This window comes from Sedimentitalea arenosa (assembly GCF_016428585.1).
Lineage (GTDB): Bacteria > Pseudomonadota > Alphaproteobacteria > Rhodobacterales > Rhodobacteraceae > Sedimentitalea > Sedimentitalea arenosa.
The window spans coordinates 55,195-111,313 of sequence record NZ_JAELVR010000010.1 but is presented as its reverse complement, the minus strand read 5'-3'; the positions used below and the strand labels follow the sequence as shown (position 1 = coordinate 111,313).

Sequence of the window (56,119 nt, the reverse complement as noted above, 5' to 3'; positions counted from 1 at the left end):
GACGATCAACTTTTATGCGCAAGGCGTGACCAAGGCCGGTCAGTTGGGCGATTTCGGGCATCTGCGCCTGGCGCGCTGGCGCGAGACCGGGGCGCTGCTGGGCATCTGCGCCGCCGCCATCGCGCCGGTGATGCTGGGCGCGGTGACCGGCCATCCGTTCGCGGGGTTCGCCGGCGGGTTCGCCGCGCTGGCCCTTGCCGCCTGGCTGGCGATGCGCAGCGAATGGAGCACGGCGCACACGCCGCCGTCGGCCGGGTTCGGCCCGGTGCTGCGCGATTCGATCGCGCGTCGCCTGCTGGTCATTGCCTTCGTGAACGCCGCGCCGGTCGCCATCACGTCGAGCCTGTTCCTGTTCTTCGTCGAGAGCCGTCTGGACGCGCCGGGGCTGGAGGGGCCGCTGTTGCTGCTGTTCTTCCTGTCCGCCGCCGCCGCCGCGCCACTCTGGGGGCGGCTGGCCGAGGGGATCGGCGCCAAGCGCGCGCTGCTGCTGGGCATGGGGCTGTCGATCCTGGCCTTCGGTTTCGCGCTGACGCTGGGGGCGGGGGACTGGATCGCCTTCGCGGTGATCTGTGTCGCCTCGGGCGCGGCGCTGGGCGCCGACATGACGCTGCTGCCGGCGATCTTCGCGACGCGGATGGCGCGGATCTCGCCCAGCGCGGCGGAGGGGTTCGGGCTCTGGTCCTTCGTGTCCAAGTTCACGCTGGCCTTCGCGGCCATATTGCTGTTGCCCGCGCTCGACGCCGCGGGGTTTCGGTCCGGGGTGCAGAACCCGGAAGAGGCGTTGATCCTTCTGACGCTGTTTTACGCGGGGATTCCCTGCCTGTTGAAAGCGGTCGCCGTTCTGTTGCTGGCGACCACGAACCTAGAGGAGACGCGATAATGGACTCCCTGCTTCTGGTGGCCTTCGGGGCCGCGCTCGTGATGGCGGTCGGCTGGGCTAGACGGCGATTCTGGTCGTTCAAGGCCCAGAGACCCGAGGATTACGTCGAGGGTCAGCCGCAGTTCGACCTGCGCCGGCACCTGAACGGACCGATCGTCTGCGAAGGCGTGATCTATGGCCCGATGGGGCGCGTGACCTCGCGCTTCGTGGGGGAGTTCGAGGCCCGCTGGGAAGGCAACACCGGGGTCATGACCGAGCATTTCCGCTATGACAGCGGCAGCACGCAGGACCGGGTCTGGTATCTGAGCCTGGGCAATGACGGGCGGATCCGGGCGACCGCGCCGGATGTGGTGGGCACCGGCACCGGGATGCAGATGGGATCGGCGGTGCAGCTGCAGTACCGGATCCAGCTGCCCGAGGAGTCCGGCGGGCATGTCCTGGACACGACCGACTGGATGTACCTGGCGCCCAACGGCACCATCGTGAACCGCAGCCAGTTCCGCAAGTTCGGCATCCAGGTCGCCGAGCTGGTGGCGACGATGCGGCCGCGGAATGCGGCCAACGACCCGGTGCGTGACGCGGCATGAGAACCTGGCAAGGCAAGAGATACTGGCTGGTCGGCGCCAGCGACGGGCTGGGCGCGGCGCTGGCCCGGCAGATGAGCCGGGCCGGCGTGCGCCTGGTCCTGTCGGCGCGGTCGCAGGACAAGCTGGAGGCGCTGGCCGCGGAGTTGCCCGGCCCGGCCGAGGTGCAGACGATCGACGTGTCCGACGATGCGAGCGTCGCCGCCGCCGCCGAGGCGGTGGGCGAGATCGACGGGGTGGTCTATCTGGCCGGGGTCTACTGGCCGTTCCCGGCGACCGAGTGGAACGCCGAGCAGGGCACCGCGATGGCGGATGTGAATTTCACCGGGCTGGTGCGGGTGATGGGCGCGGTGCTGCCGCAGATGGTGGCGCGGGACGCCGGGCACGTGGTGATCACCGGCTCGCTGTCGGGGTTCCGGGGGCTGCCCGGCAGCATCGGCTATTCCGCCTCCAAGGCGGGGACCATGGCGCTGGCGGAATGCATATATGCCGACCTGCACAGGACCGGGGTGGCGGTGCAGCTGGCCAATCCGGGTTTTATCCGGACGCGGCTGACGGACAAGAACGACTTCACCATGCCCTTCATCATGGAGCCCGAGGACGCGGCGCGGATCATGTTCGAGCACATGACTTCGGACCGGTTCAAGAAGAGCTTCCCGCGCCTGTTCTCGTGGGTGTTCCGGCTGAGCCAGTTCCTGCCGGACTGGATCTATTACCGCCTGTTTGCGTAAGATCAAGGACGTCCGCCGCGCGGGCGGTGTCTGATCGCGGCGGAGCAATGCGAACAGGAGAGGATGAGCGGATGCTGGAGATTTCGCCGCAAAAGGTCGCGCAGGTCATTCTGATGGGCCGCGAGCTGGGCCGTGCCGAGGGCGAGTTGCGCGCCTTCATCGACCGGATGAGCGACGACGAACAGGCCGAACTTGTGGCGATCATGTGGATCGGCCGCGAGAGTTTCGAGGCCGAGGACCTTGCCGAGGCGATCGCCACCGCCAAGGCCGAGGCGACGACCCCTTGCGCAGATTACATCCTGGGCACGCCGCACATGTCCGATCACCTGGAGAACGGGCTGGACGCGCTGGGGATATCCGCCAGCGACGCCGAGGACGACATCATCACGCGCGGGCGGTGAGCGTCGGACCGTCGAGTATTTTCACGAAGATGAAGGGCAGGGCCGTGCTTGGCCCTGTCCGTGCGCGTGTCGGGCGGATCAGGCGAGGTGGTCGACGATCTGCAGGTGCTGCGCCAGCTTGTCGATCTCGGCCATCCAGCGGGTCAGCAGCCTGGGATCGCTGGGGGCGGCGTGGACTCCGGCGGGGATTTCGCGGTTCAGCACCGCTTCGACCGCCAGCGAGACCGGGACCGACACGAGGCGGGCCATCGCGGTGCCGCGGGCGTCGCCCCAGGCGTCCATGACGTAGGTCTTGTGCCAGACCGGTTTGCCGTCGCGTTCGGCGGCGAGGCCGACGCAGAGCACGACGCGGTCGGGTTCGTCCTCGTCATAGGCGTGGTCGGCCCAGAACTGGTCGGACATCTCCTGCAGGCGCGCGTCGCCTTCGGGGCCGGAGAGGGTTTCGACCTCGCGGAACACGTCGGCCCAGGCCTCGGACCAGCCGTTGAGCCGCAGGGTGCCGCGCACGAAGTCGCGCACCGGCCAGGTCTGGTCGAAGCCGTATTGCGCCATGAAGGGCAGACTGTCGCGGTTGGGATAGACCTCGAAGCTTTCCGGCGTGGGCAGCGGCGCGGTATAGCTGCTGATCGCGTCCCAGGGCCGGTCGACGCGGAGCTCGGAATAGTCGCGGATCGAGCGCGACGGCGAGCGCAGCGCCTTGAGCACGCCCAGCGGCGACCAGCTGAACTTGTAGCGGAAGGCGTTGGCGTGTTTCGGCACGCCGCCGCAATAGGAGGTGAAGGACAGGTGGTTGTCGGCGTCGAACGCGTCGGAGGCACGGTAGGCGTCCATCAGCGCGTGGGCCATCAGGTGGTCGATGCCGGGGTCGAGCCCGACCTCGTTGACCAGCGCGACGCCGGCCGTGCGGGCGGCCTCGTCGAGCGCGCGCATTTCGGGTGCGATGTAGGAGGAGCTGACGAACTGCGCCCTCCTGGCGATGGCCAGTTCGGCCAGCGGCACGTGCCAGTCGCCCGGCAGCATCGACACGATCACGTCGCCTTGGGCGAGCGTGCCTGCAAGGGCATCGATGTCGAACGCCCGGATGTCGTCGGTCAGGTCGCCGACGGCGGCGCGGGCCTTGTCGACGGTCCGGTTCCAGACGGTGACGTCGTGGCCGGCCTCGATCAGGCGGCGCAGGCCGGGGATGGCGGAGAGGCCGGTGCCGCACCAGTGGATGGTCATGGATCAGATCCTTTCGATATGGCTGTCAAACGTGGCTTTCGCGCGCCCCCAGACGCCGGCCTTCAGGTCGGGCAGGGTCAGCAGCGAGGGCAGCAGCTGGGCGGCGAAATCCTCGGAGCTTTCCAGCGGCAGCATCGAGGGCAGGTTGTCGATGGCGGTGACGTCGAGCGGCGGCGCGTCATGCACCCGCAGCGCCGGTTCGGCCCAGCTGGTCGTGCGGTCATAGACCTTGATCGGAGAGAAATCGCTGTCCGGATCGCAGGCGATGTCGCCGATCACCGTCAGGTTTCGCGGATCTGTCGGCGCGCTGGCCGGCACGAAGACCGGGGTGCCGGGGCGGGCCAGGATGCAGTTGAGAAAGACGTCGTGGGCGAGTACCTCGGGGAACGGGCCGCCATGGGCGGTTTCGGCCATGTCCCAGCGGGTGACGGGCACCGACATCGCGGTGCAGAGATCGGCGGCGCCGGTGCCGACACGTCCGAGCGCGCCGATCACCAGCGCGGTGGGGCGGCCGGTGCCGAGCGCGTCGAGCTCGGCTGTCAGTTCGTCCTGCAGCGCCCGTGAATTGGCGTAGGTCGAGACCGGCCCGGCGAGGCCGCCGCGTTGCTGCGCGGCCCAGCATTTCAGCGCCACGGCGGCGCCGGCATAGCCCGCCCAGTAGCCGAAGGCGGCGACCCGGCGGCCGCTTTCATCGACCAGGTATTCGAGATCGTAGAGCGTGCCGCCCCCGGCCCTGAACCGTTTCAGCAGCGTCTGCCCGGCGGGCTGGCCCTTGTAGGCGTGGCCGAAGAGGATGTGGCGGTGCGTCAGCGGCGTGCCGTCCTCGGGCAGTTCCTTGAGACCGAAGATGATGGCGTCGGCGGGGGCGTCGGGCCAGCTGTTTTCCGGCGCGATCTCGCAGCCGGCGGCGCGATAGGAGTCGATCGGAACGGCGCGGGTGGCGCTGTCCTCGACCGTGACGCGCAGGCCGGCGCCGATCAGCGCGGCGGCGCCGATGGGCATCAGCCCGGTGCGGTCCTCGTTGGCGCGCTGTTCGGCGCGCACCCACAGATGTGTCATGTGCGGCGGTTCCTCGTGTCGGGCGTCAGAAATGCGTCTGGGCGAAGTGGCGGTCGGGCGCGTCGAGATGTGGCACCGCGTTGAACAGGACCGGGCTGAGATGGTCGCCGATCGGGAACAGCCTGTGCATCGAGGTGTTCATGATCGCCAGCGCGACGCGGGCGGTGGCGGCGATGTTGAGCTCCATCACCTGGCGCAGGGCGATGGCGATCAGCCCGCCCGAGGTCACGACCAGCGCCGGCCCCTTGCCCGCGGCGATCTCGTCCAGGGCGTCGGTGACGCGGCTTTCGAAATCGGCGAAGCTTTCGGGGGCGCCTTCGAGTTCGCCGTTCTGCCAGGCGGTGAAGATGCGCGGCAGGTGGCGGATGAAGCCCTCGCGTTCGGAGGGCAGCGCGACGCCGTGCTGTTCCTCGAGCAGGCGGGCGAGGGTGAAGTATTCGAGCTCGTTCAGGCGCGGATCCTGCTCCGCGTCGCCTGCCTTCATGCCGCCGGCGGTTTCGACATGGCGGGTGAGCGTGCCGCAATAGACCCGCGAATGATGGCTGCCGCAGGTGCGCAGGTGATCGCCGAGCCAGGCTGCCTGCTGGTGGCCGAGCGGGCTGAGCCGGTCGTAGCTGAGCTCGTCGCGGGCCTGGGTGTTGGCCTGGCCGTGGCGGATGAGGGTGATGTGGGACATGGTGCTGCTCCTGCTTGGGCTCGTCTTAGGCCAGAGCGGCGCGAGGTGCCAGAGGGGGGACCGATTTCGCCCGTCGGCGCCGGCTTGGTTTCCGTGCGCGCGGCGCGTAGGGTTCGGGCGGGGCCGCGTGGCCCGGCTGCAGACGAGGTTTTCCGATGACACCCGATCCCGACCGATTCCTGGCCGATCTGCATGCGTTGCGCCGGTTCGGTGCCGCCGGGGTCGGCAAGGGTGTCGTGCGCCCGGCCTATTGCGAGGCGGACGTGGCGGCGCGGGCCTGGCTGGCCGAGCGGATGGCCGAGGCGGGTCTTGCGGTGCGGTATGACCCGATGGGCAACCTGTTCGGCCTGGCGGAGGGGCCGTCGCTGTTGCTGGGATCGCATTCCGACAGCCAGCCCGAGGGCGGCTGGCTTGACGGGGCGCTGGGGGTGGTCGCGGCGCTCGAGGTGGCGCGGGCGAGCCGCGCGGCCGGCGGGCCGCCGGTGTCGGTGGTGAGTTTCCAGGACGAGGAGGGCCGGTTCGGCGTCACCACGGGGAGCGCCGTGTGGTCGGGCCAGCTGTCGCTTGCGGAGGCGGACCGGCTGACCGACCATGCCGGCGTCGCGCTGGCGGCGGCGCGGGCGCCGATGGCGGGGCTGGCGGGCGCGTTCGTCGATCCGGGCCGGTTCACCGGCTTCATCGAGCTGCATATCGAGCAGGGGCCGACGCTGGACAGCGCGGGCGAGCAGATCGGGGTGGTCAGCGATATCGTCGGCATCCGTGACATGCGCATCACCTTCGACGGGCAGCAGAACCACGCGGGGACGACCCCGATGCATCTGCGCCGCGACGCGTTCCAGGGGCTGGCCGCCTTCAACGCGCTGCTGGAGGAGCGGTTTCGCAACGTGGTCACGCCGCGCACGGTCTGGACCATCGGCCACGTGGCGTTGCATCCCAACGCCACCTCGATCGTGCCGGGGCGGGCGGTGTTCTCGATCCAGTGGCGCGATGGCGACGCGGACCGGCTGGGGCGGATGGAGGAGATCCTGCGCGCCACGGCGGTGGAGGTGGCCAAGGCGCGCGGGCTGCAGGTGAGTTTCGGTGCGATGCTGGGGCTGGAGCCGGTGGCGATGGATGCGCGGTTGCGCGCGGCGCTGGAGGCCGGGGCGGAGCAGGTGGCGCCGAAGCGGTGGCGCGTGCTGCCCTCGGGCGCGCTGCATGACGCGACCAACGTGGCGCGGCTGTTGCCGGTGGCGATGCTGTTCGTGCCATCGATCGACGGGATCAGCCATGCGTTCGGGGAGGATACGGCGGAGGCCGATCTTGTCGCCGGAGTGCGGGTGCTGGCCGCGGCGGTGGATCGGCTGGGGCGGGCGTGATTGGGGCTCTGCCCCAAACCCCGGAGTATTTTGACGAAGATGAAGCCCGTGTCGGTCAGGTCCAGGTCACGTCGCCGAGGAAGATGTAGCCGGCGCCGTAGATCGTCTTGATCAGGCGCGGGTTCTTGGGGTCTTCGCGCAGCTTGGTGCGCAGGCGCGAGATGCGCACGTCCATCGCCCTGTCGAAGCTTTCGCCCGCGGCCCCGCCGAGGGATTCCTGCATCTGGGCGCGGCTGATCAGGCGTTTGGGGCTTTCCAGGAACAGGCGCAGCACCTCGGCCTCGGCGTGGGAGAAGGGGGTTTCGACGCCGTCGTCGTCCTGCAGCGTGTAGCGGTCGAAATGCGCGGTCCAGCCGTTGAAGCGGGCGGTGTTGCCGGGGCGCGGGGCGGCGCGGGTGTCGCGCAGGCGGGCGCGGACGCGGGCGACGACCTCGGTCGGGTCGAAGGGCTTGGTGATGTAGTCGTCGGCGCCCAGTTCGAGGCCGGTGACGCGGTCCTGGACCTGGGCACGGCCGGAGATGATGATGACCGAGGCACCCTGTTCGAGTGCCAGCCGGTGCACGAGGGCGAGCCCGTCGGTGTCGGGCAGCGACAGGTCGACGAGGCAGACGTCGGGGGTTGCGTGTTTCAGCGAGGCTTCGAATTCGCGGGCCCGCGCGAAGCTCTGGGTGCGGAAGCCGGCGTCGCGCAGCACGTCGGTCAGGATGCTGCGGATCTCGGGTTCGTCGTCGAGGATCGTGACGAGTGGGGCGGTCATGCGGCGGCTCCCGGCCGGATCAGCGCCGCGAGCTGGTCGGCGGTGAAGGGTTTGCGCAGCAGCGGCGCACGCTGGCGCGCGGCGATGTTGAGCGGGTCGCTGTCGGGCAGCGAGGTCATCAGGATGCAGGGCAGGCCGCTGCCGGCCATGCGCTCGACCAGGTCGAGCCCGGTGGCGTGGCCCTCGAGCTTGAGGTCGGAGAGGATCATGGTGATGTCGGGCACATCGGCGACGAGGGCGGTGGCCTCGTCCACCGAGGTGGCCTCGATCACCGCGTGGCCGATCTCCATCAGCATGTCCCGGAAGCCGGCGCGCAGCTCTTCGCTGTCCTCGACCAGCAGGGTGAGCCCGCCGCCGTCGGATTCGGGCGCGACGCGGTAGGGCAGGCGCAGGGTGACGCTGGCGCCGGTCGGCGTGTTGGCGAGGCGCAGGTCGCCGCCGGCGAGCTTGGTCATGTCGTAGACCATCGGCAGGCCGAGGCCGCTGCCCTCGCCGCCCTTGGTGGTGAAGAACGGGTTCAGCGCCTTTTCCAGCGCCTCGGGCGAGAAACCGGGCCCGGTGTCGGAGACGGTGATCTCGATCCAGGTGCGGTCGAGGCTGTGGGCGCTGACGGTGATCTGCCCGGTCGCGCCCATCGCGTCGCGGGCGTTCAGGATCAGGTTGAGCAGCGCGTCCTGCAGCAGGCCGGGATCGAGCAGCAGCGGATCGTCGGGCAGATGGTCGAGCACGCTGAGGCCGACGGCGCGGGGCAGGCTGGGCGTGGCCAGCAGGCGCAATTCGCCCAGCAGCGCGTGCATGTCGGTGGCCTCGGGGCGCAGGCTGCGGCGGCTGGTCATGTCGGCGATGCGGTTCAGCAGCCGCCCGCCGCGTTGCGCGGCGGAGCGGGTGGCGGCGATCAGTTCGCCCGCCTCGGGGCCGAGATTCATCTGGGCGAGGCGGGACTGCATGCCGAGGATGATGGTCAGGAGATTGGAGAAGTCGTGCGCGAGGCCGCTGGTCATCTGCGCCGCCATCGCCCGCCGCCGGGTCTGTTGCAGCGCGACGCGGGCCTGGGTTTCCTCGGTCACGTCCATCGACAGGATATAGACGCCGCCGGCGCCGTCCGGGGTGAAGGCGACGCGGATGCGTCGGCCGCCGTGATCCTCGGTGAACTCGAAGACCGGGCTTTCGCCGCGATAGGCGTTGGCGAGCCGGGGTTCGATCCGGGCGAAGGTCGCGGGGCCCAGCGCGTCGGCGATATGCAGGCCGAGAATGTCGGACGGGCGGCCCGGCAGCACGCTGCTGAGGCGGCGGTTGGAATAGGTGTAGTGGCCGGTCGAATCCACATGGGCGATGTGGGCGGGCATCATCTCGGTGGTCAGCCGGGTGCGGGCCTCGATCTCGGTCAGTTCGCGTTTGGCCTCCTGCAGGGCCGAGTTGGTGGCAGCGAGCTGGCGGTTGGTGGCGGCGAGATCCTCGGCATGGGTCAGCACCTGGTCGGACAGTTCGGCGGAGCGGGCGCGCAGCAGTTCCTCGCTGCGCCGGGTGCGGGTGATGTCGGTATAGACGGTGACCCATCCGCCCTGCGGCAGCGGCGCGCCTTCGATCGAGATGATCTGCCCGCTGGGGCGGGTGCGTTCGAGGTAGTGCGGTTCGAACGCGCGGGCCTGGTCGACCCGTGCCTGCACGAGGGCGTCGATATCCTCGGTGGGTCCGTATTCGCCCTTTTCGGCGATATGGCGGATGGTGTCCTGAAACCGCGCGCCGGGCTGCACCAGGTGGTCGGGCAGGTCGAACATTTCCTGGAAGCGGCGGTTGCTGACCGCCAGCCGCAGGTCGCTGTCATAGATCGACAGGGCCTGCGCGATCAGGTTGAGGCCGGCCGTCGTCAGGGCCTTGGTTCGATGATCGCTTCGCGTCACGCACGGCTTTCCTTTTGTCCGTCATCGCTAGCACCAAGCGGCCGGGCGCGCAATTAGCCCGACTCGCGGGATCGGGCCGGTGCGGGCTGAGTCGGGTGCGGTAACAATTCGTAAGGATTGGGAAAACATCAGGAAAAAGTTGACGCGGAGGGTCGCAGCCGCTTCGGTACGGTCAGGGAATCGCATGGAAGCGGTCAATGCCGGCACGGGAGAGCCGGCGGTGGGAGGAGAAAACCTTGGTTCAGACGTCTTCGGACGCCGGTGGGCTTCAGTCCATTCCGGCCCTGCTCGAGCGAAACGTGGCCAAATACGGAACGTTCCCGGCCTACCGGGAAAAGGAGTTCGGCATCTGGCAGAGCTGGACCTGGAGCGAGACCGCCGCGGAAATCGAGGCGCTGGCGCTGGGGCTGATCAACCTGGGTGTGAACGAAGGTGATTTCATCGCCATCATTGGGCGCAACCGGCCCTATCTCTACTGGTCGATGGTGGCGGCGCAGATGGTCGGCGCGGTGCCGGTGCCGCTCTACCAGGACGCGGTGGCCGAGGAGATGGCCTATGTGCTGGGCCATTGCGGCGCGCGTTTCGTGATCGTGCAGGACCAGGAACAGGTCGACAAGGTGATCGAGGTGCAGGACCAGCTGCACCAGTTCGAACATCTGATCTATCTCGATCCGCGGGGTCTGCGGAAATACGATCATTCGCATCTGCACCAGTTCAGCCATGTGCAGGATCAGGGCCGCGCGGCGCATGACGAGTTCATCACCGAGTTGAAGGCGCGGTGCGCGAAGCTGGATTACGACAGCACCTGCGTGATGCTCTATACCTCGGGCACGACGGGCAAGCCCAAGGGGGTGGTGCTGTCCAACCGCAACGTCATCGAATCGGCCAAGTCCTCGTCGGAGTTCGACAAGCTGCGGCGCGACGACGAGATCCTGGCCTATCTGCCGATGGCCTGGGTGGGCGATTTCATCTTTTCGATCGGCCAGGCCTATTGGTGCGGCTTCTGCGTGAACTGCCCGGAAAGCGCCGACACGATGATGACCGACCTGCGCGAGATCGGGCCGACCTATTACTTCGCCCCGCCGCGCGTGTTCGAGACCCAGCTGACCACGGTGATGATCCGGATGGAGGACGCGGGCACGATCAAGAAGAAGATGTTCGACCATTACATGGCCCATGCCCGCAAGGTCGGCCCCGACCTGCTGGACGGCAAGCCCGTCGGGTTCATGGACCGGTTGAAATACAAGATCGGCGATCTGCTGGTCTACGGGCCGCTCAAGAACACGCTGGGCTTCAGCCGGGTGCGCGTGGGGTACACGGCCGGCGAGGCGATCGGGCCCGAGATCTTCGATTTCTACCGCAGCCTGGGCATCAACCTGAAGCAGCTTTACGGGCAGACCGAGGCGACGGTGTTCATCACCGCCCAGCCCGATGGCGAGGTGCGCAGTGACACGGTGGGCGTGCCTTCGCCCGGGGTCGAGTTGAAGATCGCCGAGAACGGCGAGGTGTTCTATCGCAGCCCGGGCGTGTTCGTGGAGTACTACAAGAACCCGGAGAGCACGGCCGACACCAAGGACCCGGACGGCTGGGTCGCCACCGGCGATGCGGGCTTCATCGAACCCGAGACCGGGCATCTGCGCATCATCGACCGGGCCAAGGACGTGGGCCAGATGGCCGATGGCAGCCTGTTCGCGCCGAAATATGTCGAGAACAAGCTGAAATTCTATCCCAACATCCTGGAAGCGGTGGTGTTCGGCAACAACCGCGAGCAGTGCACGGCGTTCATCAACATCGACCTGTCGGCGGTCGGCAACTGGGCCGAGCGCAACAACATCGCCTATGCCTCGTACCAGGAACTGGCGGGGCATCCGCAGGTGATGGAGACGATCCAGCGCCATGTGGAGGAGGTCAACGCCTCGGTCGCCGAGGACCCGATGCTGTCGGGCTGCCAGGTGCACCGCTTCGTCGTGTTGCACAAGGAGCTGGACGCCGACGATGGCGAGCTGACCCGCACCCGCAAGGTGCGCCGCCGGATCATCGAGGAGAAATTCGCCGACATCATCGCGGCGCTCTATGACGGCTCGAACAAGGTCAGCACGGTCACCGAGGTGACCTATGAAGACGGGCGCAAGGGATCGATCAAGGCGACGCTGGAGATCCGCGAGGCCAAGGTGATCCCGGTCGTGCCGCAGAAGGTGGCCGCGGAATGAGGGCCGGCGATACGGCGCTCGACCTGCGGTCATCGCCCCGCCCGCCGTCCCGCACGGCGACGATGCTGAAACGGAAGGACACATCGGATGCTTGACGCCTCTGAAGGGTATACCACCGCGGATGGCCGCAAGATCGGCGGCGTGGTGATGGAAATGAAGAACATCACCCTGCGCTTTGGCGGGGTGACGGCGATCACCGATATCAGTTTCGACATCCGCGAGGGCGAGATCCGCGCGATCATCGGGCCGAACGGGGCCGGGAAATCGTCGATGCTGAACGTGATCTCGGGTTTCTACGTGCCGCAGGAGGGCGAGGTCTGGTTTCGCGGCGCGAAGCGACCGCAGATGAAGCCCTATGAAGTGGCGCGCCAGGGCATTGCGCGCACCTTTCAAAACATCGCGCTGTTCGAGGGCATGAGCGTTCTGGACAACGTGATGACGGGGCGGCTGACCCACATGAAGACCGGGCTGCTGTCGCAGGCGATCTGGAAGGGCAAGGCCGAGGAGGAGGAGACCGCGAACCGCGAGGTGGCGGAGAAGGTGATCGATTTCCTCGAGATCCAGCATATCCGCAAGACCCCGGTGTCGCGTCTGCCTTACGGCCTGAAGAAACGCGTGGAACTGGCCCGCGCCCTGGCGGCCGAGCCCAAGCTGTTGCTGCTGGACGAGCCGATGGCGGGCATGAACGTCGAGGAGAAGGAGGACATGAGCCGCTTCATCCTGGACGTGAACGACGAGTTCGGCACCACCATCGCGCTGATCGAGCACGACATGGGCGTCGTCATGGACCTGTCGGACCGGGTCGTGGTGATGGATTACGGCAAGAAGATCGGCGACGGCTCGCCGGATGAGGTGCGCAACAACCAGGATGTGATCGACGCCTATCTGGGGGTCGCGCATGATTGACGCCGCGCGCCCTGTCGCCCTGTGCCTGGCCCTTGCGGCGGGCGCGGCGCAAGCCGAGCCGCGCCTGGCGGAGGGTTGGGTGGCGATGGTCGACGGCTGCATGATCTATGCGGAAACCGGCGCACGCGCCGCGGCCTTCGGCGCCTGGCAGGCGGCGGCAGCGGGCGGTGCCTGCGCGGACGCGCGGGACTGCGCGGCGGATGCCATGACCTTCGTCGCACCGGGCGCGCTGGGCGCCGGCGCGGTGACGGTGACCGTGGGTGCGGCGGACTGGGCGGCGTCCGAGCGGTCGCAGGAGACCAGTGTCGGGAATTTTCCACGCCACATGAGCTGCGTCAGCGCCGACGGAAACGGCCACGTGACGGAGGCGATCCTGCCGCTGCACGCGCCCTTCGTCGCCGAAGCGGTGGCGCAGGGCCGGCTGGTCGAGGCGGGGGTCTTCGCCGGCGCGCTGTCGGGGCCGTACCTGGGCTGCGGCCATGACGGCCGGCCCTACCAGGTCGAGTTCTCGCTGCGCGAGGCGGGGGCGGCGCTGCTGCGGCTCTACCACCCGGCCCGCGAGGGCGGGGCGGAAGGATTGACGCCCGCATGTGCGGGAAAGATCGGCTGATGGCCGAAACGGACAAACAGGGAGGCAGGAATGCCTGAGCAGTTGCTTTTCGCGATGGAGGTCACGCTGAACGGCCTCATGGCCGGGGTGCTCTATGCGCTCGTGGCGCTCGGCTTCGTCTTGATCTTCAAGGCCAGCGGCATCTTCAACTTCGCGCAGGGCGTGATGGCGCTGTTCGCGGCGATGACGCTGGTCGGGATCATGGACGGGCAGGTGCCCTTCGCGCATCTGATCAACGCCACATTCGGCACCGACATCCACCACTTCGGATGGCACGTGCCGGCGCTGCTGGCGATCATCCTGACGACCGGGGTGATGGTGCTGCTGGCGATCGGGGTGCAGAAATTCGTGATGGGCCACCTTGTGAACCAGGAGCCGATCATCCTGTTCATGGCGACCATCGGGCTGGCCTACTTCCTAGAAGGGTTGAGCGACCTGATGTGGGGGTCCGAGATCAAGAAGCTGGACGTGGGGCTGCCGCAGGGCATCAACGAAACGATCGACCAGGTGACATACGACCTGTTCGGCTATGGCTTCTTCATCGACAACCTGGACATCGTGGCGACGGTCATCGCGGCGCTTCTGGTGGTCGCGCTGGTTCTGTTCGCGCAATACACCAAGCAGGGCCGCGCGATGCGGGCGGTGGCCGACGATCACCAGGCGGCGCTGTCGGTGGGGATCTCGCTCAACTTCATCTGGGTTCTGGTCTGGTCGCTGGCGGGCTTCGTGGCGCTGGTCGCGGGGATCATGTGGGGCACCAAGTCGGGCGTGCAGTTCTCGCTGTCGCTGATCGCGCTGAAGGCGTTGCCGGTCCTGATGCTGGGCGGGTTCACCTCGATCCCCGGCGCGATCGTCGGCGGGCTGATCATCGGGGTCGGCGAGAAGCTGTTCGAGTTCCTGCTGGGGCCGGCCCTGGGAGGCGCGACCGAGAACTGGTTCGCCTATGTTCTGGCGCTGATCTTCCTGCTGTTCCGTCCGCAGGGTCTGTTCGGCGAGAAGATCATCGAGAGGGTATAGCCATGACCAAGATCGTCGCCATCGTGAACGTGGTCGCCTGGTCGGGCTTCTGGGCCTTCGGCTACCTGGCGCTGGCCGCCGAGGGCCTGACCGACCGGCAACTGGTGATCGCCGCGATCCTCGCCTTTGCCGGGCTGATCACGGGGATCGTGGCCTACATGAAACTGGTGCGCGTGTCCGAGACGAAGGGCTATGCGCGCAAATCCAACCAGCTTGACGCGGCGAGCCGCGAGCGCGCGCATGAGAAAGAGGCGATCCGAGCATGATCTATCGTGAAGCCGGTGATTTCAGCACCACCTATCCACAGGACAGCCAGACTTTTCCGATCAAGTTCGACCGGTATCGGTACTATGTCGTGCTGGCCTTTGCCTTTCTGGTCGTGCCGTTCCTGATCAACGATTATTGGGCCAACGCGATCCTGCTGCCCTTCCTGATCTATGCGATCGCGGCGATCGGGTTGAACATCCTGACCGGCTATTGCGGTCAGGTCAGCCTGGGCACCGGCGGGTTCATGGCGGTGGGCGCCTATGCCTGCTACAAGCTGATGACGGCCTTTCCGGATGTGAGCATGTTCATCCACGTGATCTTGGCCGGGTTCATCACCGCCGCGGTCGGCGTGGTCTTCGGTCTGCCGAGCCTGCGGATCAAGGGGTTCTACCTTGCCGTGGCGACGCTGGCGGCGCAATTCTTCCTGGTCTGGCTGTTCAACCGGGTGTCGTGGTTCTACAACTACTCGGCCTCGGGGCAGATCAACGCCCCCGAACGCGACACGTTCGGCATTCTGATCACCGGTCCGAATGCCACAGCCTGGGCGACCTATCTCTTCTGTCTGATCTTCTGCACCGCCAGCGCGATCATCGCGCGCAACCTGACGCGCGGCACGCTGGGGCGGTCGTGGATGGCGATCCGCGACATGGACATCGCCGCCGAGATCATCGGGGTGAACCCGCTCAAGGCCAAGTTGACGGCCTTCGCGGTGAGTTCGTTCTTTGTCGGCATCTCGGGCGCGCTGTTCTTCGCGATCTACCTCGGGGCGGTCGAGGTCGGCGAGGTGTTCGGGATCACCAAGTCGTTCCTGGTGCTGTTCATGGTCATCATCGGCGGCCTGGGATCGGTCTTCGGCAGTTTCGCAGGAGCGGCCTTCCTGGTGCTGCTGCCGGTGGCGCTGAAAGTGGTCGGGGCGGACATGCTGGGCTGGCCGACGGATATCGTCGCGCATTTCCAGCTGGTGATCGTGGGCGCGCTGATCATCTTCTTCCTGATCGTCGAGCCGCATGGGCTGGCGCAACTTTGGCGTCTGGCCAAGGAGAAGCTGCGGCTGTGGCCGTTCCCGCATTGAAACAACGTCGCGGGATAAACCCGCGCCGACGACAGCCCCGTCACGGTGGCGAGGCTGCACCATCGGAATAACACCAAAGGGAGGACTAGACCCGATGACACTGAAACTGACAACCCTGGCGCTTGGCGCCGCACTGGCCGCCGGACCCGCCTTGGCGGACCTGGTCTTTCCGTCGCTGGATTACCGGACCGGACCCTATGCGGCGAACGGGATTCCCGTGGCGGATGCCTATGCCGACTATTTCACGATGCTGAACGCGCGCGACGGGGGCATTGGCGGCGTGATGACACGGGTTCTGCCCTGTGAAACCGCCTATAACACCGAGAAGGGCGTTGAGTGCTACGAGGCCACCAAGTCCGAAGGGGCGCTGGTCTATCAGCCCTATTCGACGGGGATCACCTATCAGCTGATCCCGAAGGCGACGGCGGACGACATCCCGATCCACTCGATGGGCTATGGGCGGACTTCCGCGGCCAACGGCAAGGTCTTCAGCCACGTCTTCAACTACCCGGCCAACTACTGGGACGGCGCGTCGGTCGCGGTCAAGTACATGCTGAACGAAGAGGGCGGGAGCCTGGAAGGTAAGAAGATCGCGCTGATCTATCACAACTCGGCGTTCGGCAAGGAGCCGATCCGCACGCTCGAAGAGCTGTCCAAGAAGCATGGTTTCGAACTGTCGCTGCTGCCGGTCGATCACCCCGGCCAGGAACAGAAATCGCAATGGCTGCAGATTCGCCGTGACAAGCCGGATTACGTGGTGATGTGGGGCTGGGGCGTCATGAACCAGGTCGCGATCCAGGAAGCCGCGAACATCCGCTTTCCGATGGACAAGTTCATCGGTGTCTGGTGGTCCGGCTCCGAGAATGACGTGCTGCCGGTCGGCGAGAATGCAGATGGCTACAAGGCACTGGCCCTGACCGCTCCGGGCGACGAGTTCGGCGTCTACGAGGATCTCAAGAAGTACGTGTACGATGAGGGCAAGGCCGCGGGCAACGGAGACCAGATGGGAACCGTTCTGTACAACCGGGGGCTCTACGCGGCGATGCTGGCCGCCGAAGCCGCCCGCACCGCGCAGGAGATCCACGGCACTGCGGACATCACCTCGGGCATGATGCGCGATGGCATGGAAGCGCTTGAGATCACCGAAGAGCGGCTTGCGGAACTGGGATTCGCGAACTTCGCTCCCGGGTTCAAGGTCACGTGTGAAAACCATGGTGGCAACGGGATGGGCGCCGTTCAGCAATGGGATGCGTCGGCGCAGAAATGGACGCTGATTACAGACTTCATCGAGTCCGACAGCGATGTCATTCAGCCGCTGATCGCGGAAGACAGCGCGGCCTATGCAGCCGAGAACAACATCGAAGAAGGCTGCAACTGAGGCACGAACGCCCGGCCGCCGCATCCGTGGCGGCCGGGAAACCTGGGCATTCTGACCGGAAAGAAACCTGATGCTGGATACCGCAAAGACCGCTGACGCGCAGGTCGACACCCTGCTCGAGGTCAACAATATCGAGGTGATCTACAACCACGTGATCCTGGTGCTGAAGGGAGTCAGCCTGAAGGTGCCAAAGGGCGGCATCACGGCGCTTCTGGGCGGCAACGGCGCGGGCAAGACGACCACGCTGAAGGCGGTGAGCAACCTGCTGCATTCCGAGCGCGGCGAGGTGACGAAGGGATCGATCCTCTATCGCGGTGAGCGGGTGCAGGATCTGGACCCGGCGGCGCTGGTGCAGAAGGGCGTGATTCAGGTGATGGAGGGGCGGCATTGCTTCGAGCACCTGACCGTCGAGGAGAACCTGCTGACCGGCTATTACACGCGCAAGGACGGCAAGGGCGCGATGGCGGCGGATCTGGACAAGGTCTACCAGTATTTTCCGCGCCTGAAGGAACGGCGCAAGAGCCAGGCGGGCTATACCTCGGGCGGCGAGCAGCAGATGGTCGCGATCGGCCGCGCGCTGATGGCCGGGCCCGAGACGATCCTGCTGGACGAGCCGTCGATGGGACTGGCGCCGCAGCTGGTCGAGGAGATCTTCGGCATCGTGAAGGACCTGAACGAGAAGGAAGGCGTCTCGATCCTGCTGGCCGAGCAGAACACCAACGTTGCGCTGCGCTTTGCCCATTACGGTTACATCCTGGAGAGCGGGCGGGTCGTGATGGACGGGCCGGCCGCCGATCTGCGAGAGAACCAGGACGTCAAGGAATTCTACCTCGGCATGTCCGACGAGGGGCGCAAGTCGTTCCGCGACGTGCGCTCCTATCGCCGCCGCAAGCGGTGGCTGAGCTAGGGGAGACGATGCCTTGCAGGAGTTGGGCGCGCAGGTCCGGTATCCCTGTCCTCACATCCGTTCGGCCAATCGCGGCGGCCCTGCCGTAACGCGGGCGCCGAACGGCCTTGTCCCACATCATGCCCGCGCAGGTCTGGCGCGGGTCCAGCGCGGAGTTCTGCCGAGATGACTGGCTTTTTTGACGACCTGGAAACGCGCAGCGCGGATCGGCGCGCGGCCGACCTTGCCGAGGCCCTGCCCCAGCAGATCGCGCGCGCCAAGGCGCTGCCGGGCTATGCCGAGGCCCTGGCCGATGTCGACCCCGAGGCGATCACCGATGCGGCGGCGCTGGCGGCATTGCCGGTGTTGCGAAAGTCCGACCTTGGCCGCGCACAAGCGGCCAACCCGCCCTTCGGAGGCTTCACCGTCAAGCCGCCATCGGGGTTCGCGCATGTGTTCCAGTCGCCGGGTCCGATTTACGAGCCGGGCGGGATCGACCGCGACTGGTGGCGGTTCGGCCGCGTTCTGCATGCGGTGGGAATCGGGCCCGGGGACATCGTGCAGAACTGTTTCGGCTATCACCTGACTCCGGCGGGGATGCTGTTCGAGAACGGCGCCCGCGCCGTCGGCGCCGCCGTGTTGCCCGCGGGCACCGGGCAGACCGAGTTGCAGGTGACGGCGGCGCGCGATGTCGGTGTGACGGCCTATGCCGGGACGCCGGATTACCTGAAGGTGATCCTCGACAAGGCCGACAGCATGGGCGTGACGCTCGGGATCACCAAGGCGACCGTCGGGGGCGGCGCCCTGTTCCCGAGCCTGCGCGCGGAGTACCGCGAGCGCGGAATTTCCTGCCTGCAAAGCTATGGCACGGCGGATCTGGGCAACATCGCCTATGAAAGCGCGGCCATGGAGGGGATGATCGTCGACGAGCATGTGGTGGTCGAGATCGTCACGCCCGGCACCGGAACGCCGGTCGCGCCGGGCGAAGTCGGCGAGGTGGTGGTGACCACGCTGAACCCAGACTACCCGCTGATCCGGTTCGCCACCGGCGATCTGAGCGCCATCATGGAAGGGCAGAGCCCCTGCGGACGCACCAACCTGCGCATCAAGGGCTGGATGGGGCGCGCCGATCAGACCACCAAGATCAAGGGCATGTTCATCAGGCCCGAACAGGTGGCCGCGCTGGTCGCGCGCCACGAGGAGATCGTCAAGGCGCGGGTCATCGCCAGCCGCGAAGGCGAAATGGACGCGATGACGGTGCGGATCGAGGCGGCGGGCGGCGACGGGGCAGACTATGCCCGGACGGTGGCCGACGTGCTGAAACTGAAGGGCGCGGTCGAAGTGGTCGCACCGGGCAGCCTGCCCAAGGACGGGCTGGTGATCGAGGATCAGCGCAGCTACGATTGAAGACATTGATCCGGTGACGGGCGGGAACGGGTCGTTCCCGCGGGAGTTGGCAATGACCAGAGTGGCGTTGGTGACGGGCGGGGCCCGTGGAATCGGGCGGGCCATCGCGCTGAACCTGTCGCGGGACCATGATGTCGCCGTGACGTCGCGCGACGCGCGGCCGGACAGCCTTCCCGAGTCGATCGCCTGCATCCAGGCCGATTTCACCAGGCCGGAGAGTTTCGCGAGCGTCATCTCCGCCGTCATGGCGCGGTTCGGGCGGATCGACGTGATCGTGAACAACGCCGGGCTGGTCGCGCAGACGCCGAAGGACGCGTTCGATCCGGATCTCGCGCACGAGTTGCTGGGGGTCAACCTGGTGGCGCCCGCCGGCCTGCTGTCCGCCGCGCTGCCCCATCTGGGCGCCGGCGCGTCGGTGGTGAACATCTCATCGGTCAATTCGGTTCTGCCGCCGCGCGATGCCGCGATCTATGGCGCCAGCAAGGCGGCGCTGAACCTGTGGACCCGCGCGATGGCCAAGGAACTGGGCCCGCGCGGCATTCGGGTCAACGCCGTCGCGCCCAGCGCGATCGAAAGCCCGGAACGCCCGCGCCCGCCCAACCTGACGAAGCTGTTTGTCGACCAGACGGCGCTGGGGCGGATCGGCACGCCCGAGGACGTGGCGCGCGCGGTGCGCTTCCTCGCAGGGGATGAGGCCGGGTTCATAACCGGCGAGGTGCTGACGGTCTCGGGCGGGTATCGGCTCTAGCGGCGGATCTATCGCAGCTCGCCGGCTTTCATTCCCCGCGTTCCGGCGCTATCTGTCCCGCGGATGCGCCGCCGATCCGGCGCACCGGGGATCGTTGAGGCGAGGACAGGTCGGACGTGGCCGAGATGACGCAGACAGTGGGGCGTGCGACGCGCCGGCGCGACAGGTCGGGCGGATCGCGTCTGCTGGCGGGGCTGGCCTATGCCATCGCCGGCATGTGTCTTCTGCCGATGCTGGCCGTTGCGTTGGCGGCGGTCACGGGCGGCACCGACACGATCACCCATCTGATCGAGACCGTTCTGCCGCGCTATGCCGGAACGACGCTGGCCCTGGTGGGGATGGTCGCGGTCGGGACCTTCGCCATCGGTGTCGGGGCGGCCTGGCTAGTGACGATGACGCGCTTTCCCGGTGTCCGGGTCCTGGAGATCGCACTGGTCCTGCCGCTGGCCTTTCCGGCCTATGTGCTGGCCTATGCCTATACATATCTGCTGGACCATCCAGGCATCGTGCAATCCACCCTGCGCGATGTGACCGGCTGGGGCCCGCGGGACTACTGGTTCCCCGAGATCCGGACGATCTGGGGCGCGGCGATCATGCTGGTCCTGGTGCTCTATCCCTATGTCTACCTGTTGGCGCGGGCTGCCTTCCTGCAGCAGAGCAGCGCGGCGTTTCTGGCCGCGCGCGCCTTGGGTCGCAGCGCCTGGGGTGCCTTCTGGACCGTCAGCCTGCCGATGGCGCGCCCGGCGATTGCCGGCGGCGTTCTGCTGGCGGTGATGGAGACGATCGCGGATTTCGGCACCGTCGCCTATTTCAGCGTGCAGACCTTTGCGACCGGTATCTACACCAGCTGGTTCTCGATGGCAGACCGGGCAGCGGCGGCGCAGCTTGCGCTGTGCCTTCTCAGTTTCGCGCTGCTGCTTGCGGTGCTGGAGCGGGTGCAGCGCGGGCGTGCGAAGTACCACCAATCGGGCAAGCGCCATGTCCGGATGCCGCCCGAGCAGCTGAAGGGCTGGCAGGCCGCACTGGCCTTCGCGCTCTGTGCCACCCCGGTGTTGCTGGGCGCGCTGGTGCCGGCCCTCGTACTGTTCGACATGGGGTTGAGCAGCGAGCAGGACCTGACGAGCCGCCGCTACATCGCCTTCATGCGGAACTCGGTCACGCTGGCCGGGACCGCGGCGGTGCTGACGGTGCTGGCGGCTGTCGTCGTCGGGTTCTACCAACGCCTGAAGCCGGGGCGCGGTTCGACCATCGCGGGATACATCGCGCGGCTTGGCTACGCGGTGCCCGGCGGGGTGATCGCCGTGGGCTTGATGGTGCCCTTCGCCGCCTTCGACAACGCGCTGGACGCGTGGATGCGCGACACCTTCGACATCTCGACCGGTCTGCTGGTCACCGGGTCGATCTGGCTTCTGGTCGCGGCCTACATGGTGCGGTTCCTGGCGGCGGCGCTCGGCGCCTATGAAGGTGGCCAGAGCACGGTGCACGCGAACATGGACGCGGCCTCGCGCTCGCTCGGAGAATCGCCGCTCGGGACGCTCCGCCGGGTGCATCTGCCGATCCTCACGCCGAGCCTTCTGACGGCGCTGCTGATCGTCTTCGTGGACGTGATGAAGGAATTGCCCGCCACCCTGATCATGCGCCCGTTCAACTATGACACGCTGGCGGTGCAGGCCTATCGGCTGGCCAGCGACGAGCGCCTGGCGGGGGCGGCGGTGCCGTCGCTGGTGATCGTTGCGGTGGGTCTGCTGCCGGTGATCCTGATCTGCCGACAAGTGGGTCGGCACCGGTGACGCGACTGGCTGCGGCGCCCGGAGCTCAGGAGGCGCCGGACCACCAGGTCTCGATCTCTTCCCGGCTGATCCGGGTGGCGGGGCCAAGCGCGACGAGAGTCGTGCGCTCGGTCGCGGCGCGGCGTGCTTTGACGTGCTGCCCGACCACGTGAAGTTCATACCCCCCGTCGTTGGTGCGCACGAAGCCCTTGAGGCGATAGAGCGCCGCGGGCCTGCTTGCGAGCAGGTCGCCGAGTGCGGCGCGATCCACCACCGTGTCGCTGTCATGTTGCCAGCTGGTATAGGCCGGGTGCGCCGCGACGGCGCGGCCGCGCGGCAGGGGGAGGATGTCGAACAGCAATTCGCCAAGCGGGGCGTCGCCGACAGGCGACGGATTGCGCGCGCCGAGTGTCTTCAGCCGGTCGATCAGCGCAGGGTCGGGATCGCCGCACTTGGTCAGAAGCACCAGGTCGGCGGTCGTGATCTGCTGCGTGACCTGCCCGGACAGCTCGGGATCTGCGAGCAGATTGGCCACGTTCTCGCAATCGACGAGGGTCACGATCCCGCCATAGGCCAGGTCGGGCTCCGCCAGGACCGCGTTGGCGATGGCGGCGGGATCGGCGATGCCGCTGGCCTCGATGATCAGGTGATCGGGGCGCGGGTCGCGTGCGAGTGCCGCGTCGAGCGCCATGAACAGGTCGGCGTCCATCGTGCAGCAGACGCAGCCGTTGGTGAGCGCGATCGTATCCTCTCCCTCGGCATCAATCAGGGCCGAGTCGATGTTGATCGCGCCGAAATCGTTGACGATCACCATGAGCCGCAGGCCGTGATCCTCGGCCAGCAGGCGATTGATCAGGGTGGTCTTGCCGGCGCCCAGAAAGCCGCTGACGATGGTGACGGGCAGGGCTGGCATGACGGTCGGTGTCCTTCGGCGGCTTTGCGGTCCAGCCAAGACCTATCCGATCCACCGAGGCAGGCAAGCCGATAGGCGCCGTGTCCGCGACGCGCCTACTTGGCGGTCTCGAGCAGGGCGAGGTCGTGGGTCTGGAAGTGGATGCGACCGGACTCGTCCAGATGGGTCTCGGGGCCCAGGAAGATCGACCCGGCGCCGTTCAGCAGGGTGGCACGCCGGTGCAGCCCCACGTTGCGTCCATCGGCCATGCGGACGATCGTGCCGGTCGAGCTGTGGTCGGTGAATTCCAGCTGCCACCGCCGCACGGCCAGGACCGCGTGCTTGCGCGAGACCCAGGCCTGTTTCAGCACGATGTCGCACTCGGTCGAGCGTCCCAGCGTCAGGCTTTCGCCTTCGGAAATCTGCCAGCTTTTCTCGCCGAACCGGATCTCGGCGAAGTCGAGCCCGCCGCTGCGTCCCTTCGCGCCGGGAGACACGACGATGGTCTGTTCGCTCAACTCGGTGACCGAGCAGGAATAGACCCGCGTGGGCGCCGCTTTGCCGCGCAGCTGAAGCTCTCCGATCATCAACAGCTGATCCTTGGACTCGGGCGTGAGATCGTCATAGCTCTGGTCGCCGACGAGGATTTCGCCGGGTTTCGCCAGCGACGACAGCCGCGCAGCGGTGTTTACCGCGCTGCCGTAGATGTCGTTCTCGTGATAGAGAATCTCGCCGAAATAGGTGCCGACATGCACGGACAGGCCGGCGGGCCAGTCTTCGTGGATCATCGCCCGCGCGGCCTGGAAGGCGGGTTCCGGGTGGTCGAAATAGCTCAGCACGTCGTCGCCCTGCGATTTCACGCATTTGCCGCCATGTGCTTCGACGATGCCGCGCATCCGCTTGAGGATCCGGCTGACCTGGGCCAGCGCGGCCTCGTTCGTCTCGTTCTCGTAGAGTTGCGTGCTGCCGGTGATGTCTGAGATCAGGACGCAGGCGAGGGGCATGACGAAATCGGGTCCGGTTCAATGGCAGTCGGGCACGGGTGTGAGCGCGGCAAGACACCGCCCGCGAGGGGGAGACACATCACATGTGAACAATGTGCCATAACTTGTCGCGCTGCGATATACCGGAGTTCCTGACCTTGCGCCAAGGGGCGTGTCCGGGTAGCGGGCGCACGAAAAAACGGGCGCGGGAGTCGATCCCGCGCCCGTCCGGCCTCGCATGAGGGAGGGTTACTTCCAGCTGACCTCGTTGAAGATCCGCTGGGCCACCGGGATGTTCGCGGCGACGGAGGACAGGCTCACGTCGTCGGGCTTGAAGAAGCCCAGTTCAGCGATGGCGGGGGACAGACCGACACCGGGAACGGCGGGATACTCGTCGTTGCCGGCCGAGAAATACTCCTGCGCCTGCTCGGAGGCGAGGTATTCGAGGAACTTGATGGCGTTCTCGCGATTCGGGGCGTTGGCGGCGACCCCGCCGCCCGACAGGTTCATGTGGGCGCCCTCGGCGTTCTGCGACGGGAACACCCAGCCGATCATGTCGATGCTGTCGGACAGCCCGTCCACCTCGGTGCGCAACGCGCGCGCGAAATAGTAGCTGTTGCCGACCGCGATGTTGCATTCACCGGACACGAGGGCGCGCAGCTGGTCGGTGTCGCCGCCCTGCGGGTCGCGTGCCATGTTGTCGACGACGCCCTGTGCCCAGGCCTTTGCGGTCGCTTCGTCGGTATGCGTGATGATCGAGGCCAGCAGCGTCTGGTTGTAGGTGTTGCTGGAGGACCGGATGCAGATTTCGCCCTTGAAGCGGGGATCGGCCAGGTCGGCATAGGTCATCGGGGGCGTTTCGATTTCGGCCTTGTCATAGAAGATGATCCGCGCGCGCTGCGAGAAGCCGAACCACTGGTTGTCGGCGTCGCGGATATAGGCGGGGATGCTGGCCTCCAGAACCGGGCTGTCGATCGCTTGCAGGATGCCGGCCTGTTTGGCGCGTTCCAGCCGCGAGGTATCGACGGTGAGAAGGATGTCGGCGGGCGAATTGGCGCCTTCAGCCTGCATCCGGGCGATCAGTTCGTCGGCGTTGCCCTCGATGCGGTTGATGGTGATACCGGTCTGCTCCTCGAAATCGGTGTAGAGCCGCTCGTCGGTGTCGTAATGGCGCGAGGAGTAGAGGTTGAGTTCGCCATCGGCCTGTGCGGTGCCGGCCACCGTTGCGACCAGGGCCGCTGCGATGCATGTTGATGTTCTGAGCATGTTGACTGGTGTCCCGTGTCTGAGAATTTCGCAGTTCAGGTATTTCCTGACTAATTCGATCAGTTACCTGACTCGCGCGAACTTGCAAAGTATTTTTGTCAGGAATTTTGCCGCGGGCCGTTTCCCGCTCCCGGAAATGAAAAAACCGCGCCTAAGGGCGCGGTTTTCCGAAACGTTCTGTCTTTCTGACCGGATCAGCCCTGGCGGGCTTTGAACCGGCGCTGCGTCTTGTTGATCACGTAGACGCGGCCTTTGCGACGCACAACACGGCAATCGCGATGCCGATTCTTGAGCGAGCGGAGCGAGTTCCTGACCTTCATGGTCCTTCTCCTGTTCTGCGGCGCGGGCCAGCGCCTTGGTGTTGCGGGTGCCCCGGCCAAGACCGGAACAGTGAATTCATGGTGGGCACTACAAGGTTCGAACTTGTGACCCCTTCGATGTCAACGAAGTGCTCTACCGCTGAGCTAAGCGCCCATGAATCCCGACTTGCAATCCGTGCCCCAACAAAATGGGGCGCGGAATTCCGCGCCGGTAGCGGGGTCTATAAAAGGAGTCGTCAGAGGGATCAAGGGCTTTTGGCAATCATCAAAACCGGTCTATGTTGACTGCGGCGAGGAGATGCCATGTCGAAGCCCGTTTTCCATTTGATGCGTCCGGATCAGCTGATGTCCAGCGTGGTCTTCGCATCGCCGCATAGCGGTTGTGACTACCCGGAGGCGTTCGTGCGCGACAGCCTTCTGGACGGGCAGGCGATTCGCTCCTCGGAAGATGCCTTTGTGGATCTCTTGTTCGACGGCGCGCCCGAGTTCGGCGCACCCCTGCTGGCTGCGCGGGCGCCGCGCGCCTATGTCGATCTGAACCGCAGCCCGGATGAGCTCGACCCGGCGCTCATCCGGGGCGCGCGCCGGATCGGGCAGAATCCGCGGGTCGCCTCGGGGCTCGGGGTCATTCCGCGCGTCGTCGCCAACGGCCGGGCGATCTATGCCGGCAAGCTGCCGATGATCGAGGCCGAGCGGCGCCTGAAAGAGACCTGGTATCCCTACCACGAGGCGTTGCAATCCCTGCTGAACGCCGCCCATGCGCAGTTCGGCGAAGCCATTCTCATCGATTGCCACTCGATGCCGCACGAGGCGATGGACGGTGTCGCCCGCAGCCGCGGCCAGAGTCCCGAGATCGTTCTGGGCGATCGCTTCGGCGCCGCGGCGAGCGGCGAGATCGTCGACCGCATCGAGGCGGCCTTTGCCGGCGCCGGTCTGGTCGTCGCGCGCAACGCGCCCTTCGCCGGGGCCTACGTGACCCAGGCCTATGGGCGGCCGTCGCGGCGGCAGCATGCTATCCAGGTGGAGATCGACCGCGCCATCTACATGGACGAGAAGCGCATCGAGCCCAATGCGGGATTCGATCCCCTGCGCGCGCTATTGCGCAAGGTCACCGCGGAAATCGTGTCGATCGGGTTCGAGCAGATGCCGCTGGCGGCGGAGTAACCCTAGCGCAAGGCGCGCCCCTTCAGGATCGCGTCGGCCCCGAACCTGCGCCGGATGGCGTCGGTGGCGCGCTCGGCATTGCTGCGTCGCGCCGCGCCCGGATCGAGCAGATCGGCGGACTTGTCGGCCTCGGTTTCCGCGCAGAGCTCGGAAATGCCGCAGCCAAGCAGCCGGTAGGGGCCTTGGTTGCCGACCTGGTCGAACAGCGCGCGCGCGGTGCGATAGATCGTGTCCGCCATCTGAGTCGCGTCGCGCAGGGCTATCCTGCGGGTCAGGCTGCTGTGATCAGCGCGCTTGAGCTTGAGCGTGACGACCCGTCCGGCCAGTTGCCGCGCCTTGGCCCGGTCCGAGACCTTTTCGGCCATGCGCCACAGGTGCCCGTCCAGCAGATCGGGATCGGCGGTGTCCTCGTGAAAGGTGGTTTCGTTGCTGATCGACTTCACCGGTTCGTGCGCAGACACGCGGCGCTTGTCCTGCCCACGGGCGAGATGCCACAGCCGATCGCCCGACGCGCCGAACCGCGCCACCAGCGCCTGGCGGTCCCATCGCAGCAGATCGTCGAAAGTGCGGATGCCGGCCCGTTCGAGCGACGCCTGTGCGGCCGGCCCGATGCCCCAGATCAGGCTGACCGGCTTGTCACTGAGAAAGCGCGCGGTTTCGGCCTGACCGATCACCGAGAACCCGCGCGGCTTGTCGAGGTCGGAGGCGACCTTGGCCAGGAACTTGTTGTGGCTGAGCCCGATGGAGCCGGTGAGGCCCAGGTCGTCCTTCATCCGCTTGACCAGTCGCGCCAGCATGAAGGCCGGCGGGGCGCCGTGCAGCCGGGTCGTGCCGCCGAGATCGAGAAACGCCTCGTCAAGCGACAGGGGCTGAATCGCGGGGGTCAGTTCCTCCATCATCGCGCGGATCGCCTTGCTGGCCTCGACATAGGCCTCCATCCGGGGCTTGATGATGACCGCGTCGGGGCAGAGGTGCAGCGCCTTGAACATCGGCATGGCCGAGCGGACACCGCGAATGCGCGCCACGTAGCAGGCGGTGGACACCACGCCGCGCCGTCCGCCACCTATGATCACGGGCTTGTCCGCGAGCGACGGATCATCCCGCTTTTCGACCGAGGCATAGAAGGCGTCGCAATCCATGTGCGCGATCGAGAGATCGAACAGCTCCGGGTGCGACAGGACGCGCGGGCTGCCGCAGGAGGGGCAGCGCCGGGTCGACGTTTCGCCCATGGCGAGGCAGTCGCGACACAGCGTCGGGAGCGGATCGGGCATCGGTTCAGGTTTCCGGCTTAACCTATCGTGCATATATGACTGCAAGACTATCCCAACCGCGCCGCTTCGTCAGGCGCAAAGCGTTACGGACATGCGAGATCGGACAATGGAGTTTTCTGGCGCAAAGCTGGCCCTGTTCCTGGGGGACGATCTGCTGGTGATCCGGTGCGATGACCGGCCCGACATCCCGTGGCCGGACCATTGGGATCTGCCCGGTGGCGGCTGCGAGGGCGACGAGAGCCCGCAGCAATGCGCCCTTCGCGAGACGTGGGAAGAAGTCGGCCTGTCGCTTCGCCCCGACGATATCGTCTGGTCCAACAGCTATCGCCGACCGCACGGGATCGTCTGGTTCTTCGCGGCACACCGGCCGGCCGGATTGAGCCGCCTGATCCGCTTCGGGTCTGAAGGGCAATGTTGGCAGCTGATGCGCCCGACCGAGTATTGCGACCATCCGATGGCCGTTCCGCATTTCGCGTCGCAGCTTCGCCTCTACCTGGCGAAGGCGGCCTGATCATGGGTGCCGGATGGAAAGACCCCCCGCTGCTGGGCGGGGGGAGGTAACGAACCACAGGAAGAGAAGGTCCGTTGGGGAGTATCTCATGACCTAGGGTCACCCAAAACGCGAAATTCGCATAGTCCGGAATACCTGACCCTCAAAATACACGTTAAAGATGTGCTTTTCAGGGCACAGGGCGGCTCAGCCCTTTGGCAGGCTGTCGAGGATCGCTTGCGCGGCGGCGCGCGGATCGTCGGCTTTCCAGATCGGGCGGCCGACGACGATATGGTCGGCCCCGTCCGAAATCGCCGCCGCCGGGGTCGCCACGCGCTTCTGGTCGCCAAGGTCGGCGCCGGCGGGGCGTACACCGGGCGTCACGATCAGGCGGCCCTTCGCTTCGGGCATGGCGCGGATCATGGCGGCCTCGCGCGGGCTGGCGATGACCCCGTCGGCCCCGGCGTCGAGTGCACGGCCGGCGCGCTCCTGCACGACGTCCGGGATCGAGCCCGCCTTGATCATGCTGTCGTCGAGGTCGCCGCGGTCCAGCGATGTGAGGATCGTCACCCCGAGGATCCTGAGCCCGCTGCCCGACGCGCCCTCCTTGGCGGCGCGCACCACGTGCGGATCGCCATGAACCGTCAGGAAGTCGAGGTCGAACTGCGCAAGGCCGCGCACCGCGGCCTCGACCGTCGCCCCGATGTCGAACAGCTTCATGTCCAGAAAGATGCGCTTGCCATGATCCTGCTTCAGCTCGTTGGCCAGCGCCAGTCCGCCGCCTGTCAGCATCCCGAGGCCGATCTTGTAGAAGCCGACGCTGTCGCCGAGCTGCTGAGCGATCTCGAGCCCGTTGAGGGCGTTGGGGACGTCGAGGGCGACGATCAGGCGGTCATCGGGCATGGGAGCTTCCTTCTGGGCTGGGGTCGCGCTTCAGTAAACGGTCGTGCCCCGGCTTGTCCATGTCTGACAATTCTAGCCAAAAAGCGCGGCGCGGGGCTTGAACCGGGCAATGAATTCCCCAGATTGAATGCGAGGCCCTATCGCTCACGTGCTGCATCGCAGGCGTCGCAATTTCAGGGCGCTTGATAAAGGAGACAGGAATGGACTTGAACAAGTTCACCGAGCGGGCACGCGGGTTCGTGCAGGCCGCTCAGACGATTGCAATGCGCGAAGGCCACCAGAGGCTGACGCCGGAACACCTTCTCAAGGCATTGATGGATGACGACCAGGGGCTAGCGAGCAACCTGATCGCGCGCGCCGGCGGTGCGCCCGAACGCGTCAGCGAAGCGGTGGACATCGCCGTGTCGAAGATCCCGCAGGTCAGCGGTGACGCCGGCCAGATCTACATGGACAGCGCCACGGGCAAGGTCCTGGCCGAGGCCGAGGCGATCGCCAGCAAGGCGGGCGACAGTTTCGTTCCGGTCGAACGGCTGCTGATGGCGCTGTGCATGGTGAAATCCAAGGCGAAAGAGGCGCTCGAAGCAGGCGCGGTCAGCGCGCAGAAGCTGAACGAGGCGATCAACGATATCCGCAAGGGCCGTACCGCCGACAGCGCGACCGCCGAGGAAGGTTATGACGCGCTGAAGAAATACGCGCGTGATCTGACCGAAGCGGCGCGCGAGGGCAAGATCGATCCGATCATCGGGCGCGACGAGGAAATCCGTCGCGCGATGCAGGTGTTGAGCCGCCGCACCAAGAACAACCCGGTGCTGATCGGTGAACCCGGCGTCGGCAAGACCGCGATCGCGGAAGGCCTGGCCCTTCGGATCGTGAACGGCGACGTGCCCGAATCCCTGCGTGACAAGCAGTTGCTGGCGCTGGACATGGGCGCGCTGATCGCCGGCGCGAAGTATCGCGGCGAGTTCGAGGAACGCCTGAAGGCGGTTTTGACCGAGGTCACCGAGGCCGCGGGCGAGATCATCCTGTTCATCGACGAGATGCACACGCTGGTCGGTGCGGGCAAGTCAGATGGCGCGATGGACGCGGCCAACCTGATCAAGCCGGCGCTGGCGCGGGGTGAATTGCACTGTGTCGGTGCGACCACTCTGGACGAATACCGCAAGTATGTCGAAAAGGATGCGGCGCTGGCCCGTCGCTTCCAGCCGGTGATGGTGAGCGAGCCGACGGTCGAGGACACGATTTCGATCCTGCGCGGCATCAAGGAAAAATACGAGTTGCACCATGGTGTGCGTATTTCCGACAGCGCGCTGGTGGCGGCGGCGACTCTTTCGCACCGTTATATCACCGACAGGTTCCTGCCCGACAAGGCGATCGACCTCATGGACGAGGCGGCGAGTCGTCTGCGCATGGAAGTCGACAGCAAGCCGGAAGAGCTGGACCAGCTGGACCGCCAGATCCTGCAATTACAGATCGAGGAGGAAGCGCTGAAGCTCGAGGATGATGCGGCGTCACGCGACCGGCTGGAAACGTTGCAGAAGGATCTTGCGGACCTGCAGGAGAAATCGTCCCAGATGACCGCGCAATGGCAGGCCGAGCGTGACAAGCTGGCCGGGGCGCGCGAGCTCAAGGAACAGCTGGACCACGCCCGGGCCGAGCTCGACATTGCCAAGCGGCAGGGCAACCTGGCGAAAGCGGGGGAGCTATCCTATGGCGTTATTCCCGAGCTCGAGAAGAAGCTGGCCCAGGCCGAGACGCAGGGCGAGGACGGCGTCATGGTCGAAGAGGCCGTGCGCCCGGAACAGATCGCCGAGGTCGTCGAGCGCTGGACCGGTATTCCGACCTCCAAGATGCTGGAAGGCGAGCGCGAGAAGCTTCTGCGAATGGAAGATGACCTGCATCGTCGCGTGATCGGCCAAGACAGTGCCGTGCGCGCCGTCTCCAATGCCGTGCGCCGCGCACGGGCCGGACTGAACGACGAGGCGCGTCCGCTTGGCAGCTTCCTCTTCCTCGGACCGACCGGTGTCGGCAAGACCGAGCTGACCAAGGCCGTGGCCGAGTTCCTGTTCGACGACGAGAACGCGATGACCCGCGTCGACATGTCGGAGTTCATGGAAAAGCACAGTGTCGCCCGCCTGATCGGCGCGCCTCCAGGCTATGTCGGGTATGACGAGGGCGGGGTGCTGACCGAAGCAATCCGGCGTCGTCCCTACCAGGTGATCCTGTTCGACGAGGTCGAGAAAGCCCACCCGGACGTGTTCAACGTGCTTCTGCAGGTTCTCGACGATGGTGTCCTGACCGATGGCCAGGGCCGCACGGTCGACTTCAAGCAGACGCTGATCGTCCTGACCAGCAACCTCGGTGCGCAGGCGCTCAGCCAGTTGCCGGACGGCGCCGATGCTTCGGATGCGCGGCGCGACGTGATGGACGCGGTTCGGGCGCATTTCCGTCCCGAGTTCCTGAACCGGCTGGACGAGACGATCATCTTCGATCGCCTGGCACGTTCGGACATGGACGGGATCGTCGATATCCAGCTTGCACGCCTCAAGAAGCGGCTGCTGGCGCGCAAGATCTCGCTGGAACTGGACGACGCCGCGCGGACATGGCTGGCCGACGAAGGGTACGACCCGGTGTTCGGTGCGCGCCCGTTGAAACGGGTCATCCAGCGTGCCTTGCAGAACCCGCTGGCCGAATTGCTGCTGTCTGGCGAGGTCAAGGATGGCGATACCATCCCGATCAGCGCCGGGGCCGACGGGTTGATCATCGGGGATCGGATCGCGGCGCGAAACCGGCCTGCCCCGGACGATGCCGTGCTGCACTGAGCGGCCCGCATAGCGTGGAAAACCAGAGGCCCGTCGCATATGCGGCGGGCCGTTTTCGTTTCAGACGAGCGCGAAAATGAAGTCCGAGGCGTCGAGATCGGACCAGAGCGTGTTGCGCAGTTCGACCTGGTTGTCGTCGTCCAGATGGATTGTGGCGTGGTTGCCCTCCTGGGACAGGCGCAGGTCGGCCGTTTCCCTGAGCCCGTAGTCCGACAGGTCGATCCGGTCGTCGCCATTGCCGAAGTCCAGAATCGTGTCGTGGCCGGAGTTCGCGCCGAACACGAAGGTGTCGGCCCCCGCGCCGCCTTTCAGGATATCGTTTCCGGTGCCACCGTCGAGGAGCGAGTCGCCCTGCGCGTCGATCACCCTGTCGTCGCCGGCGTCTCCGAAAAGGGTGTCGTCGCCCTTGTTGCCATGCAGGATGTCGTTTCCGTCGCCGCCGTGCAGGATGTCGTTGCCCTCGCCGCCCATCAGGCGATCGTCGCCATCATTTCCGAAGATCAGATCGTCATGCTTGTTGCCCTGGATCACGTCGTTTTGGGTGCCGCCGCGCAGGGTGTCGTCACCATTGCCGCCGAATAGCGAGTCCGACCCGCCTCCGCCCGCCAGGGTGTCCTGGCCGGCATCGCCGCGCAACGTATCGGCACCGCCGTTTCCGATGATGGTGTCGTCGCCGTCGCCGCCGTGAACGATGTCGGCACCGCCCAGACCGCGATAACTGTCATCGCCCTCCAGCAGGTCGATGGTGTCGGGGCCGTTGGTGCCTGTCAGCTCGTCGGCTCCCGAGGTCGCAACGGGCGCCACGGGTACGACAAGTGCTGCGGCTGCATCTTCGGGCTCGGGCAGTGGGGACAGGTCCAGGGGGCCTTCAAGGGACATCGGTCTGGTCTCCGGTCAGGAATAACAGTTCCTCTTCAGGGTAGGGCATCAATCCTAAGGAAACCTGTTCCTGCCGCGGCCGATTTGTGGCCGTTCGCTCGAGTTTTACGGGTCTGCCCGAGGGCGCGAACGAAAAGGACCGCCGGCTTTCGCCGACGGTCCACCTGGTCCGAAGTCCGAGGGAGGGCTTATTCGGGCAGGATCACCTTGTCGATCACGTGGATCACGCCGTTGTCCGCCTCGATGTCGGCTGTGGTCACGGTCGCGTCGTTGACCATGACGCCGTTGTCCAGATCGATGGTGATTTCGCCACCCTGTACGGTCGCGGCGGTCATGTCATCGGTCAGGTCGGTCGACATCACCTTGCCGGGAACGACGTGGTAGGTCAGCACGGCGACCAGCTGGTCCTTGTTCTCGGGTTTCAGCAGATCCTCGACCGTGCCGGCGGGCAGTGCCGCGAAGGCTTCATCCGTGGGAGCGAAGACGGTGAAAGGCCCTTCGCCCTTCAGGGTATCGACGAGGCCCGCGGCGGTGACGGCTGCGACGAGCGTTTCAAAGTTGCCTGCGCCAACGGCCGTGTCGACGATATCCGCTGCATGAGCGGCAGGGGCGGCGAGCAGGGCGGTGGCGGTCAGGGACAGTGCGAACTTGCGGATCATTGGTTAGACTTCCTTTTGCATTTCGACATTACCGTCGTTGGTAATGCGTCTGATACGGCAGGGATGCCCCGTCGGATCAGCGGGGGAATCCGCCGACGCCGATTGACAGGTCAGGCCGCCGCGCTAAGCGCCGGGCGCTCCGGACTTCCACTGAATTTCTTGTGATCCGCGGTGCAATCTAATCCAGTCCGAGGGCGTTGCGGGTGATCGAGTCGAGCAGCTCCTCGACCTCCTTCATCGCGCCTTCGGGCATGGTGCGATAACCGATCGTCACGGTCTCCGGCGTCTCGGCGTTCTGGGAGACGAATATCCCGTAGGGACAATAGCGGATGTTCGTCGGGTCGGCCTCCATCACCTTGCGTGACAGGGTGGCCGAGCAGAAGGTATAGACCTCGGCATGCGTGAACAGGACGACATCCGAGCCGACATCGGCACGGGTGCGTTCGAGCATCTCGCCGACATGGCTGACGTGGTCGATGACCAGGCCTTCATCGAGGATCGCGTTCTCGAGGCCGAAGATCACGTCGTCGAACTCCTGCTGCGTGTCGTATGTCACCATGTCCTGTGCCGCGGCGACCTGCGCGGCGCAGATCAGAAGGGCGGTGGCTGTCAGCATCTTCATGCGAAATCTCCTGTTGCTCTGCGTCCGGTGCAGCAAGGGCCAGACTGTCACGCAGCGGACGGCAAAACTTTGCGCCAAGTCAAACATATTCCGATAATGACATGGGAGTACGGCGTTACAAGGCCTTCGCCTAAACGTGAGCCAAAATGGTTTGGTGCTGCCGGGGGGGCCGCTTATGTCTTTCATCAGTGCAAGTAAGGAGTGTCCGGAAATGGCTTACCGCTGGAAGAACGACCTGACGATGTCCCAGGTGACTCCCTATGGTGCCTACCTGAATCGTCGCCAGCTGATGGCGGGGATCGCGGGCCTGGGTCTCGCCGGCCTTGCGCGACCGGCCGCAGCGTCGGCGGATCTGGAGCCGAACACTTGGGAAGAGATCACGACCTACAACAACTTCTATGAATTCGGGACGAACAAGGGCGACCCGGCGCGCTATGCCGGACAGATGACAACGGAGCCGTGGAGCATCACAATCGATGGCCTGGTAGATCGTCCGGGCACCTATGACTTTAACGACATCATGTCGGAGATGACGATCGAAGAGCGCATCTATCGCCTGCGCTGCGTCGAGGCGTGGTCGATGGTGGTGCCCTGGAACGGGTTCGAACTGGCCGACCTGCTGGAGATGGCGGGGGTTCAGGAGGAAGCGCGATACGTGGCGTTCGAGACCCTGCTGCGCCCAGAAGAGATGCCCGGCACCCGTCAGAACGTGATCGACTGGCCCTATGTCGAGGGCCTTCGGCTGGACGAGGCGTTGCATCCGTTGACGATCATGGCGACGGGGATCTACGGAAAGCCGATGCCCAATCAGAACGGCGCTCCCATTCGCCTGGTCGTGCCGTGGAAATACGGTTTCAAATCGATCAAGTCAGTGGTGCGTATCTCCCTGGTTCGTGACGAGCCTCCGACCAGTTGGAACAAGTACAGCGCGCGCGAGTACGGGTTTTACAGCAACGTGAACCCGAACGTGGATCATCCGCGCTGGAGCCAGGCCACAGAGCGTCGCATCGGCGGCGGTCTTCTGGCGCGGCGCGAACCGACGCTGATGTTCAACGGGTACGAGGACGAGGTCGCGGCGCTCTACGAGGGAATGGACCTCGCCAAGTATCACTGACATGTTCGTTGATCGCCTGAACGGCGCGATGCGCCGCGTGCCGGTCTGGCCGGTCTATGTCGTCGGCGCGCTGCCTCCGGGAATACTCCTATATATGGGCGCTACGGGCGCATTAGGCGTCGAGCCGATCAAGGCTTTGGAGCATGAACTGGGCGAGCTGGCGTTGAAGATGCTGTTGCTCGGGCTCGCGGTAACGCCGGTTCGGCGGTTCCTGGGCGTGAACCTGATGCGGTTCCGTCGCGCGATCGGGCTGATCACCTTCTATTATGTCCTGTGCCATCTGATGGTGTGGCTTGTTCTGGACGTGCAGATCGTCGGACAGATCTGGGCCGATATCGTCAAGCGTCCGTATATCACGGTCGGCATGGCGGCATTCGTCCTGATGGTGCCGTTGGCCGTGACCTCGAACGACTGGTCCGTCCGGCGGCTGGGGCCGACTTGGCGTACGCTGCACAAGGCGGTCTATGGAATCGCGATTCTGGGCGGGCTGCACTTCCTGATGCTGACAAAGGGCTTTCAGGTCGAACCGCTGGCCTACATGGCCGTGATTCTGGCGCTGCTGGCCCTGAGAGTCGCTCCGCGACGGCGCAAAGCGACCACCGGACGAGAAATTTCGGATGGAAAGACGGTGGATTCGCAGGAACCGGGCGAGTCGGAGCGGCGAGTCGGTCGGAATCGGGGCGGGCGACTCGTTTGAATCGGGGCGATTCACCGCCAAGTTGGGGATAGCTCTGTGGATAACGCAAGATTTGGTGTTAGCGCCCGATGCGAGTCGCCCCAGGAGCCGCAAAGTTTGGGCCCCACAACAGGCAAACTCACTTTGAGCCAGAAAAATCCTGAGCCGCAAGCTATTGTAAAAAAACGAAAAATAGAAAAATCCCAAAAAAAATGAGGTTTCTGTAAAAAAGGGCTTGCGGCCCCACCCCACTAACCGTAGAACCCCCCTCACCGGCGGCGCAGAGATGCACCAACGGGGCGCCAGACGGGCGGGACACACCGGAAACGGAGCGGACCGAAACGAGACGCAACGATAAAATCAGAGGTAAACGAGGCGGGGCGCGCCAGAAAAGATAGGGCGCATCTCATTCACTTTTGTCTCTACGCTCTTTGAAATTGATAGTATCTGAAGAGATATGTGGGCGGTTTGGTTCATTCGATGGATCAACCTTCTGTATATCGCGCTAGTAGGGGCAACCCGATGATCTAGTGTCAGCTTCACTGTTTGGACGGCTTTGCGTTACTTCGGTAACCTGAAGCACAACAAACAGAAACTGCCCCGGCTGAACACCGGGGCGATGTGCAGAGGTTCGAACGTCAAGGATAAGCTGGCAACAGCTTTTCAACTTGAGAGTTTGATCCTGGCTCAGAACGAACGCTGGCGGCAGGCCTAACACATGCAAGTCGAGCGCTCACTTCGGTGGGAGCGGCGGACGGGTTAGTAACGCGTGGGAACATACCCTTCTCTAAGGAATAGCCACTGGAAACGGTGAGTAATACCTTATACGCCCTTCGGGGGAAAGATTTATCGGAGATGGATTGGCCCGCGTTAGATTAGATAGTTGGTGGGGTAATGGCCTACCAAGTCTACGATCTATAGCTGGTTTTAGAGGATGATCAGCAACACTGGGACTGAGACACGGCCCAGACTCCTACGGGAGGCAGCAGTGGGGAATCTTAGACAATGGGCGAAAGCCTGATCTAGCCATGCCGCGTGAGTGACGAAGGCCTTAGGGTCGTAAAGCTCTTTCGCCAGGGATGATAATGACAGTACCTGGTAAAGAAACCCCGGCTAACTCCGTGCCAGCAGCCGCGGTAATACGGAGGGGGTTAGCGTTGTTCGGAATTACTGGGCGTAAAGCGCGCGTAGGCGGATCAGAAAGTTGGGGGTGAAATCCCAGGGCTCAACCCTGGAACTGCCTCCAAAACTCCTGGTCTTGAGTTCGAGAGAGGTGAGTGGAATTCCGAGTGTAGAGGTGAAATTCGTAGATATTCGGAGGAACACCAGTGGCGAAGGCGGCTCACTGGCTCGATACTGACGCTGAGGTGCGAAAGTGTGGGGAGCAAACAGGATTAGATACCCTGGTAGTCCACACCGTAAACGATGAATGCCAGACGTCGGGCAGTATACTGTTCGGTGTCACACCTAACGGATTAAGCATTCCGCCTGGGGAGTACGGTCGCAAGATTAAAACTCAAAGGAATTGACGGGGGCCCGCACAAGCGGTGGAGCATGTGGTTTAATTCGAAGCAACGCGCAGAACCTTACCAACCCTTGACATCCTGTGCTACATCCAGAGATGGATGGTTTCCTTCGGGGACGCAGTGACAGGTGCTGCATGGCTGTCGTCAGCTCGTGTCGTGAGATGTTCGGTTAAGTCCGGCAACGAGCGCAACCCACATCTTTAGTTGCCAGCAGTTCGGCTGGGCACTCTAAAGAAACTGCCCGTGATAAGCGGGAGGAAGGTGTGGATGACGTCAAGTCCTCATGGCCCTTACGGGTTGGGCTACACACGTGCTACAATGGTAGTGACAATGGGTTAATCCCAAAAAGCTATCTCAGTTCGGATTGGGGTCTGCAACTCGACCCCATGAAGTCGGAATCGCTAGTAATCGCGTAACAGCATGACGCGGTGAATACGTTCCCGGGCCTTGTACACACCGCCCGTCACACCATGGGAGTTGGGTTCACCCGAAGGCCGTGCGCCAACCTCTTCGGAGGGGGCAGCGGACCACGGTGAGCTCAGCGACTGGGGTGAAGTCGTAACAAGGTAGCCGTAGGGGAACCTGCGGCTGGATCACCTCCTTTCTAAGGATGATCCTAGTCAGACAAGCTTGCTTGTCTCGTGGATCACTTAGCAGAAGATCGGCAAACAAAGCCGGTCAACATCGGACCGGACCGTCCTCATATCTCTTCAGACAGTAATCACAGACCTACCGGTCTGTCTTGGGTCGGTAGCTCAGGTGGTTAGAGCGCACGCCTGATAAGCGTGAGGTCGGAGGTTCAAGTCCTCCTCGACCCACCATCAATTTGGGGCCTTAGCTCAGCTGGGAGAGCGCCTGATTTGCATTCAGGAGGTCAGGAGTTCGATCCTCCTAGGCTCCACCAAAACCCGCGACGATTTGACCGTTAAGCACTTAAGAGTGTTTAACCGTCCAATCGGACGAATTGACATCGTATAGAGAGATACAAATATCAACACTGTTTGATCGCCACGAGTAGGTGGATGATCTCAGTTCGGTGCCCTTCGGGGCAAGCGTTTGACGCGGTTGTTTCCTCGACCGCCCAGGCGTGTGCCGGCTGAAACGAACAGAGTTGTCCAAGTCAAGTACACTAACCCGGTCCAGCGCAAGTTGGACCAATGTCTGGCGCAAGCTAGGCGGGAAAAGTATGCTTTTGGTTCAGAATAAGGATGGCAGTTTCTTACCAGCTTCTGCTGTCGCGATCGACGCAAGTCTTTCTTTTTCTGGATCAAATCAAGCGCGAAAAGGGCGTTTGGTGAATGCCTTGGCAGTAAGAGGCGATGAAAGACGTGATACTCTGCGATAAGCTATGGGGAGCTGAGAATAAGCTTTGATCCATGGATTTCTGAATGGGGCAACCCACCTGACAGTTTGTTATTGTTGCGCAAGCACTCAATAACCGGCTGAACCAGGTATTTATAACCTGAATACATAGGGTTATAAAGGCAAACCCGGGGAACTGAAACATCTAAGTACCCGGAGGAAAGGACATCAATTGATACTCCCCTAGTAGCGGCGAGCGAACGGGGACCAGCCGAGCCATGAGTGTGACTGGAACAGACTGGAAAGTCTGGCCATAGTGGGTGACAGCCCCGTACAGGAAGCATGATTGGACGTATTAAGTAGGGCGGAACACGTGAAATTCTGTCTGAAGATCGGAGGACCACCTTCGAAGGCTAAGTACTCCTTACTGACCGATAGCGAACCAGTACCGTGAGGGAAAGGTGAAAAGCACCCCGACGAGGGGAGTGAAACAGTACCTGAAACCGAACGCCTACAATCAGTCGGAGCTTCCTTGCGAAGTGACGGCGTACCTTTTGTATAATGGGTCATCGACTTGGTCTCACGTGCAAGCTTAAGCCGTTAGGTGTAGGCGCAGCGAAAGCGAGTCTTAATAGGGCGTCGAGTTCGTGGGATCAGACCCGAAACCGAGTGATCTAGGCATGACCAGGCTGAAGGTAAGGTAACACTTACTGGAGGGCCGAACCCACACCTGTTGAAAAAGGTCGGGATGAGTTGTGCCTAGGGGTGAAAGGCCAATCAAACTCGGAGATAGCTGGTTCTCTGCGAAATCTATTTAGGTAGAGCGTCATCCGAATACCCTCGGGGGTAGAGCACTGGATGGGTAATGGGGCCCCACAGGCTTACTGATCCTAACCAAACTCCGAATACCGAGGAGTACTAGATGGCAGACACACTGCGGATGCTAACGTCCGTAGTGGAGAGGGAAACAACCCTGACCTCCAGCTAAGGCCCCTAATTCATGGCTAAGTGGGAAAGCAGGTGGGACGACCAAAACAACCAGGAGGTTGGCTTAGAAGCAGCCATCCTTTAAAGATAGCGTAACAGCTCACTGGTCTAATCAAGTTGTCCTGCGGCGAAGATGTAACGGGGCTCAAGCCATGAGCCGAAGCTGAGGATGCCGTAAGGCATGGTAGCAGAGCGTAGTGTGACATAGTTCCATGTGTCCTTACCTTCTTCGGAAGGATTGGACACAAGGAGCTTTCTGTGAAGCCGGCGCGTGAGCGATCCGGTGGAGAGATCACTAGCGAGAATGATGACATGAGTAGCGACAAAGAGTGTGAGAGACACTCTCGCCGAAAGTCCAAGGGTTCCTGCTTAAAGCTAATCTGAGCAGGGTAAGCCGACCCCTAAGGCGAGGCCGAAAGGCGTAGTCGATGGGAATCAGGTTAATATTCCTGAGCCAGGAGGATGTGACGGATCATGAAGGTTGTTTGCCCTTATCGGATTGGGCAGGCCGCTGATTGGTTCCTGGAAATAGCCCTCCATGAGATCGTACCCTAAACCGACACAGGTGGACTGGTAGAGAATACCAAGGCGCTTGAGAGAACGATGTTGAAGGAACTCGGCAAAATACCTCCGTAAGTTCGCGAGAAGGAGGCCCAGTTTCTACGCAAGTATTGGCTGGGGGCACAAACCAGGGGGTGGCGACTGTTTATTAAAAACACAGGGCTCTGCGAAGTCGCAAGACGACGTATAGGGTCTGACGCCTGCCCGGTGCCTGAAGGTTAAAAGGAGGGGTGAGAGCTCTGAATTGAAGCCCAGGTAAACGGCGGCCGTAACTATAACGGTCCTAAGGTAGCGAAATTCCTTGTCGGGTAAGTTCCGACCTGCACGAATGGCGTAACGACTTCCCCGCTGTCTCCAACATCGACTCAGCGAAATTGAATTACCTGTCAAGATGCAGGTTTCCCGCGGTTAGACGGAAAGACCCCGTGCACCTTTACTACAGCTTCGCACTGGCATCAGGATTGTGATGTGCAGGATAGGTGGTAGGCTTTGAAACCGTGACGCCAGTCGCGGTGGAGCCTTCCTTGAGATACCACCCTTCGCACTCTTGATGTCTAACCGCGGTCCGTTATCCGGATCCGGGACCCTGCGTGGCGGGTAGTTTGACTGGGGCGGTCGCCTCCTAAAGCGTAACGGAGGCGCGCGAAGGTTGGCTCAGAGCGGTCGGAAATCGCTCGTTGAGTGCAATGGCAGAAGCCAGCCTGACTGCGAGACTGACAAGTCGAGCAGAGTCGAAAGACGGCCATAGTGATCCGGTGGTCCCGAGTGGAAGGGCCATCGCTCAACGGATAAAAGGTACGCCGGGGATAACAGGCTGATACTGCCCAAGAGTCCATATCGACGGCAGTGTTTGGCACCTCGATGTCGGCTCATCTCATCCTGGGGCTGGAGCAGGTCCCAAGGGTACGGCTGTTCGCCGTTTAAAGAGGTACGTGAGCTGGGTTTAGAACGTCGTGAGACAGTTCGGTCCCTATCTGCCGTGGGTGTAGGATACTTGAGAGGAGTTGCCCCTAGTACGAGAGGACCGGGGTGAACGATCCACTGGTGGACCTGTTGTTGCGCCAGCAGCAGTGCAGGGTAGCTATGATCGGACAGGATAACCGCTGAAGGCATCTAAGCGGGAAGCCCCCCTCAAAACAAGGTATCCCTGAGAGCCGTGGTAGACCACCACGTCGATAGGCCGGAGATGTAAGTGCAGCAATGCATTCAGTTGACCGGTACTAATTGCTCGATAGGCTTGATTTGATCCAGTAGAAGACAGACTTCTATGGTCAAAAGCATACACTTCAAGTGTAGTGGCTTGGTCACCGTTGAAACGCGGTGAAAACAGAGGATTTTTTCGGTTTGGTGGTCATAGCGCAAGCAAAACACCCGGTCCCATCCCGAACCCGGCAGTTAAGTGCTGTAGCGCCGATGGTACTGCGTCTCAAGACGTGGGAGAGTAGGTCACTGCCAAACCTAAAAAGTCCTCTGTCGTATCTCTCTTTCGATGCTCCCTGACCAAATATCGAACAGGGAAGCGCAATTGGCGCGGGATGGAGCAGCCCGGTAGCTCGTCAGGCTCATAACCTGAAGGTCGTAGGTTCAAATCCTACTCCCGCAACCAAATTAATACGCTAAATCAAACGCTTAAAGCCCGATCTAATCAGTCGGGCTTTTGCTTGTGCAGTTTACATCAACGCCACATCAACACTGGACCAGAAAAACCGCACCAGCACGCACAAGCGGGGATTCGCAGTCAACGGCGTGCATCAAACGCGATGCTTGCTGATCGAAAAGTGGATATGGAAACGCACCCCTTACCGGATAGAGCCTGGCTCCGCAGAATAACCCGTGGCAGCATCACGCCTTGATCACCTTTCGCCTCCTGTCCGATGACCATCCGGACCTTGCGCACTCACCGCTTCTGCGAGCGGCATTGCTGACGCTGCAGTACACCCGGGACCATGGGGCCATCGGGTTGACCCAAACCAAGGCATTCAAGCGCGCCTTCGTCCATTGGGCGGTGGAACACTTCGACTGGCCCGGCTCAAGCGCGGAGGAAATGTTCCGCTACAACAAGGTCATCAATGAGTATGAGTTCCCGCCGCTCGAGGTGCTGCACTACCTGTTGATCACCCTGCGCCTCGCGCGGCACTTCAAAGGCGAGTTCCGCCTGACAAAGCGCGGTGCAGAGATGGCACAGGCTCCGGGGAAGTTGTTTGCTGAACTCATCCCGTTCTACGTCCTACAGATCGATCATGCGTCCTACGCCCGCTTTGAAGAGCGCCCCTTCGGCAAATGGGATGTCTGGATGAATGTCATCAACGTTGAGGCCGATCACGGCACCACCGAGCGGGCGCTGTTTGAGGCATTTTATGGCGAGGAACATGATTGGGACAATGACGGATGGCGCGAAATGGCCGCGTTCTCCTCCTGCGTCTTGCGCCCACTTGAATGGGCCGGGATGCTTGTGCAGACCCATGAAGAACGCGGGGCCAAATATGTGCACCACGTCTTCAAGACCCCGCTCTGGCGCAGCACTTTGATGTTGGATACCGACGACATGTTGCGGCCGGTTTCCGTTCAGTAAGCATTCGGCGAGAGCGGACCTTCGCGCGTGACGCAGAGAAGGGCAGTTCAGAGTCCATTCTTACCGATGCTGCAGATATCTGTCAGTGGACGCTAAACGTGCATTGCCGTCGTTGCTGGCAACCGAGACGGCCCAATGCTATCAATTTCAAGCCGAAGGGCGGATTTGACAAACCTTCTCAACCTCATCGAACTTGATCAATGAGGTTGAGAAGGTTCGTCAGTTGAGCAACATAAGGCGGGAAGGTGTTCCCGTCGGCAGCTTCCAAATCGGCGATTGTCAATCCGTCAGGAAGCTGTGCCTCGGCGAGGGCAAGAAGTTCTGCGGCCTTTTCCAAATCGCCAAGGCTGGCGGACGTGGCCGCGTGCCGGTACAGGAGTTCGGTCATCTCTGGTGCCTTGGAATAGGCTTCGTTGGCCAGCTCGTAATCCCCGACGTAGAAAGCTGCCGTTGCCAGTGCTGCGTAGTACCACGGCGGAGGCGCGGGATTCAGTTCGAAAGCCCGTCTTGCCCAAGCGATGGCATCGGGGCCAACCGGTGCACGCCGTGCGCCACCCCAGGCTGCCTGCGCCAGAATGTCGGGGTTATTCTGGCCAAGCTCTGCGGCTCTGCGCAGTGCCGTCTCGGCGGCGGCATGATCGCCCGCACGACCATACAGGAACGTCGCCTGGATCAATGTTTCTGGATCGTTCGGCGACAACTGAAGCGCGCGTTCTGTTGCCGCGATCCGTCTTCTCAAATGTTCCTTAAAACCTTCGATGGTCCGGGCGCCCTCCATTTGAAGGAGATGGACAACCGCAAGTGCCGTCCACGCACGGGCGTATTCTGGATCCAGTTCAAGCGCCTGTTCCAAATGCCGCTGCGACCGCGCAAGCGCTTTTTTGGTGAACAGATGCTTTTGCTCGATCGCGCGCAGATAGAGGTCAAAAGCGCCAAGATCCCTGGGGGATGCGACGGCTTTTTCCAATCTGTCCCGGGCGATCACGCCCGTCCAGCCCGGGGTGACCGTTGCCTCGACCTTCTCGAGAAGACTGGACTGCATATCAAAGACGTCGTTTGCCGTCCCATTCCAGACCTCAGACCAAAGGATGCGCCCGGCATTGCCATCTGTCAGCTTGGCGGTCAGGCGAACCGCGTCAGCGGCGGCGCTGATTGTCCCAGTCAGGACGTAGATTTCAGAAGGCGCGCGTGCCGACACCAGGTTTGCCTGTCGCACCACAAGCCAGTCGTTCCGCGCGAGGGACGCCGATAATTCGCTCGCAAGTCCGACCCCTATCCTGGACCATTTATCGGTCTGGTTAACATCCTGAAACGGCTGCACAACGATTTCTGGAGGCGCATCATCGACCGTTGGGCGAGGCCAGAGGACGGCGACAAAGGCAACGCTACAGATCGCCAGCCCCAGCAACAGGATGGTCCAGTTGCGTCTGGTCGGTGTCGGCAGTGCGGCTGTCTCGGTCGCCAGTTCCAGCATGTAGCCGCGTTTGGGAAATGTGCGAACTAGCCGGTGACCGTCAGAGCCTAGTGCGGCCCGGATTTCGCGAATGCACTGGGTGACGCTGTCCTCTGTAACAGTTGTCGTCGGCCAGACTTCTGCCATGAGATCATCTCGAGTCACCACCTCGCCACGCCGACGGCACAGAACATCCAAAACTGCGGCAGTCTGCGGACGCAGCACCACGCCCGGTCCCAGATTATGGGTCAGCTTGCCGCCTGCGGCATCAAACCGAAACTTTCCGATTGTCTCCCAATCCTGTTCCATATGGTTTTCATCCTGCGTAGGGCGCTAGTTTAACCCAAGATGGGCACGTGGAAGAAGTGGCTACAGGACGGTTTCGCACAGATTTCACCGGACTTTCAGGACATAAAACGTCGCCATGTCGGCAGATGTGATGATCCAACACAGGAGAATCACATGTTCGACGTCAATCAAATCGCCCGATGGCTCATCGGTGCAGGGCTGCTTTCGCTGGCCGCCACTGTTGCTCAGACTGAAACCCTGGAAATCGACGGACGCCAGATCGACGTCCGGATCGAAGGGGATGGTACACCGGTCGTCTTCGTACACGGGGCCTTGTCAGATCTGCGTGTTTGGGATTCAGTCATCGACGCGCTATCAGAAACCGTCTCAGATCATCGTCTCGTGACATACACGCAACGGCACTTCGGTCCAGGCGAAGGCCCCCTCGGCATGCCTGAGGATTTCACACGTGAAACTCACATATCAGACCTCATCCGATTGGCCGAGACGGTCGGGAACGGATTCCCTGTCACGCTGGTGACTTGGTCCTACGGCGGAGAAATCGGCCTTCATGCGATGATGCGTCGACCTGATCTCTTCGATGCTGCGATCCACTATGAACCGATCCTGTTCCCGCTCCTTTCTGAGATCCCCGGGGGAGAGCGCGCAAGAATGGAAAAGGTGCGCACCATGTTCGCACCAGCAGTCAGTTTCGCGAAAAAGGGTGATCTGGAGGGGGCCGCGATGCGTTTCATGGAAGGCGCGTTCCTGATGCGTGTCGGCTCCGCCCCGACTGCCGCTGACCCTTGGCCCGCAATCTGGCGCGCGAACAGCCGGACGATCCCGGCCTACGGCGCCATGGCGCCACTGCCAGCGACTTGTGCGGATCTCGCTGACATCGACGCTCCGTCCCTGATTGTGCAGGGAGCCGAAACCCACATCGACACGGCAATGATGGCGGATCAAATCACGGACTGCATGGGCAATGCACTCACGATCCGCGTATCTGGAGCAAATCACGGAATCCCAATGCATGCACCCGAGCACCTCGCAAGGATGATCTCCGGTTTTATGGATATGGCGAACTGAAGGTTCCGAGATCTTAACGCCGCAGATTGAAGGTTCGGTCTGTGTCTGCAGATCGAACGTTTGTCTGCGCCACAGCTAATATTGGCTCGCCCCGCCTTCTTCGGACCGCCTCAGGCGCAATGCGCGCCCTGCTGCCATTCGGGCGCACGCAGCGAAAGCTCGCTTTGTCCGCACTGTGCCGGTTCATGCACGGCGCAGCGAAAGTCCGCAGTCCCTGAGCCAGTCGATCGTGACCAGCGCAGCTCACAGTGGTTGAGAACCCAAGAGGTTCGTCCGGAAGCGCGGTGCAAACGCAGGTTCCACGAAATCTCCGCACCAAGGGTTGTTCGGCTGCGTTCGCTATTCAACCTGGGTTGGCAAAGCGAAGATTTCGACCACAGAACGGCCCGCCGCCGTCAAGTTGAAACGCCGGAAGCAGCTCTGACACCGGGTGCACAATTGTGCCCGTTTCCGTGCGCGACAAAAGGCGAGATCGCATGCCATCATGTCCGCACCGGGACTCCCTGCCGTTCTTTGAAACTGTGAATTCGTGAAATGGGCCGGGCGTGACGTTGCGGTCGAGGCGTCAGGCGCTTCCCGCAGGGCACTTGTCCGGCCCGATCTTCACCCGCACGCCCGCGCCTGGTCGCGCAGGACTGCGTAATCGCTCAGCATGCGAACGATCAATGCGCTTTCCGGTAGCGCATCCACCTTGGCAGCGGCGCGCGACTGTTCGTCAGGGCTGTACTCTACCACGGGCGGGCAGGATGTCGGCCCGTCAGAACCGTCCATCGCGCAGCCGCTCAACCAGAGCATCGCGATCAGCGGGGCGGCGGCTGGCGGCGTCCAGCATCTGGCGTTGGACGTCATGGGTTTTCTCCGATGTTTGCAAGCGTTCCACCAACCGCCCGGCGCGCTCACCCGCACGGCGCAGGTTCAGCAGGAACAGGGCGATGGTTTGGGCGGCCAGAAGCAGGCCCAGCGCCTTGCGCACCGGGCCGCTGGCGAGAAACGCGGTGATGACGCCCATCACCGCTGCCCCCGTTTCCAGTCATCGACCCTCGCGTGGATGGTGATGGCAATGCCGATCAGCGCAATGGCGATGAACACCCAGCGCAGGGTGTCGAGATACGGCACCAGCGGCAGAACCGCGGATTGCGTCTCAGCCAGAACATCCTGTGCCACCTCGACCCCAGCCGCGCCCAGCGTCGCCACGCCCGCCGCGCCGCCGCCTTTCATGGTCCTACTCTGCGCCAGCACCTCGCGCGCGGGCTGCGGTTCCTCGGCGAAGGCCGTGGCCCGGACCGGAAACCGCTCGCCCCACTGCCGCGCCGGCCCAAGATCGACATGCATGAAACCCGAACGCGGATAGAAGCCGAAGCCGAGGAAACCAACTGCCCGCGCCGCCTCCTCGAAGGCCACTGGATCGTGGTTGCTCATGGCGATGTCAAAGGCGGCGCCAGTCAGGTGTTTTGAGCGTTTTGCGCCGCCCACCGCATGATTGTGCTCGGGGCTGCGAAAGGCCGAGCGGACAATCAGCGGTTTGCCGAGCTGGTCGCGCAGGGACTGCAACTTGTCGAGTGCGGCTTCGTTGACCAGCAGCTTGCCGGTGCCACGGCAGGCGATTTCGGCGGGCGAGAAACTGGCCCATCGCCAGGCCGTCTGCGGCACATCGCGCCAATGGGTGTAGAATGTGGTGGTCATCTATTCCTCCAGAAACAAGAAAGCCCGCCACATTGGGCGGGCAGTTGGGTGGGCATGAGAGGTTGGCGTCAACCGTCGGGACTGCGCTGGAAGGCCTGCAGCATCAGGTTGCGCATGTCGTGGATGTCAGCTTCGATCCGGGCCAGCCGGTCGTGATCGACCCGGCGGTCTTCATCCCGGCGTTTCTCGATGCGGGCGCGCTCGGCCTCGAGTTCCTGTTCGAGCTTGTGCAGCAGCGCCTCATTGGTGAAGGCCTTGCGGGTGACGGCCGCGGCCAGCCCGGCGATGAAGGTGAACCAGACGCCGATGGCCGCGGTGATGCCGTGTTCCCGGAAGGCATCGCCAAGCTGTTCGGCAAGGGAGGGTTTCAGGCTCATCCGATCTTTGTCCCCCAGAAGGTGGTGGTCTCGGCCGCAAAATACCCGTCCGCGGATCGGAAATACCCCTGCAGTTCCACGGTATCGCCGGCGGTGAGAGCTGCCATGGTCTGCAGCCAGAAGGAGGTTTCTTCCGAGCGGTGATTGCCCGACAACTCCCCGTAAGAGCCCCGGATGACCGTCGTGCCGTTCCGCACCAGCCGTCCGCTCATGCGCGCGGAATTGCTGCCATTGGACTTGAACTGCAGCGAAGCCCCGAAGAGATATGTCCCGTCGACAGGTGCGGTGAAGAGATTGGTTGTGGCGTCAAAGCAGCTCTGATCGTTTGCCTCCACGGCGTTGATGGCGATCTTCGTCCAGGAGGTGAGGGCGACGTAGTTGTCAAAGTTGGTGTAGGCCTTGAAGCGGGGCAGGGCCGGCTGGTCGACAATGCCGGTGGTCCGATCGACGGAGAGCGCCTCCTGCCAGGCTGTGCCGTCCGGGCTGACTTTCAGGGTGAGATCATCCGATCCCACCAGTCCCAGCTCGGCCCGCGCGGAAAACCCCGACTGCAGCAGGAGGGAGAGCACGTCCGCGGCGCCTTCCTTGTTGAGCGAATAGCGCAGATCGCCATCGCCGCCCTCTGCCGCGGTCCTTGCCGTCCAGTGCGCGGCATTGAGCTTGGCCGAGAACGGGTTTGACGGATCGGCGCTGGTGCCAACGCCCAGCAACGCCATGTTCTGCAATTCGGCCGGGGTGGTCCCGATCCAGCCCGCGCCATCGTAGACGATCAGCAGGCCCTCGTCTTCGACCCAGGCCCGCCAACCCGCACGTGGCGGCAGGCGCAGCCAGGCGCCATCGGTCCAGAGCGCCACATTCAGGTCCCAGCCCGTCCAGTCACCGGTGGCGCCTGCCGCGACGATGTAGCGATTCCCATCTGCGGGTGTTCCGGGCGGCACGGTCAGATCCCGATCGAGAACGGAAAGCTGCACCAGCCCGTCCAGCAGCCGCAGCGCTTCGTTGTGGGTGACATGTTTCTGGGCCTGCGCCGCGAGAAGGTACGGCAGCAGCAGATGGGTTGTGGTGTCGGACATAAGGGCCTCAGAAATGGAGCGTGACGGATTTGGGTGCACCCCGCCCGACACGGGTGGAGAGCTGGAAGATGCGAATGTCGAGCGTGTCACCGGGCCCGAGCAACGCGCCCCGATCCGCGATCTGATCTGCGGAGGTATAGATCGTGCTGGTTTCAGTCGCGCTCAGCACCCTTTTCACAATTGTGCCGTCGAGGATCTCGACCTCGTAAGCCTCGAGTTCTTCTTCGAGGGGCGCCTCCAGCCCGCCCCAGCTATCAGCCGCGTGGGCCCGGGAGCGGCGTGTCCAGCGGATCGTGAGGTCGCCGGGGCTGCGCGCGTGGCGCCATGGCTGCTCGACATGGGTGACCGAAAACGGCCTCTGGCCCACACCGGCGGGCGTGAAGGTCTCGGCGACGTAGGTCTCGTCACTCATCGCATGGCTGGCGGGACCGACGCGCCAGGTCCAGGGAAGCCCAAGATCGGCCTCGGCAATGGGCAGCGCAGCAATGCTCTCGTCGAGCACCACCACCCGCGCGCCGGCGGGCGCCGGGTTGCCCATGGCATCTTCGGTGCCGCGCTGGCCACGCAGGAGCCGGGTCAGGCGATACCGGCCCGGTGCGATCAGTTCCGCAGCGCCCGCCTGCACGATCTCCCAGACGCCGGGCGCGCTCTCGACGGCCAGCGCATTAGCGCCGCCGAACAGGGCGAGATCGGTGACGCTTTCCAGCGTGCCCGACAACAGATTGATCTCCAGCACATTGTCGAGGTCGAAGCGCGAGGTGGGTCCCGGGTAGAAGTCCGACACCAGTGTGCTGATCCGGGCCCGCGTCCCGAAGCTGGTGAGCAGTTCGAAGCCGTCGGTCGAGGGGCTGCGGAACACAGCGATTTCTCCCGGCCATGGCACCGCGTGTACTGCCGCGAAGGGTCGGTGGGCGGGCTGGTCTTCGGTGAGCTGCGGCAGGTCCAGGAGAACCACCTCGGGTGCGCCGAACACAACCGCTTTTGACAGAGACGACGGTCGTGGCGATCCGGGTGGCAGATCGTACGCCTCCCGGTCCTGGCGCACGGCCTCAAGGCCACGGGCCTCTGCATCCGCGATGGAGACCAGCCTCAGCGGAACAGCGCTGCCGTCGTGATCGAGCGTCACGACATCGCCCGGGTCCAGCGCCAGTCGCGAGGGCGGCAGACGAAACGCCGCGCTCTCCCGCCCGGTCCAGGCTTCCATCAGGGCGCGGCGGCACCGACGTTCGGCTTCCTCAGGCGCGAGCGCCATGGGAAAGCTCTCCGAGGCGATCCGCGTCGTATCCACGGTGATCCGGCGCGCCTCGACAACGGCGGCGTCATAATCCTCATCGGCGCGGGCGACCTGCCATTTCAGCGCCTGCGGCAATTCGGTTTCCTGGCCGCGCGTCAGTTCCAGCACATCGCCCTCGCGGGCCGCCACCAGATCGTCTGGCGAGATACTCGCCACTGCCGTCCGTCCGCGCATGATGAAGCGAATGACGCCCTCGGACTCGACGGCATCAAACCCGAAATGCCGCGACAGCGTGGTGATCGAGGCGCGCGGACTTTCCAGCGCCCCGATCACATAGCCTTCCAGCGCACCCCGGAGATCGCTGACATCGATACGGGTTTCCGGCAGCCCGACCCGCAGGCAGAGGTGCCGCACCAGCGCGGCCAGCGAGGCGGAGCCCAGCCGGCCGGTCAGCCAGTGGCCCAATCGCCAGTTCGGCCTGTCGGCCCAGACATCGGTGAGTGCGGGATAGAACGGATAGGGCCGCGCATCCCACGTCCAGGCGGCGCATTCGGGGACATGGACCATCCGGTCGCCATAGACGGCGGACACCGGGTTGTTCGACGGCTCGCCCCAGAACAAGTAGGTTGCTTCCAGATACGCCCGCTGGATGGCGTCGTCGCGCCAGCCGCGGGAGAAATGCGGGACCTTGCTCTCCGAGGACTTGGGATCGAAGAAGACGTTCGGTTGATTGGTACCCCGGTCGATAGCGGGGCAGCCAAGCTCGGTGAAGCGGATGGGCTTGGATTGCGGTACCCATGCCGTCGGCGTCCCGCTTTCCACACCACCCGGGCGATCGAAATGCGGGTTCGCCCACCAGCTCTCGAGATCCTTGTAGCGAAACACCCACGGCTTGCTTGCGGAACCATCCGTGATCGGTGTCCGCAGCTGCGCTGCCCGATCCGCCGCACTGGCGTAGAACCAGTCAAAACCTTCGCCACCCGCGATGTTTTCCTGCAGGTAGGCGCGGTCGTGGATTGCAGGCCAACCATCTTGCGCATCGAGATGTTCAAACCCGTCGCGCCAGTCTGAAATCGGCATGTAATTGTCGATGCCAATGAAGTCGATATCCGGATCGGCCCAGAGCGGATCAAGATGGAAATAGACGTCCCCGCTGCCATCGCGGGGATGATGCCCGAAATACTCGCTCCAGTCGGCGGCATAGCTGATCTTTGTTTCGGACCCGAGGATCGACCGCACATCGGTCGCCAGATCCCGAAACGCCTGCACCGCCGGATAGGTGCTCCTCTCCGAACGGATTGTGGTCACCCCGCGCATTTCCGAGCCGATCAGGAAGGCGTCGACTCCACCGGCTGCGGCGCAGAGATGGGCATAGTGCAGCACCATGCGCCGCAGGCCCCAATCGCTGGCCGGTCCGGTCCAGCGCACGCTGTCGCCGGAAACAAAGAAATCGGACGGGCTGGCGTTGCCAAAAAAATCCAAGACTTGCGTCGCGGCCGCGACGGTCTTGTCCACGGTGCCAGCATATCCCGCAGCCGGGGAGCAGGTGATCCGTCCACGCCAGGGGAAGGCGGGTTGCCCGGACTCCGCAGCATGGTGGGAATAGGGGTTGGGCAGCGTATTGTCCGGCGGGATGTCCATCATCAGGAAGGGATAGAAGGTCACGCGCATCCCGCGCGCCTTCATCTCCCGGATCGCCTGGATCACGGAGACATCCGCCGGCGTGCCGCCGAAATTGACCCGGCCGTCCGAGTCCTGGCTGACCAGCTCGGCCGCGGCCCGGTTCACCCCATTCACCGACCAGCTGTGCGGTCGGGTGGTCTTCGCCGCCAGGTCAACTTTGGGTGTGATCCTGCAGTGGCCGGCGCGCAGATCATCGCCGAACCAGGAGACAACGAGGCTGACGCTTTCGATGTTCGGGGCGGAGGCCTGCAACCGATCCAGCGCCACCACCATGTCGGGGGTATCGGCGCGGGCGTTCAGGTTCTCCGCCTGCGTTGCCCCGTTGCCGCCCTTGCGGATGGCATCGGTGGCATAGGCAAACTCGCCCGAGGCCGGAATCATGGTGACGGCGCGGATCAGCCCCTCGGCTGTGTCGGGATCGGCGAGTGGGCGGAAGACCTCGAAGCTGAGCTGCGGTAGTCGGTTGCCATAGCTGCCCAGCGGCAGGTCCTCGAAGACCACATAGGCGGTGCCGCGATAGGCCGGGGTCGCCTCTGCGCCCATCTTGGCCGTAATGAACGGGTCCGGGTCCTGATCCTCGTCGCCCGGATACCAGCGCCAGGTCACACCAGAAAGGTCCATCGGTTTGCCATCCGCCCAGATGCGCCCGATACCGGTGATCGCCCCTTCGCACAATGCCACCGCGAAAGACGCGGAATAGCGATACTCGGTGGTGGTGACCGAGCCGCCACCCCCGCCGCCTTTGCCGCCGCCCTGGGTCGTGGTGGTGCTGGTCTCGCGGAAATCCGTCGCCCAGATCAGGGTGCCGCCAACCCGCATGCGGCCGAAGACCCGGGGGATCACCGCGCCTTCGCTGGCGGAAGTCACGCGCAGCGTGTCGAGCCGGGCGCCTTCGATGCGCTGATCGGGAGCCATGGAGGAGACGAGCCAGTTGTCGACCACCGAGCCGAGTGTGGCGCCGACATAGCCGCCGATGGTGGCGGCGCTGACGCCAAGAAGCGTTCCGCCGATACTGCCGCCAATGGCAGCGCCGGCCGCACCGAGAACGAGAGTGGCCATCAGGGATTCTCAGCGTTGCAGAAACAGGAAGGCGAAGGCGATGCGCCGCCGCCAGGACGGGGTGAGCGGTTCCTCGATGACGCCGAGCCGCTCATAGGCGTGGAGGAAGCTGTCGGGCCCGGTGAGGATGCCGGCATGCTTGGCGATGGCGCGGGGCATCATCCGGAACAGGACCAGCGCGCCGCGACCGGCTTCCTCAGGTGCGATCTCTGGCATCATGGTGCGGGCACCTTCGGCGAGCACTTCCTGCGGTCCCGTTTCGCCCCAGTCGCGAGAATATGGCGGCATGGGGAACGTTTCGGGCCCTACCACCTCGCGCCAGACGCCCCGCGCCAACCCGAGGCAGTCGCAGCCAACGCCGCGGAGGCTGGCCTGGTCATGATAGGGGGTGCCGAGCCAGGACCGCGCCGCCGTGATTACCTTCTCAGACTGGTTGCTGGCTCTCGTGCATCTCGACGCGATGCACTGCCGCCGCGCGTCGTTTCCCTTGGAAACGACGGTCATAACACCCCTCCTTCATGCCCGCCGTCTCTTGTGGCATAGCGCAGCACGCTGTCCTGACCCGGCATATGTGGAAAGCCGCGGAAATTGACGGTGTTGGCGAACTTTGCCGCACAGGTTGCCATGCGCTTGTCGCAGCCCGCTCGAACGATGAAACTATCGCCCTCTGCGATTGCCCGCACCGGCGGTTCCAGCAGCGTCAGCACCGCGACCCCATCGGTGACGTCATGCCCCAGCACCTCCGCTTTGCGCCCGGTATTGGCACCGCTGGTCCACGCGATTGTGCCGAAGGCAAACCAGCCGGCGGAAAAACCGCCGAGTCCTGATGCGCTGAAGGCCCGGTCGCGCAGGAGATCGGTGACCGTTCCAGTGCCGTTGAAGGCGGGGTCCTCGAGGTCGACCCCGCAGCGGGTATCGCCCAGCGCGGCATCGCAGCCCGCCTGAAACGTTCGCCCGACCGTCTGGCCCAGCACATGCGCCATGGACCGGACTTCGGCGACGAAAGCGAGCCGGCCCCGCCTGATCTGACCGATGGCGCCGCGCCGCATCAGCACCCGCTGGTCCGTGTTTGCCCAGTTCACCCGCCAGACCTCGACTTGCGCCGCGTCCCAGCGCCCGTCGAGAATGTCGGTTTCGGTGATCCGGTCGGAACTGAGCACCCCCTCGGCGTCCTGCGCATCGACCGACAGGTCCGCCCCGGAGCGCAGCTCGGAGGCCACGAGTCCGCTTTCCGGCTCAAAATCCGTCCCGTCAAAGGCGCGGGTGCGGTCATGGTCGGTGAAACCGAAACTGAGCCCGTCGGCCCGGATCAGCCGCCAGCACCAGGCCAGCGTCGTGGTGCCGCTGTCGAGATGTTCCTGAAGCGCGGGATTGATCTGCTTCATCGCCGCAGCTCCAGCAGAGGAATGGAGGTGATCGAGCCCAGTCGTTCGAGGTCCAGCGTCACGTCGAGCAGGTCGCTGTCAAAGCGGACCGGCACGTCGAATGTGAAGCCGGCCGTGACGGCAACGCCTGCGGCCGGGGCGGTCTCGAAACTCACGAGGCCAGTCGTGGCATCGACCGACCAGCCGGAGGGCTGCTCGACCCCGCTGAGCGCGATGCGCACGCTGCCCGCCACCGGCTTGGCGATGGCGCGCGTCCAGGATTGCGCGCCCGAGGCGTAGCGCTTCACCAGCTGGAAGGCGGTCGTCGCGCCGTCGCCGGTGCCGATCGCCTGGTCTGTGGGCGATGGCGTGCCCGACGGCAGGCAAGACTTGTGGTCGCCCCAATCCTTGAACCGGAAGCCATGCAGGCGCCCGTTGCGCGCCTCGAAGAAGGCGACGACGGCGGCCAGATCGTCCGCGCGGCGGATGCCGTAGGCCACATCGTAGCGGCGGCGCGAATTGGCCCAGCTGGCGTTGCGTTCCTCGTCGCCCGAGGCGAGCTCGACGATCTGCGTGCGCCGCTCCGGCCCGCCGCGTGCGCCGCGACTGATGTTGTCCGGAAACCGGACCTCGTGAAACGCCATGCTGACTCTCCTCACATACCGCGCCGGCCCAGCGACACCGCCCGGGCGATGTCCGAGGCAATCTGGGTGCGGGATTGCCGGAAACTCTCGGCATCCCGCGCGTTGATGTTGATCGTGACGCCGCCGCCACCGTTTCCCGTGCCGTAACTCTGCACCTCGCGCCGGGACAGCACTCGCTCCCCGCGCTGCAGGATGGCCGGAACCTCGTCTGGCTTCAGCCCCGCCCAGCCGCCCTCATGCATTCGGGGCGCACCGGCAAAGGCCAGGGCCGGCACCCGGCGCGAGGGCCCGGTCGCACCGACCATGCCGCCGGCATGCAGGATATCGGCGAAGATCCCGCCAGCCCCACCAAGTGCCCCGCCCAGCGCCTTGGCGATCGGGCCGAGAATGAACTTGCGCGCACCGAGCTTCGCCAAGTCAGCAATCAGCGAGGTCACCAGGTCGCGGAAGTTGAGCTTGCCGGTCTTCACGAACTCCCCGACCGCGTTCTCGGCCGACTGAAACGCCCCGACGAGGCTCTGGCCGATATCCTGGCTCACATCGCGGGTCTTGCCGGCATAGTCGTTGAGGGTCTCGGTCAGGGACTTGAGGCTTTCGGTGGCTGTCCCGCCAGTGGCTTTCACGGCCGCTCCTGTTTTGCCAGCGGCGCTGCCGGCGTTGTTGAGAGCGGTTTCGAACCGCTCTGCCGCATCGGTGGCCGCATCCAGCGCATTGATGCCGGAGTCATCGCCGCCCGATATGGCATCCCCCAGCGCCTGCATGGCTGGGGCGACGCCCTCAAAAGCTCCGGCACGGGTGTCCGTGGCACGCTGCCGGTAGCTATCGGCTTTGTGACCGGCATTGCTGGCGGCATGTTCCAGCATCGAGGCCTGCGACTGGGCGCCGAACCAGTCGATCCGGGTCCCGGCCCCGATCTCCTCAGCCACGGCATTGAAGGTGGGACCGATCTGTCCGAGGAAGTCCGCCCATTTCCGCGAGAGAAACGCCATCAGCCGGGTCCAGATGCCTTCGATATCTGCGCCCAGCGCCCGGAAGTCATCCGCGAAAGACCCGGCGGTGGCGGTGATGCCGTCCCAGACCGCCCTGGCGACATCGCCCATCAGGGACATGGCGGCGCCAAAGCCACCGACCCCGGAGACCAGCTGCGTGAACTGATAGACCAGCTCGCCGGCGCCGACGATGAGCGCCCCGATGCCGGTGCGGATCAGCGCCCCACGCAGGACGACCAGCGCGGTGGCCAGACCACGGACCGACAACGCCGCCGCGGCCAAACCGGCCACCCAGCGCCCCGCGAGAACCCCGGCGAAGGTCGCGGCATAGGTGGTGAG

At 64.2% G+C, this 56,119-nt stretch carries 48 protein-coding genes, 4 tRNA genes and 3 rRNA genes (2 of these 55 running past the window's edge); 29 read left to right on the top strand and 26 right to left on the bottom strand.

Features of this window, described 5'->3' with window-relative positions:
* From JF290_RS14890 to JF290_RS14875, 4 genes are all read left to right on the top strand, one after another.
* Positions 1-880, top strand: the 3' portion of a protein-coding gene (locus JF290_RS14890) for an MFS transporter (RefSeq protein ID WP_199025787.1). It extends 362 nt beyond the left edge of the window; the window shows 880 of its 1,242 coding nt (coding positions 363-1,242); the start codon falls outside the window, past its left edge; it ends in the stop codon at positions 878-880.
* Positions 880-1,467, top strand: coding sequence for a DUF3833 domain-containing protein (locus JF290_RS14885; RefSeq protein WP_199025682.1), 588 nt, complete (start codon positions 880-882; stop codon positions 1,465-1,467). The genes JF290_RS14890 and JF290_RS14885 overlap by 1 nt, the downstream gene beginning before the upstream one ends.
* Positions 1,464-2,195 carry an SDR family NAD(P)-dependent oxidoreductase gene (locus tag JF290_RS14880; RefSeq protein WP_199025681.1) on the top strand — a complete coding sequence of 244 codons (732 nt, stop codon included), beginning with the start codon at positions 1,464-1,466 and terminating at the stop codon, positions 2,193-2,195. The genes JF290_RS14885 and JF290_RS14880 overlap by 4 nt, the downstream gene beginning before the upstream one ends.
* Before the next feature lie 71 nt (positions 2,196-2,266).
* Positions 2,267-2,596: a DUF3775 domain-containing protein gene (locus JF290_RS14875; protein WP_199025680.1), complete on the top strand. Its 330-nt coding sequence runs from the start codon at positions 2,267-2,269 to the stop codon at positions 2,594-2,596.
* Between the two features lie 78 nt (positions 2,597-2,674).
* On the opposite strand, the gene JF290_RS14870 is transcribed toward JF290_RS14875, so the two are convergent.
* The 3 genes from JF290_RS14870 to JF290_RS14860 are packed head-to-tail and all read right to left on the bottom strand — an operon-like array spanning position 2,675 to position 5,552.
* A complete protein-coding gene (locus JF290_RS14870) occupies positions 2,675-3,817 on the bottom strand; it encodes a saccharopine dehydrogenase family protein (protein WP_199025679.1) in 1,143 nt (380 codons plus the stop codon).
* Between the two features lie 3 nt (positions 3,818-3,820).
* On the bottom strand, positions 3,821-4,876 hold the full coding sequence (locus tag JF290_RS14865) for a saccharopine dehydrogenase (protein ID WP_199025678.1): 1,056 nt from the start codon (positions 4,874-4,876) through the stop codon (positions 3,821-3,823).
* Positions 4,877-4,901: 25 nt separating this feature from the next.
* Positions 4,902-5,552 (bottom strand): histidine phosphatase family protein, encoded by a 651-nt coding sequence (locus tag JF290_RS14860; RefSeq protein WP_199025677.1) that lies wholly within the window; start codon positions 5,550-5,552, stop codon positions 4,902-4,904.
* A gap of 155 nt (positions 5,553-5,707) precedes the next feature.
* On the opposite strand from JF290_RS14860, the gene JF290_RS14855 reads away from it, so the two are divergent.
* Positions 5,708-6,910, top strand: a complete 1,203-nt coding sequence (locus tag JF290_RS14855; RefSeq protein WP_199025676.1) for a Zn-dependent hydrolase — start codon at positions 5,708-5,710, stop codon at positions 6,908-6,910.
* Between the two features lie 55 nt (positions 6,911-6,965).
* On the opposite strand, the gene JF290_RS14850 is transcribed toward JF290_RS14855, so the two are convergent.
* On the bottom strand, positions 6,966-7,667 hold the full coding sequence (locus tag JF290_RS14850) for a response regulator transcription factor (RefSeq protein WP_199025675.1): 702 nt from the start codon (positions 7,665-7,667) through the stop codon (positions 6,966-6,968).
* Positions 7,664-9,568, bottom strand: coding sequence for a PAS-domain containing protein (locus JF290_RS14845; RefSeq protein ID WP_199025674.1), 1,905 nt, complete (start codon positions 9,566-9,568; stop codon positions 7,664-7,666). The genes JF290_RS14850 and JF290_RS14845 overlap by 4 nt, the downstream gene beginning before the upstream one ends.
* A gap of 236 nt (positions 9,569-9,804) precedes the next feature.
* Between JF290_RS14845 and JF290_RS14840 the strand changes: the two genes are divergently transcribed.
* The 11 genes from JF290_RS14840 (at position 9,805) to JF290_RS14790 (ending at position 21,859) form a co-directional block, all read left to right on the top strand.
* Complete coding sequence (locus JF290_RS14840) at positions 9,805-11,778, top strand: AMP-binding protein (protein ID WP_425503963.1); 1,974 nt, start codon at positions 9,805-9,807, stop codon at positions 11,776-11,778.
* An 87-nt stretch (positions 11,779-11,865) separates the two neighbouring features.
* The gene (locus JF290_RS14835; protein ID WP_199025672.1) at positions 11,866-12,684 is read left to right on the top strand and encodes an ABC transporter ATP-binding protein; all 819 of its coding nucleotides are present in this window, start codon (positions 11,866-11,868) and stop codon (positions 12,682-12,684) included.
* Positions 12,677-13,294 (top strand): hypothetical protein, encoded by a 618-nt coding sequence (locus JF290_RS14830; RefSeq protein ID WP_199025671.1) that lies wholly within the window; start codon positions 12,677-12,679, stop codon positions 13,292-13,294. The genes JF290_RS14835 and JF290_RS14830 overlap by 8 nt, the downstream gene beginning before the upstream one ends.
* A gap of 30 nt (positions 13,295-13,324) precedes the next feature.
* A complete protein-coding gene (locus JF290_RS14825; RefSeq protein WP_199025670.1) occupies positions 13,325-14,311 on the top strand; it encodes a branched-chain amino acid ABC transporter permease in 987 nt (328 codons plus the stop codon).
* A gap of 2 nt (positions 14,312-14,313) precedes the next feature.
* Complete coding sequence (locus JF290_RS14820) at positions 14,314-14,577, top strand: hypothetical protein (protein WP_199025669.1); 264 nt, start codon at positions 14,314-14,316, stop codon at positions 14,575-14,577.
* The gene (locus JF290_RS14815; RefSeq protein ID WP_199025668.1) at positions 14,574-15,650 is read left to right on the top strand and encodes a branched-chain amino acid ABC transporter permease; all 1,077 of its coding nucleotides are present in this window, start codon (positions 14,574-14,576) and stop codon (positions 15,648-15,650) included. Before JF290_RS14820 ends, JF290_RS14815 begins: the two co-directional genes overlap by 4 nt.
* 94 nt (positions 15,651-15,744) lie before the next feature.
* Entirely contained in the window at positions 15,745-17,028 is a 1,284-nt protein-coding gene (locus JF290_RS14810) for an ABC transporter substrate-binding protein (RefSeq protein ID WP_199025667.1), read from the top strand.
* 70 nt (positions 17,029-17,098) lie between these two features.
* A complete protein-coding gene (locus JF290_RS14805) occupies positions 17,099-17,935 on the top strand; it encodes an ABC transporter ATP-binding protein (RefSeq protein ID WP_199025666.1) in 837 nt (278 codons plus the stop codon).
* Between the two features lie 165 nt (positions 17,936-18,100).
* A complete protein-coding gene (locus JF290_RS14800; protein WP_199025665.1) occupies positions 18,101-19,321 on the top strand; it encodes a phenylacetate--CoA ligase family protein in 1,221 nt (406 codons plus the stop codon).
* Positions 19,322-19,373: 52 nt separating this feature from the next.
* Entirely contained in the window at positions 19,374-20,069 is a 696-nt protein-coding gene (locus tag JF290_RS14795; RefSeq protein WP_199025664.1) for an SDR family NAD(P)-dependent oxidoreductase, read from the top strand.
* Positions 20,070-20,194: 125 nt separating this feature from the next.
* A complete protein-coding gene (locus JF290_RS14790) occupies positions 20,195-21,859 on the top strand; it encodes an ABC transporter permease (protein ID WP_199025786.1) in 1,665 nt (554 codons plus the stop codon).
* 25 nt (positions 21,860-21,884) lie between these two features.
* Here the strand turns inward: JF290_RS14790 and JF290_RS14785 are convergent, their stop codons facing one another.
* The 5 genes from JF290_RS14785 to JF290_RS14765 form a co-directional block, all read right to left on the bottom strand.
* Positions 21,885-22,751, bottom strand: a complete 867-nt coding sequence (locus tag JF290_RS14785) for a CobW family GTP-binding protein (protein ID WP_199025663.1) — start codon at positions 22,749-22,751, stop codon at positions 21,885-21,887.
* 95 nt (positions 22,752-22,846) lie between these two features.
* Positions 22,847-23,734, bottom strand: a complete 888-nt coding sequence (locus JF290_RS14780; protein ID WP_199025662.1) for an adenylate/guanylate cyclase domain-containing protein — start codon at positions 23,732-23,734, stop codon at positions 22,847-22,849.
* Between the two features lie 228 nt (positions 23,735-23,962).
* A complete protein-coding gene (locus tag JF290_RS14775) occupies positions 23,963-24,979 on the bottom strand; it encodes an extracellular solute-binding protein (RefSeq protein WP_199025661.1) in 1,017 nt (338 codons plus the stop codon).
* Between the two features lie 194 nt (positions 24,980-25,173).
* Positions 25,174-25,299, bottom strand: a complete 126-nt coding sequence (gene ykgO, locus JF290_RS14770; RefSeq protein ID WP_005850168.1) for a type B 50S ribosomal protein L36 — start codon at positions 25,297-25,299, stop codon at positions 25,174-25,176.
* A gap of 79 nt (positions 25,300-25,378) precedes the next feature.
* A tRNA-Val gene (locus tag JF290_RS14765) sits at positions 25,379-25,453 on the bottom strand.
* Positions 25,454-25,602: 149 nt separating this feature from the next.
* On the opposite strand from JF290_RS14765, the gene JF290_RS14760 reads away from it, so the two are divergent.
* The gene (locus tag JF290_RS14760; RefSeq protein WP_199025660.1) at positions 25,603-26,463 is read left to right on the top strand and encodes an N-formylglutamate amidohydrolase; all 861 of its coding nucleotides are present in this window, start codon (positions 25,603-25,605) and stop codon (positions 26,461-26,463) included.
* A 2-nt stretch (positions 26,464-26,465) separates the two neighbouring features.
* On the opposite strand, the gene JF290_RS14755 is transcribed toward JF290_RS14760, so the two are convergent.
* Entirely contained in the window at positions 26,466-27,734 is a 1,269-nt protein-coding gene (locus JF290_RS14755; RefSeq protein WP_199025659.1) for a DNA polymerase IV, read from the bottom strand.
* Positions 27,735-27,840: 106 nt separating this feature from the next.
* Here JF290_RS14755 and JF290_RS14750 point away from each other — a divergent pair, with 106 nt between their 5' ends.
* A complete protein-coding gene (locus tag JF290_RS14750) occupies positions 27,841-28,245 on the top strand; it encodes an NUDIX hydrolase (protein WP_199025785.1) in 405 nt (134 codons plus the stop codon).
* A gap of 186 nt (positions 28,246-28,431) precedes the next feature.
* On the opposite strand, the gene pyrF is transcribed toward JF290_RS14750, so the two are convergent.
* Positions 28,432-29,127, bottom strand: a complete 696-nt coding sequence (gene pyrF / locus JF290_RS14745) for an orotidine-5'-phosphate decarboxylase (protein WP_199025658.1) — start codon at positions 29,125-29,127, stop codon at positions 28,432-28,434.
* Between the two features lie 200 nt (positions 29,128-29,327).
* Between pyrF and clpB the strand changes: the two genes are divergently transcribed.
* Entirely contained in the window at positions 29,328-31,946 is a 2,619-nt protein-coding gene (gene clpB, locus JF290_RS14740) for an ATP-dependent chaperone ClpB (RefSeq protein ID WP_199025657.1), read from the top strand.
* A gap of 60 nt (positions 31,947-32,006) precedes the next feature.
* Here clpB and JF290_RS14735 read toward each other — a convergent pair whose 3' ends face one another.
* From JF290_RS14735 to JF290_RS14725, 3 genes are all read right to left on the bottom strand, one after another.
* Positions 32,007-32,825: a calcium-binding protein gene (locus tag JF290_RS14735; RefSeq protein WP_199025656.1), complete on the bottom strand. Its 819-nt coding sequence runs from the start codon at positions 32,823-32,825 to the stop codon at positions 32,007-32,009.
* 188 nt (positions 32,826-33,013) lie between these two features.
* Positions 33,014-33,484, bottom strand: coding sequence for a fasciclin domain-containing protein (locus tag JF290_RS14730; RefSeq protein ID WP_199025655.1), 471 nt, complete (start codon positions 33,482-33,484; stop codon positions 33,014-33,016).
* A 178-nt stretch (positions 33,485-33,662) separates the two neighbouring features.
* The gene (locus JF290_RS14725; protein WP_199025654.1) at positions 33,663-34,106 is read right to left on the bottom strand and encodes a DUF302 domain-containing protein; all 444 of its coding nucleotides are present in this window, start codon (positions 34,104-34,106) and stop codon (positions 33,663-33,665) included.
* 211 nt (positions 34,107-34,317) lie between these two features.
* On the opposite strand from JF290_RS14725, the gene msrP reads away from it, so the two are divergent.
* The 9 genes from msrP (at position 34,318) to JF290_RS14680 (ending at position 42,844) form a co-directional block, all read left to right on the top strand.
* Positions 34,318-35,220, top strand: coding sequence for a protein-methionine-sulfoxide reductase catalytic subunit MsrP (msrP, locus tag JF290_RS14720; protein ID WP_199025653.1), 903 nt, complete (start codon positions 34,318-34,320; stop codon positions 35,218-35,220).
* Position 35,221: 1 nt separating this feature from the next.
* Positions 35,222-35,917, top strand: coding sequence for a protein-methionine-sulfoxide reductase heme-binding subunit MsrQ (gene msrQ, locus JF290_RS14715; RefSeq protein WP_199025652.1), 696 nt, complete (start codon positions 35,222-35,224; stop codon positions 35,915-35,917).
* Positions 35,918-36,560: 643 nt separating this feature from the next.
* Positions 36,561-38,026 (top strand): 16S ribosomal RNA (locus JF290_RS14710).
* Between the two features lie 140 nt (positions 38,027-38,166).
* Positions 38,167-38,243: transfer RNA gene (locus tag JF290_RS14705), tRNA-Ile, on the top strand.
* Positions 38,244-38,250: 7 nt separating this feature from the next.
* Positions 38,251-38,326, top strand: a tRNA-Ala gene (locus JF290_RS14700).
* 366 nt (positions 38,327-38,692) lie between these two features.
* Positions 38,693-41,517: ribosomal RNA gene (locus JF290_RS14695) — 23S ribosomal RNA — on the top strand.
* Between the two features lie 98 nt (positions 41,518-41,615).
* Positions 41,616-41,730 (top strand): 5S ribosomal RNA (gene rrf / locus JF290_RS14690).
* Together the 16S, 23S and 5S rRNA genes with 3 tRNA genes alongside form the textbook arrangement of a ribosomal RNA operon.
* A gap of 71 nt (positions 41,731-41,801) precedes the next feature.
* Positions 41,802-41,878: transfer RNA gene (locus JF290_RS14685), tRNA-Met, on the top strand.
* Between the two features lie 243 nt (positions 41,879-42,121).
* On the top strand, positions 42,122-42,844 hold the full coding sequence (locus JF290_RS14680) for a hypothetical protein (protein WP_199025651.1): 723 nt from the start codon (positions 42,122-42,124) through the stop codon (positions 42,842-42,844).
* A gap of 184 nt (positions 42,845-43,028) precedes the next feature.
* Here the strand turns inward: JF290_RS14680 and JF290_RS14675 are convergent, their stop codons facing one another.
* Positions 43,029-44,606, bottom strand: a complete 1,578-nt coding sequence (locus tag JF290_RS14675) for a winged helix-turn-helix domain-containing tetratricopeptide repeat protein (protein ID WP_199025650.1) — start codon at positions 44,604-44,606, stop codon at positions 43,029-43,031.
* A 153-nt stretch (positions 44,607-44,759) separates the two neighbouring features.
* Between JF290_RS14675 and JF290_RS14670 the strand changes: the two genes are divergently transcribed.
* Positions 44,760-45,674 (top strand): alpha/beta fold hydrolase, encoded by a 915-nt coding sequence (locus tag JF290_RS14670; RefSeq protein WP_199025649.1) that lies wholly within the window; start codon positions 44,760-44,762, stop codon positions 45,672-45,674.
* Positions 45,675-46,277: 603 nt separating this feature from the next.
* Here the strand turns inward: JF290_RS14670 and JF290_RS19745 are convergent.
* The 10 genes from JF290_RS19745 to JF290_RS14620 all read right to left on the bottom strand — a co-directional run.
* A complete protein-coding gene (locus tag JF290_RS19745; protein ID WP_268912023.1) occupies positions 46,278-46,409 on the bottom strand; it encodes a hypothetical protein in 132 nt (43 codons plus the stop codon).
* 22 nt (positions 46,410-46,431) lie between these two features.
* Positions 46,432-46,683 (bottom strand): hypothetical protein, encoded by a 252-nt coding sequence (locus tag JF290_RS14660; RefSeq protein WP_199025647.1) that lies wholly within the window; start codon positions 46,681-46,683, stop codon positions 46,432-46,434.
* Complete coding sequence (locus tag JF290_RS14655; protein ID WP_199025646.1) at positions 46,683-47,357, bottom strand: YcbK family protein; 675 nt, start codon at positions 47,355-47,357, stop codon at positions 46,683-46,685. The genes JF290_RS14660 and JF290_RS14655 overlap by 1 nt, the downstream gene beginning before the upstream one ends.
* Positions 47,358-47,425: 68 nt before the next feature.
* Positions 47,426-47,734, bottom strand: coding sequence for a hypothetical protein (locus JF290_RS14650; RefSeq protein ID WP_199025645.1), 309 nt, complete (start codon positions 47,732-47,734; stop codon positions 47,426-47,428).
* Entirely contained in the window at positions 47,731-48,807 is a 1,077-nt protein-coding gene (locus tag JF290_RS14645) for a DUF2793 domain-containing protein (RefSeq protein ID WP_199025644.1), read from the bottom strand. The genes JF290_RS14650 and JF290_RS14645 overlap by 4 nt, the downstream gene beginning before the upstream one ends.
* A 7-nt stretch (positions 48,808-48,814) precedes the next feature.
* Positions 48,815-52,783 carry a baseplate multidomain protein megatron gene (locus tag JF290_RS14640; protein ID WP_199025643.1) on the bottom strand — a complete coding sequence of 1,323 codons (3,969 nt, stop codon included), beginning with the start codon at positions 52,781-52,783 and terminating at the stop codon, positions 48,815-48,817.
* A 9-nt stretch (positions 52,784-52,792) separates the two neighbouring features.
* A complete protein-coding gene (locus JF290_RS14635; RefSeq protein WP_199025642.1) occupies positions 52,793-53,287 on the bottom strand; it encodes an NlpC/P60 family protein in 495 nt (164 codons plus the stop codon).
* A complete protein-coding gene (locus tag JF290_RS14630) occupies positions 53,284-54,168 on the bottom strand; it encodes a DUF2163 domain-containing protein (RefSeq protein ID WP_199025641.1) in 885 nt (294 codons plus the stop codon). Before JF290_RS14630 ends, JF290_RS14635 begins: the two co-directional genes overlap by 4 nt.
* On the bottom strand, positions 54,165-54,791 hold the full coding sequence (locus JF290_RS14625; RefSeq protein ID WP_199025640.1) for a DUF2460 domain-containing protein: 627 nt from the start codon (positions 54,789-54,791) through the stop codon (positions 54,165-54,167). Before JF290_RS14625 ends, JF290_RS14630 begins: the two co-directional genes overlap by 4 nt.
* An 11-nt stretch (positions 54,792-54,802) precedes the next feature.
* On the bottom strand, positions 54,803-56,119 hold the 3' portion of the coding sequence (locus tag JF290_RS14620) for a phage tail tape measure C-terminal domain-containing protein (protein WP_199025639.1). The gene runs 837 nt beyond the window's last position; only the last 1,317 of its 2,154 coding nucleotides appear in the window; its start codon lies off the right edge, out of view; its stop codon occupies positions 54,803-54,805.

What these genes read in the sequence shown, in the direction of transcription:
- ykgO (WP_005850168.1), bottom strand. Translation starts at nt 25,299, where the DNA reads ATGAAGGTCAGGAACTCGCTCCGCTCGCTCAAGAATCGGCATCGCGAT.
- JF290_RS14795 (WP_199025664.1), top strand. Translation starts at nt 19,374, where the DNA reads ATGACCAGAGTGGCGTTGGTGACGGGCGGGGCCCGTGGAATCGGGCGG.
- JF290_RS14835 (WP_199025672.1), top strand. Translation starts at nt 11,866, where the DNA reads ATGCTTGACGCCTCTGAAGGGTATACCACCGCGGATGGCCGCAAGATC.
- JF290_RS14810 (WP_199025667.1), top strand. Translation starts at nt 15,745, where the DNA reads ATGACACTGAAACTGACAACCCTGGCGCTTGGCGCCGCACTGGCCGCC.
- JF290_RS14630 (WP_199025641.1), bottom strand. Translation starts at nt 54,168, where the DNA reads ATGAAGCAGATCAATCCCGCGCTTCAGGAACATCTCGACAGCGGCACC.
- pyrF (WP_199025658.1), bottom strand. Translation starts at nt 29,127, where the DNA reads ATGCCCGATGACCGCCTGATCGTCGCCCTCGACGTCCCCAACGCCCTC.
- JF290_RS14660 (WP_199025647.1), bottom strand. Translation starts at nt 46,683, where the DNA reads ATGGGCGTCATCACCGCGTTTCTCGCCAGCGGCCCGGTGCGCAAGGCG.
- JF290_RS14725 (WP_199025654.1), bottom strand. Translation starts at nt 34,106, where the DNA reads ATGAAGATGCTGACAGCCACCGCCCTTCTGATCTGCGCCGCGCAGGTC.
- JF290_RS14830 (WP_199025671.1), top strand. Translation starts at nt 12,677, where the DNA reads ATGATTGACGCCGCGCGCCCTGTCGCCCTGTGCCTGGCCCTTGCGGCG.
- JF290_RS14880 (WP_199025681.1), top strand. Translation starts at nt 1,464, where the DNA reads ATGAGAACCTGGCAAGGCAAGAGATACTGGCTGGTCGGCGCCAGCGAC.
- JF290_RS14805 (WP_199025666.1), top strand. Translation starts at nt 17,099, where the DNA reads ATGCTGGATACCGCAAAGACCGCTGACGCGCAGGTCGACACCCTGCTC.
- JF290_RS14820 (WP_199025669.1), top strand. Translation starts at nt 14,314, where the DNA reads ATGACCAAGATCGTCGCCATCGTGAACGTGGTCGCCTGGTCGGGCTTC.
- JF290_RS14855 (WP_199025676.1), top strand. Translation starts at nt 5,708, where the DNA reads ATGACACCCGATCCCGACCGATTCCTGGCCGATCTGCATGCGTTGCGC.
- JF290_RS14785 (WP_199025663.1), bottom strand. Translation starts at nt 22,751, where the DNA reads ATGCCAGCCCTGCCCGTCACCATCGTCAGCGGCTTTCTGGGCGCCGGC.
- JF290_RS14800 (WP_199025665.1), top strand. Translation starts at nt 18,101, where the DNA reads ATGACTGGCTTTTTTGACGACCTGGAAACGCGCAGCGCGGATCGGCGC.
- JF290_RS14775 (WP_199025661.1), bottom strand. Translation starts at nt 24,979, where the DNA reads ATGCTCAGAACATCAACATGCATCGCAGCGGCCCTGGTCGCAACGGTG.
- JF290_RS14650 (WP_199025645.1), bottom strand. Translation starts at nt 47,734, where the DNA reads ATGAGCCTGAAACCCTCCCTTGCCGAACAGCTTGGCGATGCCTTCCGG.
- JF290_RS14670 (WP_199025649.1), top strand. Translation starts at nt 44,760, where the DNA reads ATGTTCGACGTCAATCAAATCGCCCGATGGCTCATCGGTGCAGGGCTG.
- JF290_RS14825 (WP_199025670.1), top strand. Translation starts at nt 13,325, where the DNA reads ATGCCTGAGCAGTTGCTTTTCGCGATGGAGGTCACGCTGAACGGCCTC.
- JF290_RS14750 (WP_199025785.1), top strand. Translation starts at nt 27,841, where the DNA reads ATGGAGTTTTCTGGCGCAAAGCTGGCCCTGTTCCTGGGGGACGATCTG.
- JF290_RS14735 (WP_199025656.1), bottom strand. Translation starts at nt 32,825, where the DNA reads ATGTCCCTTGAAGGCCCCCTGGACCTGTCCCCACTGCCCGAGCCCGAA.
- JF290_RS14760 (WP_199025660.1), top strand. Translation starts at nt 25,603, where the DNA reads ATGTCGAAGCCCGTTTTCCATTTGATGCGTCCGGATCAGCTGATGTCC.
- JF290_RS14635 (WP_199025642.1), bottom strand. Translation starts at nt 53,287, where the DNA reads ATGACCGTCGTTTCCAAGGGAAACGACGCGCGGCGGCAGTGCATCGCG.
- JF290_RS14675 (WP_199025650.1), bottom strand. Translation starts at nt 44,606, where the DNA reads ATGGAACAGGATTGGGAGACAATCGGAAAGTTTCGGTTTGATGCCGCA.
- msrP (WP_199025653.1), top strand. Translation starts at nt 34,318, where the DNA reads ATGGCTTACCGCTGGAAGAACGACCTGACGATGTCCCAGGTGACTCCC.
- JF290_RS14780 (WP_199025662.1), bottom strand. Translation starts at nt 23,734, where the DNA reads ATGCCCCTCGCCTGCGTCCTGATCTCAGACATCACCGGCAGCACGCAA.
- msrQ (WP_199025652.1), top strand. Translation starts at nt 35,222, where the DNA reads ATGTTCGTTGATCGCCTGAACGGCGCGATGCGCCGCGTGCCGGTCTGG.
- clpB (WP_199025657.1), top strand. Translation starts at nt 29,328, where the DNA reads ATGGACTTGAACAAGTTCACCGAGCGGGCACGCGGGTTCGTGCAGGCC.
- JF290_RS14850 (WP_199025675.1), bottom strand. Translation starts at nt 7,667, where the DNA reads ATGACCGCCCCACTCGTCACGATCCTCGACGACGAACCCGAGATCCGC.
- JF290_RS14815 (WP_199025668.1), top strand. Translation starts at nt 14,574, where the DNA reads ATGATCTATCGTGAAGCCGGTGATTTCAGCACCACCTATCCACAGGAC.
- JF290_RS14755 (WP_199025659.1), bottom strand. Translation starts at nt 27,734, where the DNA reads ATGCCCGATCCGCTCCCGACGCTGTGTCGCGACTGCCTCGCCATGGGC.
- JF290_RS14655 (WP_199025646.1), bottom strand. Translation starts at nt 47,357, where the DNA reads ATGACCACCACATTCTACACCCATTGGCGCGATGTGCCGCAGACGGCC.
- JF290_RS14875 (WP_199025680.1), top strand. Translation starts at nt 2,267, where the DNA reads ATGCTGGAGATTTCGCCGCAAAAGGTCGCGCAGGTCATTCTGATGGGC.
- JF290_RS14730 (WP_199025655.1), bottom strand. Translation starts at nt 33,484, where the DNA reads ATGATCCGCAAGTTCGCACTGTCCCTGACCGCCACCGCCCTGCTCGCC.
- JF290_RS14870 (WP_199025679.1), bottom strand. Translation starts at nt 3,817, where the DNA reads ATGACCATCCACTGGTGCGGCACCGGCCTCTCCGCCATCCCCGGCCTG.
- JF290_RS14625 (WP_199025640.1), bottom strand. Translation starts at nt 54,791, where the DNA reads ATGGCGTTTCACGAGGTCCGGTTTCCGGACAACATCAGTCGCGGCGCA.
- JF290_RS14865 (WP_199025678.1), bottom strand. Translation starts at nt 4,876, where the DNA reads ATGACACATCTGTGGGTGCGCGCCGAACAGCGCGCCAACGAGGACCGC.
- JF290_RS14860 (WP_199025677.1), bottom strand. Translation starts at nt 5,552, where the DNA reads ATGTCCCACATCACCCTCATCCGCCACGGCCAGGCCAACACCCAGGCC.
- JF290_RS14885 (WP_199025682.1), top strand. Translation starts at nt 880, where the DNA reads ATGGACTCCCTGCTTCTGGTGGCCTTCGGGGCCGCGCTCGTGATGGCG.
- JF290_RS14640 (WP_199025643.1), bottom strand. Translation starts at nt 52,783, where the DNA reads ATGGCCACTCTCGTTCTCGGTGCGGCCGGCGCTGCCATTGGCGGCAGT.
- JF290_RS14645 (WP_199025644.1), bottom strand. Translation starts at nt 48,807, where the DNA reads ATGTCCGACACCACAACCCATCTGCTGCTGCCGTACCTTCTCGCGGCG.
- JF290_RS14790 (WP_199025786.1), top strand. Translation starts at nt 20,195, where the DNA reads ATGACGCAGACAGTGGGGCGTGCGACGCGCCGGCGCGACAGGTCGGGC.